The organism is Martelella sp. AMO21009 (assembly GCF_053484295.1).
In genome coordinates this window covers 1-55544 of the sequence record NZ_JBAKFR010000023.1, presented here as the reverse complement: position 1 = coordinate 55544, position 55544 = coordinate 1, and the positions used below count along the sequence as shown (strand labels likewise).

Annotated in this window: 54 protein-coding genes, 1 tRNA gene and 1 riboswitch (1 of these 56 running past the window's edge); of the genes, 24 read left to right on the top strand and 31 right to left on the bottom strand. The window is 63.4% G+C overall.

Features of this window, described 5'->3' with window-relative positions:
• From V6766_RS19615 to V6766_RS19600, 4 genes are all read right to left on the bottom strand, one after another.
• A protein-coding gene (locus tag V6766_RS19615; RefSeq protein WP_448469322.1) for a ligase-associated DNA damage response DEXH box helicase crosses the window boundary here: on the bottom strand, positions 1-1953 show its 5' portion. Its footprint begins 576 nt before the window's first position; the window shows 1953 of its 2529 coding nt (coding positions 1-1953); it begins with the start codon at positions 1951-1953; its stop codon lies beyond the left edge, outside the window.
• Between the two features lie 52 nt (positions 1954-2005).
• On the bottom strand, positions 2006-2641 hold the full coding sequence (locus tag V6766_RS19610; protein ID WP_448469320.1) for a YitT family protein: 636 nt from the start codon (positions 2639-2641) through the stop codon (positions 2006-2008).
• 87 nt (positions 2642-2728) lie between these two features.
• Complete coding sequence (locus V6766_RS19605) at positions 2729-3034, bottom strand: XRE family transcriptional regulator (protein WP_448469318.1); 306 nt, start codon at positions 3032-3034, stop codon at positions 2729-2731.
• An 88-nt stretch (positions 3035-3122) separates the two neighbouring features.
• Positions 3123-4070: a methyltransferase gene (locus V6766_RS19600; RefSeq protein ID WP_448469316.1), complete on the bottom strand. Its 948-nt coding sequence runs from the start codon at positions 4068-4070 to the stop codon at positions 3123-3125.
• A 132-nt stretch (positions 4071-4202) separates the two neighbouring features.
• Here V6766_RS19600 and V6766_RS19595 point away from each other — a divergent pair, with 132 nt between their 5' ends.
• Both V6766_RS19595 and V6766_RS19590 read left to right on the top strand, forming a co-directional pair.
• Positions 4203-4469 carry a DUF6460 domain-containing protein gene (locus tag V6766_RS19595; protein WP_448469314.1) on the top strand — a complete coding sequence of 89 codons (267 nt, stop codon included), beginning with the start codon at positions 4203-4205 and terminating at the stop codon, positions 4467-4469.
• The gene (locus V6766_RS19590) at positions 4466-4957 is read left to right on the top strand and encodes a CAP domain-containing protein (RefSeq protein WP_448469312.1); all 492 of its coding nucleotides are present in this window, start codon (positions 4466-4468) and stop codon (positions 4955-4957) included. Before V6766_RS19595 ends, V6766_RS19590 begins: the two co-directional genes overlap by 4 nt.
• On the opposite strand, the gene V6766_RS19585 is transcribed toward V6766_RS19590, so the two are convergent.
• Both V6766_RS19585 and V6766_RS19580 read right to left on the bottom strand, forming a co-directional pair.
• Complete coding sequence (locus V6766_RS19585) at positions 4947-6029, bottom strand: quinone-dependent dihydroorotate dehydrogenase (RefSeq protein WP_448469310.1); 1083 nt, start codon at positions 6027-6029, stop codon at positions 4947-4949. The genes V6766_RS19590 and V6766_RS19585 overlap by 11 nt on opposite strands.
• Positions 6029-6376 carry a DUF952 domain-containing protein gene (locus V6766_RS19580; RefSeq protein ID WP_448469338.1) on the bottom strand — a complete coding sequence of 116 codons (348 nt, stop codon included), beginning with the start codon at positions 6374-6376 and terminating at the stop codon, positions 6029-6031. The genes V6766_RS19585 and V6766_RS19580 overlap by 1 nt, the downstream gene beginning before the upstream one ends.
• Positions 6377-6631: 255 nt before the next feature.
• Between V6766_RS19580 and V6766_RS19575 the strand changes: the two genes are divergently transcribed.
• The 4 genes from V6766_RS19575 (at position 6632) to V6766_RS19560 (ending at position 10580) form a co-directional block, all read left to right on the top strand.
• Entirely contained in the window at positions 6632-7279 is a 648-nt protein-coding gene (locus V6766_RS19575) for a response regulator (protein ID WP_230720397.1), read from the top strand.
• 95 nt (positions 7280-7374) lie between these two features.
• Positions 7375-8049 carry a S24 family peptidase gene (locus V6766_RS19570; RefSeq protein WP_230720398.1) on the top strand — a complete coding sequence of 225 codons (675 nt, stop codon included), beginning with the start codon at positions 7375-7377 and terminating at the stop codon, positions 8047-8049.
• A 23-nt stretch (positions 8050-8072) separates the two neighbouring features.
• Entirely contained in the window at positions 8073-8489 is a 417-nt protein-coding gene (locus V6766_RS19565) for a tellurite resistance TerB family protein (protein WP_448469308.1), read from the top strand.
• A gap of 213 nt (positions 8490-8702) precedes the next feature.
• On the top strand, positions 8703-10580 hold the full coding sequence (locus tag V6766_RS19560) for a glycosyltransferase family 2 protein (protein ID WP_448469306.1): 1878 nt from the start codon (positions 8703-8705) through the stop codon (positions 10578-10580).
• Between the two features lie 8 nt (positions 10581-10588).
• Here V6766_RS19560 and V6766_RS19555 read toward each other — a convergent pair.
• From V6766_RS19555 to V6766_RS19545, 3 genes are all read right to left on the bottom strand, one after another.
• Positions 10589-10662: transfer RNA gene (locus V6766_RS19555), tRNA-Gly, on the bottom strand.
• 71 nt (positions 10663-10733) lie between these two features.
• A complete protein-coding gene (locus V6766_RS19550) occupies positions 10734-12110 on the bottom strand; it encodes an FAD-containing oxidoreductase (protein ID WP_448469304.1) in 1377 nt (458 codons plus the stop codon).
• Positions 12107-12565 carry a DUF4126 family protein gene (locus V6766_RS19545; RefSeq protein ID WP_448469302.1) on the bottom strand — a complete coding sequence of 153 codons (459 nt, stop codon included), beginning with the start codon at positions 12563-12565 and terminating at the stop codon, positions 12107-12109. Before V6766_RS19545 ends, V6766_RS19550 begins: the two co-directional genes overlap by 4 nt.
• Before the next feature lie 337 nt (positions 12566-12902).
• Here V6766_RS19545 and V6766_RS19540 point away from each other — a divergent pair, with 337 nt between their 5' ends.
• Complete coding sequence (locus V6766_RS19540; RefSeq protein WP_448469300.1) at positions 12903-13955, top strand: DUF475 domain-containing protein; 1053 nt, start codon at positions 12903-12905, stop codon at positions 13953-13955.
• Between the two features lie 16 nt (positions 13956-13971).
• Here V6766_RS19540 and V6766_RS19535 read toward each other — a convergent pair whose 3' ends face one another.
• A complete protein-coding gene (locus V6766_RS19535; protein WP_448469298.1) occupies positions 13972-17475 on the bottom strand; it encodes a PAS-domain containing protein in 3504 nt (1167 codons plus the stop codon).
• Between the two features lie 183 nt (positions 17476-17658).
• Between V6766_RS19535 and V6766_RS19530 the strand changes: the two genes are divergently transcribed.
• Complete coding sequence (locus tag V6766_RS19530; RefSeq protein ID WP_448469296.1) at positions 17659-18825, top strand: pyridoxal phosphate-dependent aminotransferase; 1167 nt, start codon at positions 17659-17661, stop codon at positions 18823-18825.
• A gap of 252 nt (positions 18826-19077) precedes the next feature.
• On the opposite strand, the gene galE is transcribed toward V6766_RS19530, so the two are convergent.
• The 3 genes from galE to V6766_RS19515 are packed head-to-tail and all read right to left on the bottom strand — an operon-like array spanning position 19078 to position 22324.
• A complete protein-coding gene (galE, locus tag V6766_RS19525) occupies positions 19078-20070 on the bottom strand; it encodes a UDP-glucose 4-epimerase GalE (protein ID WP_448469294.1) in 993 nt (330 codons plus the stop codon).
• Between the two features lie 50 nt (positions 20071-20120).
• Positions 20121-21158, bottom strand: coding sequence for a UDP-glucose--hexose-1-phosphate uridylyltransferase (locus tag V6766_RS19520; RefSeq protein WP_448469292.1), 1038 nt, complete (start codon positions 21156-21158; stop codon positions 20121-20123).
• Positions 21159-21166: 8 nt separating this feature from the next.
• Positions 21167-22324, bottom strand: coding sequence for a galactokinase (locus V6766_RS19515; protein WP_448469290.1), 1158 nt, complete (start codon positions 22322-22324; stop codon positions 21167-21169).
• Positions 22325-22797: 473 nt separating this feature from the next.
• Between V6766_RS19515 and V6766_RS19510 the strand changes: the two genes are divergently transcribed.
• From V6766_RS19510 to V6766_RS19495, 4 genes are read left to right on the top strand one after another with little or no spacing between them, the layout of a single operon-like run.
• Positions 22798-23682, top strand: a complete 885-nt coding sequence (locus V6766_RS19510; protein WP_448469288.1) for a metal ABC transporter substrate-binding protein — start codon at positions 22798-22800, stop codon at positions 23680-23682.
• A complete protein-coding gene (locus tag V6766_RS19505) occupies positions 23679-24563 on the top strand; it encodes a manganese/iron ABC transporter ATP-binding protein (protein WP_448469286.1) in 885 nt (294 codons plus the stop codon). Before V6766_RS19510 ends, V6766_RS19505 begins: the two co-directional genes overlap by 4 nt.
• Complete coding sequence (locus tag V6766_RS19500; RefSeq protein ID WP_448469284.1) at positions 24556-25419, top strand: metal ABC transporter permease; 864 nt, start codon at positions 24556-24558, stop codon at positions 25417-25419. The genes V6766_RS19505 and V6766_RS19500 overlap by 8 nt, the downstream gene beginning before the upstream one ends.
• The gene (locus V6766_RS19495) at positions 25416-26273 is read left to right on the top strand and encodes a metal ABC transporter permease (protein WP_448469282.1); all 858 of its coding nucleotides are present in this window, start codon (positions 25416-25418) and stop codon (positions 26271-26273) included. Before V6766_RS19500 ends, V6766_RS19495 begins: the two co-directional genes overlap by 4 nt.
• Here V6766_RS19495 and pyrC read toward each other — a convergent pair.
• Complete coding sequence (gene pyrC, locus V6766_RS19490) at positions 26249-27292, bottom strand: dihydroorotase (protein ID WP_448469280.1); 1044 nt, start codon at positions 27290-27292, stop codon at positions 26249-26251. The genes V6766_RS19495 and pyrC overlap by 25 nt on opposite strands.
• 171 nt (positions 27293-27463) lie before the next feature.
• On the opposite strand from pyrC, the gene V6766_RS19485 reads away from it, so the two are divergent.
• Positions 27464-28231, top strand: coding sequence for a LamB/YcsF family protein (locus tag V6766_RS19485; RefSeq protein WP_448469278.1), 768 nt, complete (start codon positions 27464-27466; stop codon positions 28229-28231).
• 118 nt (positions 28232-28349) lie between these two features.
• Positions 28350-29531, top strand: coding sequence for an MFS transporter (locus V6766_RS19480; protein ID WP_448469276.1), 1182 nt, complete (start codon positions 28350-28352; stop codon positions 29529-29531).
• A 323-nt stretch (positions 29532-29854) separates the two neighbouring features.
• Here the strand turns inward: V6766_RS19480 and lysS are convergent, their stop codons facing one another.
• From lysS to V6766_RS19465, 3 genes are all read right to left on the bottom strand, one after another.
• Positions 29855-31342 (bottom strand): lysine--tRNA ligase, encoded by a 1488-nt coding sequence (lysS, locus tag V6766_RS19475; protein ID WP_448426731.1) that lies wholly within the window; start codon positions 31340-31342, stop codon positions 29855-29857.
• 1 nt (position 31343) lies between these two features.
• Positions 31344-32810 (bottom strand): glutamate--tRNA ligase, encoded by a 1467-nt coding sequence (gltX, locus tag V6766_RS19470; RefSeq protein WP_448469274.1) that lies wholly within the window; start codon positions 32808-32810, stop codon positions 31344-31346.
• Between the two features lie 164 nt (positions 32811-32974).
• On the bottom strand, positions 32975-33754 hold the full coding sequence (locus V6766_RS19465) for a TerC family protein (protein ID WP_448469272.1): 780 nt from the start codon (positions 33752-33754) through the stop codon (positions 32975-32977).
• A gap of 270 nt (positions 33755-34024) precedes the next feature.
• Between V6766_RS19465 and V6766_RS19460 the strand changes: the two genes are divergently transcribed.
• Both V6766_RS19460 and V6766_RS19455 read left to right on the top strand, forming a co-directional pair.
• Positions 34025-35152, top strand: coding sequence for an HlyD family secretion protein (locus V6766_RS19460; RefSeq protein ID WP_448469270.1), 1128 nt, complete (start codon positions 34025-34027; stop codon positions 35150-35152).
• A gap of 106 nt (positions 35153-35258) precedes the next feature.
• Positions 35259-36848, top strand: coding sequence for a DHA2 family efflux MFS transporter permease subunit (locus V6766_RS19455; RefSeq protein ID WP_448469268.1), 1590 nt, complete (start codon positions 35259-35261; stop codon positions 36846-36848).
• A gap of 42 nt (positions 36849-36890) precedes the next feature.
• Here V6766_RS19455 and V6766_RS19450 read toward each other — a convergent pair whose 3' ends face one another.
• The 4 genes from V6766_RS19450 to V6766_RS19435 all read right to left on the bottom strand — a co-directional run bounded on the left by V6766_RS19450 (position 36891) and on the right by V6766_RS19435 (position 40930).
• Positions 36891-37598: a TetR/AcrR family transcriptional regulator gene (locus V6766_RS19450; protein ID WP_448469266.1), complete on the bottom strand. Its 708-nt coding sequence runs from the start codon at positions 37596-37598 to the stop codon at positions 36891-36893.
• A 167-nt stretch (positions 37599-37765) separates the two neighbouring features.
• Positions 37766-38755: an Hsp33 family molecular chaperone gene (locus V6766_RS19445; protein ID WP_448469264.1), complete on the bottom strand. Its 990-nt coding sequence runs from the start codon at positions 38753-38755 to the stop codon at positions 37766-37768.
• Positions 38756-38786: 31 nt separating this feature from the next.
• Positions 38787-39707 (bottom strand): ornithine carbamoyltransferase, encoded by a 921-nt coding sequence (argF, locus tag V6766_RS19440; protein ID WP_448469262.1) that lies wholly within the window; start codon positions 39705-39707, stop codon positions 38787-38789.
• A 41-nt stretch (positions 39708-39748) separates the two neighbouring features.
• A complete protein-coding gene (locus V6766_RS19435; RefSeq protein WP_448469260.1) occupies positions 39749-40930 on the bottom strand; it encodes an acetylornithine transaminase in 1182 nt (393 codons plus the stop codon).
• A gap of 381 nt (positions 40931-41311) precedes the next feature.
• Here V6766_RS19435 and V6766_RS19430 point away from each other — a divergent pair, with 381 nt between their 5' ends.
• Positions 41312-41872 carry a GcrA family cell cycle regulator gene (locus tag V6766_RS19430; protein ID WP_448469258.1) on the top strand — a complete coding sequence of 187 codons (561 nt, stop codon included), beginning with the start codon at positions 41312-41314 and terminating at the stop codon, positions 41870-41872.
• A 55-nt stretch (positions 41873-41927) separates the two neighbouring features.
• On the opposite strand, the gene V6766_RS19425 is transcribed toward V6766_RS19430, so the two are convergent.
• The 3 genes from V6766_RS19425 to ehuR are packed head-to-tail and all read right to left on the bottom strand — an operon-like array spanning position 41928 to position 44698.
• Positions 41928-42503 carry a nucleotidyltransferase family protein gene (locus tag V6766_RS19425; protein WP_448469256.1) on the bottom strand — a complete coding sequence of 192 codons (576 nt, stop codon included), beginning with the start codon at positions 42501-42503 and terminating at the stop codon, positions 41928-41930.
• Positions 42493-43305: a formate dehydrogenase accessory sulfurtransferase FdhD gene (gene fdhD, locus V6766_RS19420; RefSeq protein ID WP_448469254.1), complete on the bottom strand. Its 813-nt coding sequence runs from the start codon at positions 43303-43305 to the stop codon at positions 42493-42495. The genes V6766_RS19425 and fdhD overlap by 11 nt, the downstream gene beginning before the upstream one ends.
• A gap of 4 nt (positions 43306-43309) precedes the next feature.
• Complete coding sequence (gene ehuR / locus V6766_RS19415) at positions 43310-44698, bottom strand: MocR-like ectoine utilization transcription factor EhuR (protein WP_448469253.1); 1389 nt, start codon at positions 44696-44698, stop codon at positions 43310-43312.
• Positions 44699-44902: 204 nt separating this feature from the next.
• On the opposite strand from ehuR, the gene V6766_RS19410 reads away from it, so the two are divergent.
• Positions 44903-45961 carry a lysine-2,3-aminomutase-like protein gene (locus V6766_RS19410; RefSeq protein ID WP_448469251.1) on the top strand — a complete coding sequence of 353 codons (1059 nt, stop codon included), beginning with the start codon at positions 44903-44905 and terminating at the stop codon, positions 45959-45961.
• 102 nt (positions 45962-46063) lie between these two features.
• Here V6766_RS19410 and V6766_RS19405 read toward each other — a convergent pair whose 3' ends face one another.
• Positions 46064-47392: a sugar porter family MFS transporter gene (locus V6766_RS19405; RefSeq protein WP_448469249.1), complete on the bottom strand. Its 1329-nt coding sequence runs from the start codon at positions 47390-47392 to the stop codon at positions 46064-46066.
• A gap of 214 nt (positions 47393-47606) precedes the next feature.
• Positions 47607-47708, top strand: a riboswitch (TPP riboswitch).
• 66 nt (positions 47709-47774) lie between these two features.
• Between V6766_RS19405 and V6766_RS19400 the strand changes: the two genes are divergently transcribed.
• The 3 genes from V6766_RS19400 (at position 47775) to V6766_RS19390 (ending at position 49861) form a co-directional block, all read left to right on the top strand.
• Positions 47775-48530, top strand: coding sequence for an ABC transporter permease (locus V6766_RS19400; RefSeq protein ID WP_448469247.1), 756 nt, complete (start codon positions 47775-47777; stop codon positions 48528-48530).
• Between the two features lie 30 nt (positions 48531-48560).
• Positions 48561-49502: an ABC transporter substrate-binding protein gene (locus V6766_RS19395; RefSeq protein WP_448469245.1), complete on the top strand. Its 942-nt coding sequence runs from the start codon at positions 48561-48563 to the stop codon at positions 49500-49502.
• A gap of 155 nt (positions 49503-49657) precedes the next feature.
• The gene (locus V6766_RS19390; protein WP_448469243.1) at positions 49658-49861 is read left to right on the top strand and encodes a hypothetical protein; all 204 of its coding nucleotides are present in this window, start codon (positions 49658-49660) and stop codon (positions 49859-49861) included.
• 6 nt (positions 49862-49867) lie between these two features.
• Here the strand turns inward: V6766_RS19390 and V6766_RS19385 are convergent, their stop codons facing one another.
• The 4 genes from V6766_RS19385 to purE all read right to left on the bottom strand — a co-directional run bounded on the left by V6766_RS19385 (position 49868) and on the right by purE (position 52362).
• A complete protein-coding gene (locus tag V6766_RS19385; RefSeq protein ID WP_448469241.1) occupies positions 49868-50461 on the bottom strand; it encodes a hypothetical protein in 594 nt (197 codons plus the stop codon).
• 68 nt (positions 50462-50529) lie between these two features.
• Positions 50530-50655, bottom strand: coding sequence for a type B 50S ribosomal protein L36 (gene ykgO / locus V6766_RS19380; RefSeq protein WP_018064355.1), 126 nt, complete (start codon positions 50653-50655; stop codon positions 50530-50532).
• A 127-nt stretch (positions 50656-50782) separates the two neighbouring features.
• Positions 50783-51856: a 5-(carboxyamino)imidazole ribonucleotide synthase gene (locus V6766_RS19375; RefSeq protein WP_448469239.1), complete on the bottom strand. Its 1074-nt coding sequence runs from the start codon at positions 51854-51856 to the stop codon at positions 50783-50785.
• The gene (purE, locus tag V6766_RS19370) at positions 51853-52362 is read right to left on the bottom strand and encodes a 5-(carboxyamino)imidazole ribonucleotide mutase (RefSeq protein WP_018064353.1); all 510 of its coding nucleotides are present in this window, start codon (positions 52360-52362) and stop codon (positions 51853-51855) included. The genes V6766_RS19375 and purE overlap by 4 nt, the downstream gene beginning before the upstream one ends.
• Positions 52363-52616: 254 nt before the next feature.
• On the opposite strand from purE, the gene V6766_RS19365 reads away from it, so the two are divergent.
• Entirely contained in the window at positions 52617-52790 is a 174-nt protein-coding gene (locus V6766_RS19365) for a YdcH family protein (protein ID WP_448427838.1), read from the top strand.
• A gap of 93 nt (positions 52791-52883) precedes the next feature.
• On the opposite strand, the gene V6766_RS19360 is transcribed toward V6766_RS19365, so the two are convergent.
• Positions 52884-53237, bottom strand: coding sequence for a DUF6665 family protein (locus V6766_RS19360; protein WP_448469237.1), 354 nt, complete (start codon positions 53235-53237; stop codon positions 52884-52886).
• 153 nt (positions 53238-53390) lie between these two features.
• Between V6766_RS19360 and V6766_RS19355 the strand changes: the two genes are divergently transcribed.
• Complete coding sequence (locus V6766_RS19355) at positions 53391-53804, top strand: MbcA/ParS/Xre antitoxin family protein (RefSeq protein WP_448469235.1); 414 nt, start codon at positions 53391-53393, stop codon at positions 53802-53804.
• A gap of 8 nt (positions 53805-53812) precedes the next feature.
• Positions 53813-54511 (top strand): RES family NAD+ phosphorylase, encoded by a 699-nt coding sequence (locus V6766_RS19350; RefSeq protein WP_448469233.1) that lies wholly within the window; start codon positions 53813-53815, stop codon positions 54509-54511.
• On the opposite strand, the gene V6766_RS19345 is transcribed toward V6766_RS19350, so the two are convergent.
• Complete coding sequence (locus tag V6766_RS19345; RefSeq protein WP_448469231.1) at positions 54491-55411, bottom strand: LysR family transcriptional regulator; 921 nt, start codon at positions 55409-55411, stop codon at positions 54491-54493. The genes V6766_RS19350 and V6766_RS19345 overlap by 21 nt on opposite strands.
• Positions 55412-55544: the final 133 nt, after the last annotated feature.

Here is a 55544-nt window from a genome sequence, read left to right as displayed (position 1 = left end):
CTCCAGCCGCCGGGTCAAAAGCATACCAAGCGTCTGGTGCGCCAGCCGTCCCTCGAAGGGATAGGCCACCATGTAGAACCGGTTTTCGAGCGGGAAGGTCTCCACCAGCAATTCGCCGCGGCCTGGCAGGTGCGAGTGCTGCTGTTGCAGCGCAAGCCACTCGCGCACCGGGCCGGGCAGCGGCTTGCGGCGTTCCGGATCGGCGAGCATCGCCCGCACACCGTCTGCAAGGTAGGTCGACAGCGGAAACTTGCCGCCGGCATAGGCCGGGATTTTGGGGTCGGTATCGAAGGCGACCGAGGCCAGGCATTCATTCTCGCGGATGCCCTCGAAGCGCAGCACCTTGCCGGAAAACAGGAAGGTGTCGCCGGGTCTGAGCATCTCGATGAAATACTCCTCGACTTCCCCCAGCGTGGGCCCGCCACGCAGCGGCCCGCCGCGCTTGCCCGCGCGCACAAGCCTGATCTTCAGCATTGGCATCTCGACGATGGTGCCGAGGTTGAGGCGATACTGACGGGCGACGTCAGGATGGGAAATCCGCCACGTGCCGTCCGCCGTCTGCCGGATCTTGGCATAGCGCTCATAGCTGCGCAGCGCATAACCGCCGGTCGCGACGAAATCGACAACGCGGGCGAAGGTCTCGCGGTCAAGCCCGGTATAGGGCAGCGCGGTGCGGACCTCGTCAAAAAGCATGTCGATCTCGAAGGGTTCGGCGCAGGCCATGCCGAGCACATGCTGGGCCAGCACATCGAGCGCGCCCTCGCCGATCGGCGGGCTATCCTGCGCGCCGACATAATTGGCATCGAGCGCGGCCTGGCATTCCATCACCTCGAACCGGTTGGCGGGCACCAGAATGGCGCGGCTCGGCTCGTCCATGCGGTGGTTGGCGCGGCCGATCCGCTGTGCCAGCCGGCTCGCCCCCTTCGGCGCGCCGATATGCATCACAAGGTCGATATCGCCCCAGTCGATGCCAAGGTCGAGCGTGGAGGTGGCGACGACCGCGCGCAGTTTTCCCGCCGCCATCGCCGCCTCCACCTTGCGGCGCTGGCCGACATCGAGCGAGCCGTGATGCAGCGCGATCGGCAGGTTGTCGTCATTGATGCCCCAAAGCTCCTGGAACACGATCTCGGCCTGCGAGCGGGTGTTGACGAAGATCAGCGTCATGCGCCGCCGTTTCAGTTCCTCGTAGATATCGGGCGCGGCATAGCGGGCAGAATGGCCCGACCATGGAATGCGCGCGGAGGCCTTCAGGATGGTGATTTCCGGCCGCGCGCCGCCTTTCACCGTGATCAGCCCGGCATGGGGCGGCTCGACCTCGCCCGTCTGCGCCACCAGCCAGCGCTGCAGCTCCATCGGGTCGGAGACGGTGGCGGAGAGGCCGATAGCGGTGAGCTCCGGCCGCAGCCCCCGAAGCCGCGCAAGCCCGAGCGAAAGCAGATGGCCGCGTTTGGAGGTGACCAGCGAGTGCAGCTCGTCGAAGATCACATAGCGCAAATCCTCGAAGAAGCGGTCGGCATCCTTGCCGGCAAGCAGCAGCGCAAGCTGTTCCGGCGTCGTCAGCAGGATATCCGGCGGTTTCAGGCGCTGGCGCTGGCGCTTGGCCTGGGGCGTATCCCCGGTGCGGGTCTCCATCGTGATGGGAAGACCGGTCTCGACCACCGGGCGCTCAAGATTGCGCGCGATATCGACGGCCAGCGCCTTCAAGGGCGAAATGTAGAGCGTGTGGACGCCGCGCGGCCTCAGCCCCGGCTTTTGCGGCCCACGCCGGTCGAGATCGGAAAGCGACGGCAGGAAGCCGGCAAGCGTCTTGCCCGCGCCGGTGGGTGCGATCAGCAGCATGTCCTCGCCAGCGCCCGCGCGCGCCAGCAGTTCAAGCTGATGCGGGCGCGGCTGCCAGCCGTTCTCGGCGAACCAGCGGCGAAAGCGCTCCGGCAATGTTTCCGTTTCGTTCATGAGCGCAAAATGGCAATTATTGGCGAGGATGGCCAGCGGTTATTTCACCGGCTCACATCGCGATATAGCGATCACGCCGGTGGTTGATTGCAAGCACCAGATTGATGACCACGGCGCCGGCGACCGAGCAGGCGATGATGAAGGGCGTCGCGACGAAGAAGGACAAGAGCAGCACACAGCCATCCAGCATCAGTTGCACATAGCCTGCCTTCCAGCCGAACCGGTCCTGCAGGTAAAGCGCCAGAATGCCAAAACCGCCAAGACTTGCCGAATGGCGAAACAGGATCAGGAGCGCCGCGCCCACCAGAACGCCGCCGAACAGCGCGCCGACCAGCGGATCGGTCTCGCCGATCGTGATGAAATCAGGCACCACTGCTGTGAGAACCGAGGTGAGCGCCACCGCGAGAAAGGTCTTGAGGGTGAATTTCAGCCCCAGTCGCTTCCAGGCGAAATAATAGAACGGCAGGTTGACGATGAAGAAGGAAATACCGAAGTCGAGCCTCGTGGCATAGGTCAGCAGAAAGGCGAGACCCGCCGTGCCGCCCGTCAGGAGCCCGCCGGCCTTCAGCACCATCACGCCGAGGCAGGCGAGCATGGAGCCGGCAATAATGCCCTGCGCATCCTCCAGCGCCGAATGGCTTTCGGAGGTCGAACTGACGATCCCGGCGAGAAAGCGGTTTTCAGACAAGGCTCCAGGCTCCGGACATGAAAAATCGGGACCGGACCGGCCCCGATAGTTCCATCGCTCAAATCAATGCGCGGGTCAAATCGGCAGTCAAACCACGTCATCCTGATTGACGCGGCCGCCCTCGCCTTCCCAATTGAGAATGCGACGGGTTTCGCTGCCGGTGAATTTCAGCCGTATACCGACGCCGCCCTCCTTCTCCTCGGGCAGGAAGATCACGCCGAGCGCTTCCAGCGTCATCTTCAGCTTCTCGACCGAGTTGTCGCCCAGATCGGCGGCGCCGTTCTCGAATGCCTCGATCCGATCCTCCGCGATCCCGCTTTCGGCGGAAAGCGTCGGGCGGTCGATCCGGGCGAGAATGCGCGCGGCATGGCAAAGTTCAGGCGTGAAGGTCATGATCAGCCTCCTTTCGGTCTGTTGGACACATTTTGAGGTAAACGCGTATGACCGTCCCGGGGTTCCGCCCGCCGAAATATCGGTGGCGTCAGGGAAGCCGTTTGACCGCCAGAAACAGGATGCCGGGAACGGGTTCGCCCGCATCCTTGCGCAAGGCCGCTCGTTCATGGCGCTTCAGCGCGAAACCGGCTTCCGACAACAGGCCCTCGACATAGGCGAAGGCGTGGGCGTAGCGCAGCGACGGCAGCAGGGTATAGGCCTCGGCATCCCCGCCATCCTCAACCGAAAACAGGAACAGGCCGCCGGGCGCAACCAGGGCCGCGACATTCGCCATCAGGCTTTCAAGCGCGCCGAGATACATCAGCACATCGGCGGCCACGACCAGATCGGCGCGGTGGCGCGCAAGCTCCGGCGAAAACAGACCGCTTTCCTCCGGCGCAAGCAAAAGATCGGCCTGGGCAAGGTGCTGGTAGACCGCCTTCTCCTCCGCCTTCGCCAGCATATTGGCCGAAAGGTCGAAGCCTTCCAGACGGTCGACCCGCGCGCAAAAGGCAGCGCCCGAAAGCCCGGTTCCGCAGCCAAGGTCGGCGCAGAGCTGAAACCGCCGTTCCGCGCCCTCGCTCTTTTCCAGAAGCGCTGCAAGCCTTTCCGGCGCATTGTAATCGAGCCGCTCCGTCAGCGCCGCGTCGAAATGATCGGCATAGGAATCAAACAGCGCCTCAACATAGCGGCCGGGCGGATGGGCGGGCGGCTCGGCGGCGCCGAGAACGGCAAGCTTCAGGCTTGCGGCGAACAGGTCGTCGTCATCCTCGCCCTCGAGCTTTTCCAGCGTTTCGATCGCCGCCGCGACATCGCCGGCATGCTCGCGATAGGCGGCAAGCAGGGCGAGGCCCGCCGGCCAGTCCGGCACAAGCGCCATAGCCTGCTCCATCACTTCCGCCGCTGCGGCATGATCGCCGGCCTCGTCCAGCATGCGGGCATAGTCTGCGCGGCGATCTGCAATCAGGTCGCCCGAGGAAAGGGAAAGAACGCTCATGTTTCGAAAACCGGTAGGGAACTGAGCGCCAATGTCGCTTTTCGAAACGAAAAGCAAGCGGAATCGCATCACCGCTTTTTATCTTGAATGCGCCGCAAAGCCTCTTTATCTAGCCCGACAAAGGAGAGCGGCATGAGCAACGACATAAACAGGTTTCTCGGCGGCAGCGTGGTCGGCACAATCGTCAAGCTGCTGGTGGTCTCGCTGATCGTCGGCTTCATCCTATCGGCGCTCGGCATCCATCCGCTCGACATCTATTACGGTATCATCGATTTCCTGCGAAACATCTGGAATCGCGGCTTTGCAGCACTGGGCGAGGTTGGCCATTATTTCGTGCTGGGCGCGATCATCGTCGTGCCGGTCTTCCTGATCATCCGCATTCTGAGCTATCGCCGTTGACACAGATCGCCACCACCCGCCGCGTCCTGCTTTTGGGCGCGCTCGCCGCCGGCGTTTCCGCCTGCAGTCCGTTTTTCGGCAGCGGCCTTCCGCGCGGCGATGTCGACAGCGAGGCGATGACGTCCACCTTCCTGCCCTGGGTCAACGATCTGCGCAAAAGCCGTGGGCTTTCGGCGCTATCCTATTCGCGCGCCTGCGAGCAGGCGGCGATAGATCAGGCGAGCCGGATGGCGCTTGCCGACAAGATGAACCACATCACCGGCGGCGAAAGCGTGCTTGTCCGGTTCAAGCGCATGGGCCTGCCGCTACCTGCGGCTGAAAACATCGCCATGCAGCAGCGCACGCCGGAGCGCGCCTTCCAGGCCTGGGTCAATTCGCCGGGGCATCTGAAGAACATGTTGGGAAATTATTCCCATGTCGGCGTCGCCCGCGCCGTCAGCCCCAATTCCGGCAACCAGCCCTTCTGGGCGATGTGCCTTAGCCAGTAAACGGTTTCGCCGCCCATTCCGCAACGCCGCTGTCGCGCAGCGCGCGCGGCGAATTGACTCCGGCCTCGTGCATGGCGGCGATGATGGCCGTCAGGCTGTCCTCGATCAGTTGCGGCCCCTCATAGGTCATGCCGGAATAGATCTGCACCAGATCGGCGCCGGCGCGGATCTTCTCCACCGCCCGCGCGCCGGAATTGACGCCGCCGACGCCGATGAGCGCAAGATCGGGCCCAAGGCGCTGGCGCATGCGGGCGAGAAGTGCTGTCGAGCGATCAAACAGCGGCGCGCCGGATAGCCCGCCGGCCTCGCCGGCCAGCTTTGCTTCGCGTAGACCCGCGCGCGACAGCGTGGTGTTGGACACGATGACGCCGTCGAGCGTGCTGTCCAGCACTTCAGCGACGATATCATCGAGGCCTTCCTCCGTCAGGTCCGGCGCGATCTTCAGGAACACCGGCACCTTGCGGGCAGCTTTTTCCCGCGCCTCGGCGACCCTGCCGAGAAGCCGCGCAAGCTCCGCGCGCGCCTGCAGATCACGCAGGCCCGGCGTATTGGGCGAGGAAATATTGACGGTAAGATAGTCGGCAAGCCCTGAAAACCGGGCAATGCCGGCCACATAATCGGCAATCCTGTCTTCCGAGGTCTTGTTGGCCCCGATATTGACCCCGATGACGCCCGGACCGCGCCGGCGCTCGAGGCGAGCTGCCAGCGCGTCGTGGCCGTCATTGTTGAAGCCCATACGGTTGATCACCGCCTCATCCTTCACCAGTCGGAACAGTCGCGGCTTCGGGTTGCCGGACTGCGGGCGCGGTGTGACCGTGCCGGCCTCGGCATGGCCGAAGCCGAGCTTCAGCAGGCCGTCGAGCGCCTCGCCATTCTTGTCGAGCCCGGCGGCGACACCCAGCGGATTCTTGAAGGCGAGACCGGCCACCGTGGTCGCGAGGCTCCTGTCCCCGGCATGGCGGGCGCCGGGCAGGAGACCGGTGCGGATCGCCTTCAGCGTCAGGCCGTGGGCAAGCTCGGGATCAAGCGCGAAGGCGGCGCGGCGACCGCCGCAACGGTAGAGGTCGATCATCAAAGCAATCCCGAAAAATCGTGACGGCCGTCGCGTTGGATGGGCAGCGGCTTCTCCCACAGAACGGCATCGAAAGACAGATCGCTATAGAGATGGGGAAATAGCGCCCCGCCGCGCGACGGCTCATATTCCAGAGCGTCACCCAGCGCCGCGGGATCGACAGCGACCAGCAGCAGACCCGCCTGACCGGCGAAATGCCGCGCGGCAGTCTCTTCCACCTGATCGGCGGTCGAGAAGTGGATGAAACCATCCGCGAGATCGACCGCCGCGCCCCTGAAGACGCCGGCGGACCGGGCCGCCTGCCATTCGTCCTCGGAAACGATCTTGTAAATCGGTTGCTGGTTCATATCCGTCCCGTCGCTTTGCTGTCCGGCACCGGGTTTGGCAAAGAGTGGCGCAAATGTCCATCGCCACGCGGTCTCGGCGGCCGAAAGCAAGGGGAAATCGCGTATTTGACGGCATTATGCGCTTTTTTGGGTTGCTAATGGGGCATGGCGGCGATCATAAATAGCAGGACCACCATTGTTGTGCCGTCAAACAGTTGCAGCAGCGCGAGGTCGAATGTTAAGGGTTGTGAAACTGCCTTTGGGAGGAGGCCAGGAATGACCGGACAAACCATTCTGATCGCGGACGACCACCCGCTGTTCCGCAGCGCGCTGAAACAGGCGATCGGCGGCATGGCGACGCCCTATGCCGTGGTCGAGGCGGGCGATTTCGAAAGCGCCCAACAGGCCGCGCGCGACAACCCGGAAGCCGAACTGCTTCTGCTCGATCTCGCCATGCCGGGGGTGAGCGGATTGTCAGGCCTGATCACGCTGCGCTCCGAATTCTCCAGCCTTCCGATCGTGGTGATCTCCGGCAGCGACGACGACGACACCATTCGCCGCTCGCTCGCGCTCGGCGCCTCCGGCTTCATCTCGAAATCGGTCGGGATCGACGAATTGCGCAACGGCATCCGCAAGGTGCTCGCGGGCGAGGTCTACACCCCGGAAAACTATGGCGGCGGCGAGGAAAGCGATCCCGATATCGCCGACATGCTGCAGCGGCTGCAGACGCTGACGCCCCAGCAGTCGCGTGTGCTCAGAATGCTGTGCGAGGGGCTGTTGAACAAGCAGATCGCCTATGAGCTCGGCGTCTCGGAGGCAACCGTCAAGGCGCATGTCTCCGCGATCCTGCTGAAGCTCAATGTCGACAGCCGGACCCAGGCCGTCATCCAGCTCGGCAAGGTCAATATGGCGATGGTTGCGTGATGACATGTAAAAGACAGGATTTTATTCCTGTCCGTCTTTACGCTGCGATATCCGTTAAGCTATAGGTTAAGTGGATATCAACCGACCCGACGGCGATGTTTGAAAAGCTCACCCATAGCGAGATCTGGAGCGCGATCGACCGGCTTGCCGCGCGCCACAAGCTCACCCCGTCGGGCCTCGCGCGCAAGGCCGGGCTCGATCCGACCACCTTCAACAAGTCGAAGCGGCGCGCGCCGGACGGCCGGGAACGCTGGCCGTCGATGGAATCCTTCGCCAAGATACTGGCGGCCACCAACACATCGATGACGGAGTTCGTCAACGACAGCCCGGCGGCTGTCGGCGGCGTTCCGGGTCCGATCGGCAGCTTCCCGCCGCAGCCTTCGACAATCCCGCTTCTCGGCCTGGCGCGCGCCGGCGCCGGCGGCTTCTTCGATGATGGCGGCTATCCGGTCGGCCAGGGATGGGACGAGGTCGACTTTCCCGTTCCCTCCCGCAGCGCCCAGGGGATCTACGCCCTCGAAGTGCAGGGCGACAGCATGATGCCGCTTTACCGCGACGGCGACGTGCTGATCGTGGAGGCCAATGCCGAGACCCGCAAGGGCGACCGCGTGGTGGTGCGCACCCGCGAGGGCGAGGTTCTGGCCAAGGTTCTGGTGCGCCGCACCACCCGCCAGATCGAACTGATGTCGATCAACCCGGCCCATGCCAATATCGTCTTCGACCTTTCAGACATAGAATGGATTGCCCGCATTCTCTGGGCCAGCCAGTAATTTCCAAGACCGAGAGAGACCCCATGTCCCGATCCGAGCTTACCCATTACGACGCGCTGATTTATGTGATGGTGATGGCCTCCGCCGTCGACAGCGCGATGAGCGACACGGAAATGGCGCGGATCGGCCATATCACCCGCTCGCTGCCGGTATTCGACGGGTTCGACGAAAACGACCTCACCCGCATCGCCCATGACTGCGCCGGGATCGTGTCCGGGCCGGAGGGCATGGATATCGCGCTGGAAATCATCCGCGACACGCTGCCCAAGCAGCTCTACGACACGGCCTATGCGCTGGCCGTCGAGATCATGTCCGTCGATCAGGTTATCCGCGCCGAGGAAATCCGCCTGCTGCAGCTCCTCCGCGACCGACTCCACCTGGACAAGCTGACCTGCGCGGCGATCGAACGCGGCGCGATTGCTCGGTACCGCACCGTTTGAGGCGGCTTTCGCCGGTTCTAATTATCAACTTCGCTTGATTAGATATACCTAAAGTATTTCGCGGACCTATACTCCCGACCTAGTGCCGGACACATGGTTGAACGGCGCATTCCGACATCACCACAAAGCAACATTTCCAGCTTGTCTTTTCCGTTACCTTGAGTCTTTACTAGTAAGAAAAAATAAAATGGGCGCGCGGTAAAGAGGGGTATCATGTCCGTGTTCAAGCAGGCCGTTATCCGCACGCCGGATCGCGCCTCTGCTGCCCTGCGTTCGCTCCCGAAAGCGATCTGGAAGGAGCGCCAGATGTTACGTCGCCTCGGCTTTGACGAAACCGTCATCGAGGATGGGATCAAGGCCGCGCTCGCCAACAATACCACGATCGAAAAGGAGCTTCTTTTCAGCGGCGCGGTCGCTTCGGACGACTATTACAGGAGGCTCGCCCGCTATCTCGTGCTGCCATTCGTAAGCCACATCGATCCGGATTGCGTCACGGACCGCCCCGGGATCGACCGCCTCCTGGCCGACCCGCGCGGCCTCAGGCTCGACAGCGGAGAGGCCGAGCGCCGTTTCGCCGTGGTCCCCACCGTCGGCGATCTTGCTGATCTTCATCTCCGTCTGGCGTCGCGGCCCGAAATCAGGCGCTGCGTCATCATCACGACACCGGAAGCCGTGCGCGCGGCGGTCTGGAAGACCGGCGAAGGCCGGCGGCTCACCAACGCCGTCAACGACCTCATGGTCTGGGAGCCGCGCTTTTCCGCGCGGATCGTGTTCTGGGGCAAACAGGGCTTCCTGCTCGGTGGCGGCGCGGCGACGCTGATTGCCGGTCTCTTGTTCTTTCCCGCCGAGACCCTGCTGCTTGCCCATATCGCATTCACGACGCTCTACATGTTCGCCCTGCTCCTCCGTATCGCCGCGGTGCGGGCGAGACCCCGGGCGCACGCTCCAAAACCTAACACCGAGCCGCCGGACCTGCCGGTCTACACCGTCCTGATCCCGCTCTATCGCGAGGCCGGGATGATCGCGCAATTGACGGAGAGTATGCAACGCATCAACTGGCCGGCCTCCAAGCTCGATATCAAGCTGGTCTGCGAGGCGGATGACGCGGAAACCATCAACGCCATAGCGCGGGCCCGGCTGCCGTCGCAATTCGAGCTTGTGGTCGTGCCCGCCGGCGGCCCCCGGACCAAGCCGAATGCGCTCAACTACGCGCTCTGCGGCGCCAGGGGCCGGTTCGTGGTGATCTATGATGCCGAGGACCGGCCGCATCCCGACCAGTTGCGCGAAGCCTGGAACACGTTCCGGCAATCGCCGCGTGAGCTTGCGTGCCTTCAGGCGCCGCTGACGATCTCCAATGTCGGAAGAAACTGGATCACGGGGCTTTACGCCTGCGAATATGCCGGTCTTTTCCGCGGCATTCTGCCGTTTCTCGCTCTTCACCGGTTTCCGATACCGCTCGGCGGCACCTCCAACCATTTTCGCATTCAGGCGCTACGCGCCTGCCGCGGCTGGGATCCCTACAATGTCGCCGAGGATGCCGATCTGGGCCTTCGAATGCACCGGCTCGGCTATTATTGCGGGGTCATCACCGCGGAGACGCTGGAGGACGCGCCGACGGCGATCCGGCCCTGGATTGCCCAGCGATCGCGCTGGCTCAAGGGCTGGCTGCAGACGGCGCTGGTGGCGCTCAGGGAGCCGGGGCGGCTGCGCGACGAGCTGGGTCTGCTCGGCTTTGCCGTTTTCCTGTCCAATACCGGCGGGATGATCCTGTCATCGCTGTTGCACCCGCTCCTGTTCGTGTCGGTGCTGACGACCGGATGGCTGTTGCTCCACCCGGTTTCCGACCCGGGGCCGCTTCAGCAGATCCTGACCGGCATAGACCTGATCAACATTATCGCCAGCTACTGGATATTCCTGCGGCTGGGCGTGTCGAAAATGCGCAAGGGAGAAATGGTCAGCATGCGCGCAAGCGCCCTTTGGCTGCCGCTCTACTGGCTGATGCTGTCGTTTTCGGCCTGGAAGGCATTCGTGGAACTCTACCACGCGCCCTATCTGTGGCGCAAAACCGAGCACAAGCCAGCGGAAAAGTGAAGAGACCCTGGAGCGGGTAGCGGGAATCGAACCCGCGCGTTCAGCTTGGGAAGCTGACAGGCTACCATTACATCATACCCGCCCGTCCGATCGCGTCGGAAGCCGTTCCATACCACTGCCTGCGCACCGGCGGCAAGCTGAAAAAGCGAGGGTTCAGCGAACCGGCTGCAGCCCGCCGGCAAGCGTCGGCAACAGCTCCGAGACCGTGGGATGGATGGGCACCGCCCATTGCAGGTCTTTGGCCACAGCGCCCATGTTGATCAGGTTCAGGACGGCGTGGATCGCCTCATCTCCGCCGGGGCCGAGAATGGCGCCGCCGAGAAGCTTGCCGCTATCGGCATCGGCGATGAGCTTCATCAGCCCCGCCGTCTCGCCCTTTTCCTTCGCGCGGGAGACGTTGGTCATCGGCCGGCTGCTGACGGCGACATTGTAGCCGGCCCTTTTCGCTTCCGTCTCGCTCATCCCGGCGTGGCCGAGCGGCGGATCGGTGTAAAGCGCATAACCGGCGACGCGATCGTCGACCGAGCGCCTTTCGCCATCGAAAAGATTGGCGGCGACGATCTCGTAGTCATTATAGGACGTGTGGGTGAAGGCCCCGCGGCCATTGCAATCGCCGAGCGCGAAAATGCCGGGCTGGCTGGTCTCAAGACCGGGACCGACAGTCACGAAGCCCCGGTCATCGGTGGCGACGCCCGCCTTGTCGAGACCGAGATCGTCGGTGTTGGGCTTGCGGCCGAGCGCCACCAGCAGGTCCGATCCTGCGGCCGTCCGGGTCTCGCCGTCGCAATCGGCATGCATGACGATGCCGTCGCCGCGCCGCTCGACGCGGATGCACTCCGCGCCGGTCATCACCGTGATACGTTCATCCTCCAGGAAGCCGCGCACCGCCTCGCTGACCTCCGGGTCCTCGCGGCCGATCAGATGCGCGCCGCGCTCCACCACCGTTACCTTTGCGCCGAACCGGGCAAACATCTGGGCGAATTCCAGCCCGATATAGCTGCCGCCCAGCACCAGCAGGTGCTCAGGCAGACGGTCAAGGTTCACCATGTCGGTGTTGGTGAGATACGGAATTTCGGAGAGACCCTCGATATCCGGGACCGTCGGCCGGCCGCCGACATTGATGAAGATCTTCGGCGCGGTCAGCGTCTCATCGCCGATCGCGACCCGGTCGGGACCTTCGAATCGGGCATGGCCGCGCAGCAGCGTGACATTGTCGAGGCCCGTAAGCCAGCTTTCAAGGCCAGAGCGCGAGGCCCCGGCGATCTCGGCCGTGCGCGCCTGGACCCGCTTCATATCAACGCTGACGGAGCCACCGATATCCACGCCGAAATCAGCCGCAACCCTTGCCACATGGGCGGCGCGGGCGCTGGCAACCATGGTTTTGGTCGGCGTGCAGCCGGTGTTGACGCAGGTGCCGCCGACCTGATGACGCTCGATCAGCGCGACTTTCCGGCCTTCGGCGGCAAAACGCGCCGCAAGCGGCGGCCCCGCCTGCCCTGCTCCGATGATGATGGCGTCGTATATCCTCATAGGCTCCACACGATAGAGGCTGCGGCGAGAATGGCAACCGCATCCTCGATCAGGGCGGCAGGCCGGTCGCGGCCGAAACGCTCCGCGAGCCGCTGCCGGACGGCTGCACCGCCGAGCGTGCCGACCACCGCGCCGGCAACGCCAAGCACGAGGCCCGCGATCCAGAAGCCCGAGGCCAATCCGATCGCCGCGCCGCAGACCGCGCCCATGACGATGCGCGCGCCGAATTGCGGCGGCACCTTGCGGCTTGGCGTGGAGGGAAGCTGGTCGGTGACGAGTTCGACGAGCGCCAGCACGCTCAATATGCCGACGGCCCAGGGCGAGGCCAGAAAGGAGAGCCATGAGCCGGAAAGATCAAGGATGCCCAGCCAGGCGGCCCAGCTGATAGCAGCCGGCGCCGTCATCGCCCTTAGTCCCGCAACAATACCGATGAACAACGCCAGAAGATAAAGCATGCCGCCAACTCCCAACCCGGTTGTGATTTGTCAATTTACCACGGCGCGGTCGGGCCGCAATGTGAAAAGCGAGGGCAACGCGGCACTTGACGTCAGCGATTTTGCGGCTAAGTCTGGTGCAGTCCGGCGCATCCTGGAGGAGCCGCGACGAACCCGGTGCCGGGCCCCTCTGGCGAGAGTTTGACGGCGCTCTCGTGATGTCGGTACCGCCCGCAAATTAGCCGGCGGACATGGTTACCATGCTTCAGTATCCGATCTTTTGTGCGCGCGCGCAGCGTATGCGCATGCGCGCTTTCGCCAATTTTCTCAACGCAGCCTCCTTGCCGGAGGCGCGTCCATGAGAGCCTCCACCCTTTCCTATTTCAAATGGGCCTTTATCGTCACCCTGGCCGGGCTCGCGGCCAGCACGCTTTACGGCTATTTCAGCTTCGGCATAAGCGGCGCGCTTGCCTTCCTGTTCATCACCGCCGTGCTTGCGGTGCTGGAGATCTCGCTGTCCTTCGACAATGCCGTCGTCAACGCCAACAAGCTCAAGACCATGAGCCACGCATGGCAGCGGCGCTTTCTCACCTGGGGCATCCTGATCGCCGTTTTCGGCATGCGACTGGTATTCCCGCTGGTGATCGTGGTGCTTGCCGCCAAGATCGGGCCGCTTGCCGCCATTCACCTCGCCTTCGCCGAGCCGAAAGCCTATGCCGCGATCATGCATGACGCCCATCTGTCGATCGCGGCCTTCGGCGGCACCTTTCTGCTGATGGTCGGGCTTTCCTACTTCTTCGACCATGAAAAGGACGTGCACTGGTTCGCGCCGCTCGAAAAACCGATGGCGAGGCTCGCCGCGGTCAAGGGCATCGAAACCGGGATTGCGCTGGTGCTGGTCCTCATCTTCTCCACGCTGGTGGAGGATGCACGGGCGGAGGAGTTCTTCTATGCCGCGATCTACGGCCTTTTGACCTATCTGGCGATCGAGGTCTTCAGCGGCCTGATCGATGCGACCCAGACGCAGACTGCAAAGGCTGCGGCCCAGGGCGGCCTCGGCGCCTTCATCTATCTCGAGGTGCTCGATGCCAGCTTCTCCTTCGACGGCGTCATCGGCGCCTTCGCGCTGACCAAGAACCTGCTGGTGATCGCGATCGGTCTCGGCATCGGCGCGATGTATGTGCGCTCGCTGACCATCATGCTGGTCGATCGCCAGACGCTGTCGCATTTCCGCTTCCTGGAGCATGGCGCGTTCTACGCCATTCTGGTGCTGGCGGTGATCATGTATGCCCAGACGCTGCTGCACATTCCCGAGGCGATCACCGGGCTTGTGGGCGCGGGCCTGATTGCGCTTTCGCTGTGGTCCTCGATCCGGTGGCGCAAGCTGCAGGAACTCGCCGAGACGCTTTGACGGCCGGACCGGCGCTCTATTCGGCGGCCGCCTTGTGGAAGATCGCGATCTGGTTGAGGAAGGCGCGCACCAGCGCGGGCTTGAGCGGCTTGTGCTGGACGGCGATGTCCTCTTCCTCGGCCAGATCGCGCACCTCCTGGGTCCGGTCGGCGGTGATCAACAGCGCCGGGATATGGCGCTGGTAGTGTTCGCGCAGGATCGTTACCGCATCGACACCGCTTGCCCCATTGTCGAGATGATAGTCGGCGATGATCACGTCGGGGACGATATCGAGCGCGCGGGCTTCCTGTTGGCCACGCGCGACGTGCACATCGGCGCCCCAGCCGCCGAGCAGCACCCGCATGCCCTCCAGGATCGCCTCCTCATTGTCGATGCACAGCACCTTGAGCCCGGCGATCGCGTGGCCGGGCAGCTTGCCGGCCGGTTTCGCCGCAGGCTGGCCGCTTTCAACGCCGGCCTCGGCCAACGGAACGGAGAGGCGAAACACCGTCCCCTCCCCCGGCGCCGACGCCATCGTCACCGGGTGTTCGAGCATGCGCGCCAGCCGGTCGACGATCGACAGGCCAAGCCCCAGCCCCTGCGCCGCGCGCGCGCCCTCATCCAGCCGCGTGAACTCCTTGAACACGCTTTCGGCCTTTTCGGCGGGAATGCCGATGCCGGTGTCGTGCACCTCGATCACTGCGTGATCGCCCCTCCGCCTGGCGCCGACCAGCACCTTGCCGCTGACCGTATATTTGATCGCGTTGGACACGAGGTTCTGCACCAGACGTCTCAGCGCCTGCGCATCCGAGCGCACCTTGAGCGAGGACGGCACCACCACCAGTTCGAGGCCCTTTTCATCGGCAAGGGGCCTGAAATCGGTTTCGACCCGCTTCAGCGTGTCGCCGAGATTGACGGTGGTAAAATGCGGCTTCATCGCGCCGGCATCGAGCCGCGAGATGTCGAGCACGGCGCCGAGAATATCCTCGACCGATTGCAGGGCGGAATCGATCTTGTCGGAAAAACCGCGGACCTCACTTTCGGCCGGCAGCCGTTCGCCGAGCGCTGTGGCATAGAGCCGGGCGGCGTTGAGCGGCTGGAGAATATCGTGGCCGGCGGCGGAGAAGAACCGGGTCTTGCCGATATTGGCCTCGTCGGCCGCCGCCCGCGCCAGCCGCAGCGCCTTGTTGACCTCGGTGAGTTCGGCGGTGCGGGCTGCAACGCGTTGCTCCAGCGTTTCATTGGCCTGCTTGAGCGCGAGATCGGCCTCGACGCGCCGGGTGATGTCGGTGAAGGTCACGACCATGCCGGCATCGGGCATGGCGCGCGACTGCACCTCGATGATCCGCTTGCCGCTTTCCAGCACCATCGGGAAGGCGGTTTCGTGGGCGCGCAGCTTGCGCAAGGCCTCCTTCGCCTCATCGCCGGTCAGATCGCCGCGCGAGGACAGCCGGCCGATGATGTTGATCAGCGGATAGCCGACCTGGCCGACCTCTTCCGGAAGGTCGAGCAGCGCGCGGAACCGCTTGTTCCAGACGGTGAGCCGGTTGGCGGCGTCGAAGACGGCGATCCCCTCATCCATCTGCGAAAGCGCGGTCTGCAGCAGGCCCTGATTATACTGCAGCGCCTCGCTTGCCTGATCGAGCAGGAAGGCGGCATCGCCGGAGGCCGCCTCGGCGCGTTGCAACACCAGCGACAGCACCAGCCGCGCCGAGGACGAGCCGATGGCCGTGCCCAGCAACTGCTCGGAGAAATGGATGAGCGCCATATCGGCCTGCTCGTCATCGGCCATCCTGCGACCGGCCGTCCGCTCGAACGTGGCGAACGACCGCGCCGTTCTTTCCGCCCCGAGATAGCCTTTCAGCGTCTCGCGCAGCACGCCGACGGACACGCCGGTGCCGATGCCGCGCGCGGTCGACTGCCAGCGCGCCTGGCGCTTGACGAAAATGCCGGACTGGATGCGCTCCAGCGGCCGGGCCGGGCGGCTGAGCGAGCCGATCACGAGGCCCGCGATATTGACCAGCAGCGACAGGCAGGTGACGTTGAGCAGGATATCGGCGTCCGGGCCGGTGAACAGACCGGTGCCGGGGATCAGGAAATTCATCACCACGCCGGCGACGGCGGATTGATCCGGCCCGCCGAGGCTCGGCACGAACAGCAGATAGACCCAGGTAACGAAGCCGAGCGACAGGCCGACGATCGCGCCGCGCGCATTGGCGTTGCGCCAGACGAGCCCGATGAACAGCGCCGGCGCGACCTGCGCGATCGCCGCGAATGCCAGCAGCCCGATCGAAAACAGGCCGCGATCGCTGTCGATATGGCGATAATAGGCATAGCCGAGCAGCATGACGCCGAGGATCGAGGCGCGGCGGACATTGAGCAGCAGCGCGTAGAAATCATGCCGCCGGCCCTCGCCCGACATCATCCGACGTCTGAGGAAGATGGGGTTGACGATATCGTTCGACAGCATGATCGCCAGCGCCACGGAGGCAACGATGACCATGGCGGTGGCGGCCGAAAAGCCGCCGAGAAACGCGATCAGCGAAATCAACCGCTGGCCGGCGGCGATCGGCAGCTGCAGCACGTAGAGATCGGGGTCGGCGCCGGGGCCGAGCGTCATCGCCCCGCCGATGGCGACCGGCAGCACCAGAAGGTTGATCGCGATCAGATAGAGCGGAAACAGGAAGCGGGCGAGGTTCAACTCGCCTTCAGAGCGGTTTTCGACAACGGTGACGTGGAACTGGCGCGGCAGAAGCAGGATGGCACAGGCCGAAAGTCCGGTCAGCAAGATCCAGCGGCTGATCGGCGTCTCATAGCTGAGGGCTGCGGCCGTCACCGCGTTTTCACGCGCCTGGGTCAGAAGGTCGGCGGGTCCATCGAACAGAATGAACAGCGCGAACAGACCGACCGAGGCGAAGGCCACCAGCTTGATCACGGATTCCATCGCGATCGCCAGGATCAGGCCGTCCTGATGCTCCGTGGCATCGGTGTGGCGGGTGCCGAACACGATGGCGAAGCTTGCAAGCGCCAGCGTGACGGCGAGCGGCAGGCCGACGCCATAGGCAGCGCCCGCTGACAGGAATCCGGTTTCGCCGCCGACCATGACCGAGACCGAATCCGAGACCGCCTTCAATTGCAGCGCGATGTAGGGGATCGCCGCGGCGAGCGAAATGATCGCCACAAGGGCGGCGACGATCGGGTTCTTGCCGTAGCGGGCGGCGAGGAAATCTGCGACCGAGGTCAGCTTTTCCGCCTTTGCCAGCGCCACGATCCGCCGCACCACCGGCATGCCGACGGTGAACACCAGAATGGGACCGATATAGATACCGAGAAATTCCAGCCCGCGCGTTGACGCCAGCCCGACTCCGCCGAAGTAGGTCCAGGAGGTGCAGTAGACCGCGAGCGAGAGCGCATAGACCATATTGCGCCCGTCGCGCGGCCGCATCTGCCGCTTGGCCTGCCGGTCGCCGAAACTGGCGACGGCAAACAGCAGCAGGATGTAAAGCAGCGCCGACAACAATATCAGCCAGCCGGGCAACATCCGCGCATTCTCCCGTTTCCCATTGCGGCGCTCCCGGCCGCAGCCCTCACGATATGCCAAGGCCCGAGATTTTCAAATGCGACTGTCGCAGCACACCCATCAAAAGAATCAATTGATCAAAGCTTAAAATTCATGGCATTCACCACCTGCGCCATTTTAAGACTGGTGCGACAGGAGACCCGCATGCGCCTTACCGAAAACCTCAGCCGCCGTGCCCTCGAAGCCCCGGAAAGCGGCATCGTCGAGATCATCAATCACGCCCGCGGCCGCGACAATCTGCTGCCGCTCTGGGCCGGCGAAGGCGACCTGCCGACGCCCGCCTTCATCAGCGACGCCGCCAAGGCCGCGCTCGACAATGGCGAGACCTTCTACACCTATCAGCGCGGCATTCCCGAGCTCAGAAGCGCGATCGCCGATTATTACGCCCGCCATTTCAAGGCCCGGCTCTCGCCGGAGCACATCTATGTCACCGGCTCGGGCATGCACGCGATCAAGCTGATGGTCGAGGCGCTGACCGATGTCGGCGACGAGGCGATCTATTTCACGCCGTGCTGGCCCAATATCGCGGCAGCACTCGGCGTTTCCGGCGCCAGCAAGGTCGGCGTGCCGCTGACCTTCGCCGATGGCCGGTGGTCGCTCGATATCGAAGAGGTGGAGCGCGCGATCACGCCGAAGACCACGATGATCTTCGTTAACACGCCTGCCAATCCCACCGGGTGGACGGCAAGCCTCGACGACCTCAAGGCTCTGCTCGACCTGTCGCGCCGCCACGGCATCTGGATTCTGGCCGACGAGATCTACGCGCTCTATCACTATGCCGGCGGCCGCGCCGCCTCCTTCCTCGACATCATCGAAGAGGGCGACCGGGTGGTGTTCGCCAATTCCTTCTCCAAGAACTGGTCGATGACCGGCTGGCGCGTCGGCTGGATCGTCGCTCCGCCGGAGCTTGGCGACGCGATCGAGAACCTTGTGCAGTACACCACCTCGGGCGTCGCCCAGTTCATGCAGCGCGGGGCCGTTGCGGCGGTGACGGATGGCGACGATTTCGTCGCCGAGAACATTGCCCGGGCAACGGCCGGCCGCGACATCTTCTGCGATCGGCTGCTTCAGACCAACCGGGTCGAGACGCTGAAACCCGCCGGCGCGATCTATGCCTATCTGAAGATCGACGGCATCACCGACAGCCGAAAGGCCGCGCTCGATATCGTCGACAAGACCGGCGTCGGCCTCGCCCCGGGCTCCGCCTTCGGCAATGCAAGCGACCCGTTTTTGCGCGCCTGCTTCCTGCGCAACGGGGGCCAGTTGGCCGAGGCAGCCGACCGGCTTGCGGATTATATTGCGAAGCTTTGAGGGGGCGGCGGCACAGAATTGGCCGCATAGCCCCCCAATCTTCTCGCCCCGGAGGGGAGAGATGTCGCGAAAGCGACAGTGAGGGGGGAGTCTATCACCGCGAACGCCCTCGCGACTTGAAATGCTGCGCCACCCTCACTGCCCCTGTCGGGGCATCTCTCCCGCCAGCGGGAGAGAAGATTGGGGGGCTATGCGGCGGAGGCCGAGGCTGTCGCTTTACTCGCGAGAACGAAAAACAGAGGGACTTCGCCCCTACAGCTTCACCCGCCCCTTCACCAGTTGATCCTCCCACGCCAGAGCGTGTTTCACGATCGTGTCGAGGTCGTCATATTGCGGTTCCCAGCCGAGGATTTCGCGCACGCGGACGCTGTCGGCGACCAGCGCCGGCGGGTCGCCGGGGCGGCGGTCGGACATGTCGACGCGGAAGTCGACGCCGGAGACGCGCTTGATCGCGTCGACCACCTGCAGCACCGAAAAGCCATGGCCGTAGCCGCAATTGGCGACGAAATTCTCGCCGCCGTTCAGCAGGTGCATCAGCGCCTTCACATGAGCATCGATCAGATCGGTGACGTGGATATAATCGCGCAGGCAGGTGCCGTCCGGCGTCGGGTAGTCCGTGCCGAACACCTCCATGCGGTTGCGCCGGCCGGTTGCCGCCTGGGCGGCGATCTCGATCAGGTGAGTGGCATGCTCGCGGGTCTCGCCGGTGCGGCCTTCAGGGTCGGCGCCGGCGACGTTGAAATAGCGCAGCGCCGCATATTTGAGGCCGTAGGCGGCCGCGCTATCGCGCAGCATCACCTCGGTCATCAGCTTCGACCAGCCATAGGGCGAAACCGGCTGCAGGTTCTGCTCCTCGTCCAGAAGGTCCGCGCCGGGCTCGCCATAGACGGCGGCGGTCGAGGAAAACAGAAACGCCTCGACCTTGGCGGCGACCGCCGTTTCGATCAGCGCGCGGGATTTGACGGTGTTGTTTTCGTAATAGGTCAGCGGGTCGGCGACCGAATCCGAAACCACGATCGAACCGGCGAAATGCGCGATCGCATTGATGCCCTCATCGGCGATCAGCCGGCTGACCAGTTTGGAGTCGGCGATATCGCCCTTGACGAGCTTCGCCGCCTCCGGCACCAGTTCGCCGTGACCGGTGGACAGATCGTCCAGCACCACCACCTTCTCGCCGCGATCGACCAGCGCGTAGGCCATGTGGGATCCGACATAACCGGCGCCGCCGGTAACGAGAATGGTCATTTTGTTCTCCCTTGCCCGCCAATGCTCCGGCAGGTTCCTTCATGCGTGGCTCAGCCAGCGAGATAATGGATATCGGACAGGCCGCGCAACCGGTCGGCCGCCTGTTCCGGGGTCAGGTCGCGCTGCGGCGTGCCGAGCAGTTCGAAGCCGACCATGAATTTCTTCACCGTGGCCGACCGCAGCAGCGGCGGATAGAAATGGGCATGCATCACCCATTCCTCATGGGCCGCGCCATCGGTCGGACGCTGGTGAAAGCCCATCGAATAGGGAAACGAGGTGGCGAACAGATTGTCGTAGCGGATCGTGACCTTGGACAGCGCCTCGGCAAGCTGCACCCGCTCGCCCGCCTCCATTTCCTCCATCGAGCGGATATGGCGTTTCGGCAGCACCATGGTTTCGAATGGCCAGACCGCCCAATAGGGCACCAGCACGACGAAGCCGTCATTTTCAAACAGGATGCGCTCGCCGAGCCCGCGTTCCTGCGCGAGATAGGCCATCAGCAGCGGCGTGCCGTGCTGATCGTAATAGGCGCGCTGGGTTTCGGTCTCTTTCGCGGCGGCATTCGGCAGGTTGCGGCTTGCCCAGATCTGGCCGTGGGGATGGGGGTTGGAACAGCCCATCATCGCGCCCCGGTTTTCGAATATCTGAACGTGGCCGATATCCGGTCGTGCGCCGAGTTCAAGATACTGCTCCACCCAGGCATCGACAACCCGTGCGATATCATCAACGGCCATGCGGGCAAGCGTCAGGTCGTGGCGGGGCGAAAAGCAGATCACCCGGCAGATGCCGCTCTCGCCCTCCGCCATCAACAACCCGTCGCGAAAGCTCTCGGCGGGCGCATCTTCGGTCAGGGCGGCGAAATCGTTGTCGAACACGAAGGTGTGCGTGTAATCGGGGTTTTTCGCCCCGTTGATGCGGGTATTGCCGGCGCAGAGATAGCAGTCCGGATCATGCGCCGGCATGTCCGGCACCTCGGCATCCTCCACCTGTCCCTGCCAGGGGCGCTTGGAACGATGCGGCGATACCAGCACCCACTCGCCGGCAAGCGGATTGTAGCGACGGTGCGGATGATCGGTGAATGTGCTCATGTCTACGCTCAATCCGTAAGGGGCCCCACGCCATTTTTCGGCGCACAGGCAAAGATTTCCGATTTGTGCCCGGTGGCATCCTGATAGGCGGAGCGGACATTGGCGATGAAGCTTTCCACCGCGCCGCTTTCCACCAGCGCCACCACCGAGCCGCCGAAGCCGCCGCCAGTCATGCGCGCGCCATAAACGCCGGTCTGCGCCTGGGCGATATCGACGAGGCTATCGACCTCCTCGCAGGAAATTTCGTAATCGTCGCGCATGGAAACATGCGAGGCGTTCATCAGCCGCCCGAAAGTGTCGAGATCGGAATTCTGCAAGGCATCGGCCGCCTGCAGAACGCGCTCGTTCTCGGTGACGATATGGCGGCAGCGGCGATAGGTGAGGTCCGGCAGGAAATCGCGGTTCTCCTCGAGGTCCTCGAAACTGACGTCTCTCAGCGCCCGGATTTCGCCGAGCGCCGGACGGAGCAGCCTTACCCCCTCCTCGCAGGACTGGCGGCGCTTGTTGTACTCGCCATCGGCCAGCGCGTGATGCACCATGGAATTGGCGACCACGATCCGCGCCCTCGGATCGATCGGAACGGGCCGGCTTGCAAGCGAGCGGCAATCGATCATCAGCGCGTGATCGACCACGCCGTTGCAGGAGATGAACTGATCCATGATGCCGCAGCGCATGCCGACGAACTCGTTTTCCGCCTTCTGGCAAATCTTCGCAAGCTCGACCGTATCGACCTCGCGACCCGCCAGCGAAAGCAGGGCATAGCCGACCACCACCTCGAGCGCCGCCGAGGACGAGAGCCCCGCGCCGACCGGCACCGAGGAGGAAACCACGATATCGGCGCCGGAGAGCCTCACCCCCGATGCCTCCAGCATGACCGCGACGCCAAAGGCATAATCGGTCCAGTCGCCGCGCGGTTCGGGTTTCCCGCCGTCGAGATCGATTTCGGCGGACTTGCCATTGTTGAGGGAGTGAATGCGGATCACCCGGTCGGGGCGGGCAGCCGCCGCGGCCTGCGCCTCGTATTCAAGCGCCGCCGGCATCACGAAGCCGTCATTGTAATCGGTATGCTCGCCGATCAGATTGACTCGCCCCGGCGCGCGAAAGAACTGCGGCTCGCCATCAAAATGTTCAAGAAACCGCGCGCGCAGCAAGTCAATCGCAGGCATTCGAAATCCTCCCAATTCATGCCGGGTGCATTTGGGGTAGAAAACCCGGCCGCGTCAAGATGCGGTGCGTTCGCGGAGATCAGAGCCGTTTGCGGCGATGTGCAGGCAGCCCGCCGTCGGCCGCGTTCTGGCGGCCGCGACGCTTGGCACGACCGAGTGAACCAGTCTGCTCACAAACGTCTCCCACATTTGGGGTCATCCTCGGGCTGGACCCGAGGATCCAGGACGCCCGGCAAGGGGTCGCCATAAATATTATAAAATTCAGATGCTTAAGCCATCTGCATGCTCGGATAAAGTCCGAGCATGCCCCAGGCACGAGGTGCGGATGACCCTTGATGAACATGCGTCGTGCTTTGTCAGCAGTCTGGAAAATGCATCTTCTTGCGAATCATTCGCAATAGCGTTTGACACGCCCGTGAAACCTCGCCATATTAGTTGCAAATAATTCTTAACTGCATTCAAGGGATACATAGATGCGCTTTGCCAGCACGGTCGCCATGGTGACGATCGCCATGATCGGGACCTCCGCGTTTGCCGCCGACAAGCCGAAAGTGGTGACCACCTTCACGGTAATCGCCGACATGGCGGAGAATGTCGCGGGCGAGCATGCGGAGGTGGTTTCGATCACCAAGCCGGGCGCGGAAATCCACGGCTATGCCCCGACGCCGCGCGACATATTGAATGCCCGCGATGGCGACATCATTCTTTCCAACGGCCTCAATCTCGAGCGCTGGTTCGAAAAATTCCTGCAGAATCTGGGCGATGTGCCGAATGTCGTTGTCTCCGAAGGCATCGATCCCATCGATATCGCCGGCGGCGAATATGACGGCAAGCCCAACCCCCATGCATGGATGTCGCCCGACAGCGCCGAAATCTATGTTATGAATATCCGCGATGCGCTGATCGAGATCGACCCTGACAATGCCGAGGCCTATACGGAAAACGCCCGCGCCTATGCCGATGAGATCGCCGCCCGGCTCCAGCCGATGCGCGCCATGCTGGCCGACGTGCCGGAGGAAAAACGCTGGCTGGTGACGAGCGAAGGCGCATTTTCCTATCTTGCCCGCGACCTTGACCTGAAGGAACTCTATCTCTGGCCGGTCAATGCCGACCAGCAGGGCACGCCCCAGCAGATCCGCGAAGTAATCGACACCATGCGGGCGAACGATATCGGCGTGATCTTTTCCGAAAGCACGGTCTCCGACAAGCCGGCCCGCCAGATCGCGCGCGAAACCGGGGCGGATTATGGCGGCGTGCTCTATGTCGACAGCCTGAGCGAGCCGGACGGCCCGGTGCCCACCTATCTCGACCTGTTGTCGGTGACGACCGAAACCGTGGCGAAAGGCCTCACCGAATGACAAAAGCCGAGCCCGGCCTTGCGGTTCGCGAAGCGACCGTGACCTATCGCAACGGCCACACCGCGCTCGCCAATGCCAGTTTCGAGATCCCGCGCGGCACGATCACGGCGCTGGTCGGCGTCAACGGCGCCGGAAAATCCACGCTGTTCAAGGCGATCATGGGCTTCGTGCCGCTGGCCCGCGGCACTGTCGAAATCCTCGGCCAGCCGGCGCGCGCGGCGCTGAAACAGAACCTCGTCGCCTATGTTCCGCAATCCGAGGAGGTCGACTGGAACTTTCCGGTGCTGGTCGAAGACGTGGTGATGATGGGGCGCTACGGCCATATGGGCTTCATGCGCCGCCCTTCCCGCATCGATCGCGACATGGTCGCTGCCGCCCTCGAACGGGTCAACATGACCGCTTTTTCCAAGCGCCAGATCGGCGAGCTTTCGGGCGGGCAGCGCAAGCGCGTGTTTCTGGCCCGCGCGCTGGCGCAGGAAGGCCAGGTGATCCTGCTCGACGAACCCTTCACCGGCGTCGACGTGAAGACCGAGGAGCAGATCATCAAGCTTCTCGGCGAATTGCGCGACGAGGGCCGGATCATGCTGGTCTCGACCCACAATCTCGGCTCGGTGCCCGAATTCTGCGACCGGGCGGTGTTCGTCAAGGGCACGGTGCTGGCCTATGGCCCGACGGAGACCACCTTCACCCAGGCCAATCTGGAAAAGGCATTCGGCGGCGTGCTGCGCCATTTCGTGCTGGAGGGCCCAGCTCTTCATGACGACGAGGACCCACGCCGGCTGAAGGTGATCACCGATGACGAACGGCCCTTCGTGATCTATGGCGAGCGCGGCACGGATACCGCGCCGGCGGCAAGCCGGGGGAGAGGCGGCGATGCTTGACCGGCTGATTGAACCGCTTGCCTACGGCTATATGCTGAACGCGATCTGGGTCAGCGCGCTGGTCGGCTGCGTCTGCGGCTTCCTCTCCGCCTATCTGATGCTGAAGGGCTGGTCGCTGATCGGCGATGCGCTGTCCCATTCGATCGTGCCCGGCGTCGCCGGCGCCTATATGCTCGGCCTTCCGTTCTCACTCGGCGCCTTTGCCGCCGGCGGCCTTGCCGCGGGCGCGATGCTGTTCTTCAACAACAAGACAAGGCTGAAGGAAGACGCGATCATCGGCCTGATCTTCACAGGCTTTTTCGGCCTCGGCCTGTTCATGGTCTCGATCTCGCCGGTTCCGATCGACATCCAGACCATCATCATGGGCAATGTGCTGGCGATCACGCGTTCCGACACCATACAGCTTGCAATCATCGGCGGCGTGACCCTGGCCCTGCTGGCGTTGAAGTGGAAGGACCTGATGGTGGTGTTCTTCGACGAGAACCATGCCCGCTCGATCGGCATCAACCCCGACGCCATGAAGCTGCTGTTCTTCACCCTGCTCGCGGCATCCACCGTAGCCGCGCTGCAGACGGTCGGCGCGTTTCTTGTGATCGCGCTTGTCGTCACCCCTGGCGCGACCGCCTATCTTCTGACCGACCGCTTCCCGCGGCTGATCGCGCTCGCCGCCCTGATCGGCGCGGCCACCTCGGCGCTCGGAGCCTATATCTCCTATTTCCTCGACGGAGCGACCGGCGGCGTGATCATCGTCATGCAGACGGCGCTGTTCCTGATCGCCTTCGCGTTCGCGCCCAAGCACGGGCTGCTGGCGGCGAAGCGACGGGCCCGTCTTGCCCTTGCGGAGGCTAAGCCATGAGCGATTTCTGGATGATGGCCACCTTTCCCTTCCAGCTCGATTTCATGCTCAAGGCCTTCGCGATCACGCTGATGGTCGCCGCGCCGATGGCGCTCTTATCCTGCCTTCTGGTGCTCAAGGGCTGGTCGCTGATGGGCGATGCGGTTTCCCATGCGGTGCTGCCGGGCGTGGTGCTCGCCTATATGATCGGCCTGCCGCTCGGGCTTGGCGCCTTCGTCGCCGGCATGGTCTGCGCGCTCTCGACCGGGTTTCTCGCCGAAAACAGCCGGGTGAAGGAGGATACGGTGCTTGGCATCGTGTTCTCCGGCATGTTCGGGCTGGGCCTCGTGCTCTACGTGAAGGTCCACTCCGCCGTCCACCTCGATCACATCCTGTTCGGCGACATGCTCGGCATTACCGCACGGGACCTCATCGAGGCCGGATTGATCGCGCTGGCGGCGACCGCGTTTCTGGTGCTGAAGCGCAAGGATCTGCTGGTCCATGCCTTCGACGAGCAGCACGCCCGCGCCATCGGCCTGCCGACGAAGCTCCTGCATTACGGGCTGCTGATCGTACTGTCGCTGACGGTGGTCGCGGCGCTGAAGGCGGTCGGCATCATCCTGTCGGTCGCGCTGCTGGTGGCGCCGGGCGCGATCGCGTTTTTGTGGACGCGGCGGTTTTCCGCGATGCTGCTTGTGGCGCTCGCCGTGGCGCTCGGCTCGACGCTCACCGGCATCTATGCGAGCTTCTATATCGACAGCGCCCCTGCCCCCACCATCGTGCTGGTGATGACGCTCGTCTTCATCGCCAGCTTCCTGCGGACCATGCTGGTCGCCGGACGTCGCGCGCGTCAGGCGGTTTCCACATCCCAGTAGAGCGGGAATTTCGGATCGAAGACGGTGACCGGACCAGCCCCGGTCTCCCGCTTTTCCGGATATTGCACCGGCTCGTCGCGTTTGATGAGCGTGATCGTCTCCTCGTTCGGCTTCAGCCCGTACCATGCCGGACCGTTGAGCGAGGCGAAGGCTTCGAGCTTGTCGAGCGCTCCTTCGTTTTCGAACACATGGGCAAGGCAGCTCATCGTGTTGGGCGCGGTGTAGATGCCAGCGCAGCCGCAGCCGCATTCCTTGGCGGGATCGACATGGGGCGCGGAATCCGTGCCCAGGAAAAACCGCTTGTCGCCCGAGGTCGCGGCCGCCACCAGCGCCTTGCGGTGTTCCTCGCGCTTGGCGACCGGCAGGCAGTAGTAATGCGGGCGGATGCCGCCGACGAGGATATCGTTGCGGTTGATGATCAGATGATGGGTGGTCAGCGAGCCGGCCAGATTCTTGCGCGCGTCCCTGATGTAATCGACGCCATCCCTGGTCGTGACGTGCTCCATGGTGATCTTCAGCTCCGGCAGCCGCCACCTGATCTTGTCCAGCACGGTTTCGATGAACACGGCCTCGCGGTCGAAAATGTCCACATCCTTGTCGGTGACCTCGCCATGGACGCAGAGATTGAGCCCGATCTCAGCCATCTTCTCCAGCACCGGCATGGCATTGTCGATATTGCGCACGCCGCTGGCGGAATTGGTAGTCGCGCCGGCGGGATAGAGCTTGACCGCCTTGATCAGGCCCTCGCTGAAGGCCGATGCGACATCGGCGGGCTCGGTGGTCTCGGTCAGATACAGCGTCATCAGCGGCGTGAAGCGCGCACCCGCCGGAAGGGCCGCAACGATGCGACCGCGATAGGCCGCGGCGTCCACGGCGGTCACTACCGGCGGCACCAGATTGGGCATGATGATCGCGCGGCCGAAGTGGCGCGCGGTGTCGCCGATCACGCCTTCCATCATCGCGCCGTCGCGCAAATGCAGGTGCCAGTCATCGGGGCGGCGGATCGTCAGGCTCTTCATCGCATATCTCCAGGGCGCTCTCGTTGAGGGCATAATGCCTCCACGCGAAAATTGGAAGCCTCGGCAGGCCACCAGCCCTTGCCGCGAAATTCTGACGGTTTGAGGGAAAGGCATTGTCTCACTGCACCGCGGGATTTAAATAAACCCATCAACCGGCCGGGAGATAACCACATGACAGCACCGCGCATCGACATCAATTGCGACATGGGCGAGAGCTTCGGCGCATGGGACAAGGGTGACGATGCCGAGATGCTGAAGATCGTCTCCTCGGCCAATGTCGCCTGCGGCTTCCATGCCGGCGATCCCGACACGATGGCGAAAACCTTCGTGCTGGCGCGCGACCGCAATGTCGCCGTCGGCGCCCATCCGGGCTTTGCCGATCTCATGGGCTTCGGGCGCAGGCGCATTCCCTATTCCGCGACCGAGATCGAGCGACTGGTCGCCTATCAGATCGGCGCGGCGCAGGCGATGGCGCAATATGTCGGCCACCCCATCACCCATGTGAAGCCCCATGGCGCGCTCGGAAATCTCGCGCAGGAAAACAAGGAGGTCGCCCGCGCGATCTGCAATGCCATCAAGGCGGTCGACCCCGCCCTGATCTGCCTCACGATCGCCCACGGCGAGCAGCAGCGCGCGGCCACGGAAATGGGTCTGACGGTGGTGTCGGAAGTCTTCGCCGACCGCGCTTACGGCGACGATGGTCTGCTGGTGTCGCGCGGCCTGCAGGGCGCGGTGGTCCACGACCCAGAAGAGGCCGCGCGCCGCGTCGGCGAAATGGTGCGCGAAGGCGCGATCATCACCCTTTCCGGCAAACGAATCCCCACAGCCATCGATTCGATCTGCGTCCATGGCGATACGCCCGGAGCCATTCCGATTGCGGCTGCCGTGCGGGCGGGCCTGGAAAAACAGGGCTACGCCATCACCAATTTCATCCACTGATTGCCGCGCATATATCCTGCAGCGCGAAAACCGTTTCCGATTTTCGCGCCAATGCGCTAGGCACGAACCGGCCCTTCCGCTTGCCAAAGGCGGAGCATGACAAGGCCGGAGACGCCCGATGACCGACAGCAATGCCTTCCGCAACATCAATATCCTGACAATGGGACAGGCCATCGGCGGCGCCGCGCCGCCGATCGTGATCTCGCTTGGCGGGATTGTCGGCACGGCGCTGGCGCCGGACCCGGCCTTCGCGACCTTTCCGGTCAGCCTCTACAATGTGGGGGTCGCCGTCGGCACCCTGCCGGCGGCATGGATCATGCGCCGCTTCGGCCGGCGCGAGGGCTATATTTTCGGCGCGATGATCGGCATCCTCGGCGGGCTTCTGGCCGCAACGGCAATCACCGCCGGCCTGTTCCTGCTGTTTTGCCTCGCGATCATGACCGTCGGGCTTTACGGCTCCTATATCCAGAGCTTCCGTTTCGCCGCCGCCGACACCGCCGATGGCGACATGAAGGCGAAGGCGATTTCGCGGGTCATGATCGGCGGGCTAGCAGCCGCGATCATCGGCCCGCAGGTGGCGATCTGGACGGTCGATGCCGTGCCCGGCCACCCCTATGTCGCAAGCTTCATCGGGTTGTCCGCGCTGGCGTTGATCACGCTGCTGCTGGTCTCGCGGCTGAGAATCCCGCGCCCCGTTGCCGTTACCATCTCCGGCGGACGGCCGCTGTCCGAGATCGCCCGCTCGCCCCGTTTCATCATGGCGGCCGCCACCGGCGTCGTTTCCTACGCGCTGATGGCCTTCATCATGACGGCGACGCCGCTCGCCATGGTCGCCTGCGGCCATTCCGTCGGCCAGGCGACGCTCGGCATTCAGTGGCATGTGCTGGCGATGTTCGGGCCGAGCTTCGTCACCGGAAGGCTGATTGCCCGCTTCGGCAAGGAAACGATCGCCGCGACCGGTCTGGCGCTGATTGCCGCCTGCTCGGCGATCGCGCTTTCCGGCCTCGGGCTCACGCATTTCTGGCTGGCGCTGATCCTGCTCGGCGTCGGCTGGAATTTCGGCTTCATCGGCGCAACCGCGATGATCACCGACTGCCACACCCCGGAAGAGCGCGGCAAGGTGCAAGGCCTCAACGATTTCCTCGTCTTCGGCTCCACCGCCACCGCCTCCTTCCTCGCCGGCGCGCTGGTGCATATCGACAATGGCTGGAGCATGATGAACTGGCTGGTGTTCCCAGCCGTGGGGCTGGTGCTGGTGCCGCTCGTCTTCAGCCGCAGGCTTTTTGCGCGGGCCGGCTGAGAAGGCTACCGGCCGAAGCCGCAGCTTCAGAGCCTTTGATGCCCGCCAGCCTCTCCCACAGGGGGATGCTCGGGCTTGACCCGAGCATCCATACTGAGCCGGCAATGGATTCTGACTTTTTGACGCCGTGCGCACCCGCCTGGATCCTCGGGTCAAGCCCGAGGATGACACCAGTGCGTGTGGCAAGGTCCCTCAACCATCAGAGCTGCCAGATGGAACGGGCAGCGTAGAGCGCCGTGCATGCATTCGGACGCACAAAGGACGCTCCAACCTATTGAAGCTACGCTTCGTGCTTTGCAAAAAGCACGAAGCGCTTACAAGGGTCAATCCCTGTGGCGCCGCGCCGGGAACAGGATGACGTCGCGGATTGAGGGGCCGTTGGTGAGGAGCATGATCAGGCGGTCGATGCCGATGCCCAGCCCGCCGGCGGGCGGCATGCCGTGGTCCATGGCGTTGAGAAAATCTTCGTCCAGCCGCTTCTCGGTCTCGCCGCGTGCGTGAGACTGTTCAAGCTGTTCCACCATGCGGCGGCGCTGCTCGACCGGGTCGTTGAGCTCCGAAAACGCATTGCCGAGTTCCCAGCCGTTGACATAGGTCTCGAAGCGCTCGACCAGGCGCGGCTCGCCCGGCACTTCCTTGGCGAAGGGGGAGATGTCCTTCGGGAAATGGGTCACGTGGGCGGGCTGGATCAGCGTGTCCTCGACCTTTTCCTCGAAGATGAAGGCGAGGCATTCGCCCCAGGTCCAGTCGTCCTCGATCTCGAAGCCGGCGGCCTTGGCGGCGGCGCGGGCCTCCTCGTCGGTGGCGATCGCGCGGAAATCAATACCGGTCGCTTCCTTGACGGCATCGGGCATCGGAACGCGCTTGAACGGGCCCTTGAAGTCGAGCTCGATATCGCCGAAGGGCAGTTTCGTCTGGCCGTGCAGCTTGAGCGCCAGCGCCTCGAACATCCGTTCCACGAGGCCCATCATGTCCTCGTAGTCGGCATAGGCCCAGTAGCACTCCATCATCGTGAATTCGGGATTGTGCCGGGTCGACACGCCTTCATTGCGGAAGTTGCGGTTGACCTCGAACACCTTGTCGGTCAGGCCCGACACCAGAATGCGCTTCAGATAGAGCTCCGGCGCGATCCGGAGATACATGTCCATGTCGAGCGCGTTGTGATGGGTCTTGAACGGATCGGCCGTCGCGCCGCCATAGATTGACTGCAGCATCGGCGTCTCGACTTCCATGAAGCCCTCGTCCTCGAGGAAGCGGCGAACGCCCGACAGCACCTTGGAGCGCTGGATGAAGCGGAGCTTGGAATCCTCGTTGCTCATGATGTCGAGATAGCGCTGGCGGTAGCGCGTCTCGATATCGGCAAGCCCGTGATATTTCTCGGGCATCGGCTTCAGCGCCTTGGTAAGAATTGTGAGCTCCTGGGCGTTGATCGTCAGCTCGCCGCGCTTGGTGCGGCGCACGACGCCGGTGACGCCGACGATATCGGCAAGGTCCACCAGCGACCACAGTTCGCGCACGTCTTCGGGCGTCGTGTCCTTGTGCGAGAATATCTGGATCTTGCCGGAGGCATCGCGCAGATCGACGAACATGCCGGAGTTGCGCATCGAATAGACGCGGCCGGCGACGGTGACGACATCCTCGGTCGTCACATCATCGGGCAGATCGGCGTATTTTTCGGCAAGCTCCGCATTGGTCATCGTGCGGTGGAAATGCGCCGGATAGACGTCGCCGATCTTCTCCCGCAGGATCTCAAGCTTCTGGGCGCGGACTTCCGTTGCGTCGGAGGAGAGTTCTTCTGTCTTCTTGTTCATCTTACTTCTTTGCCTCTTCTGCGACCATGTCGGCGACGACGGCCTCGGCGGTCTTCAGCCGCTGGCGAACGACCGCGCGGCCGAGAATGGCCATACTGTCAAACAGCGGCAGCGAGCGCGACGAACCGGACATGGCGACGAACAGCGGCGCGACCACGGTGCGCAGCTTCTTGTCCATGTCCTCGGCAAGCTGGCGCAGCGCCTCTTCCACCGTCGTGGCGTTCCACTCGACCAGCTTTTCCAGCACCGGCTGGACGGCCTTGAGGATTTCGAGGATCTCTTCTGGATTGGTCTTCTTGATCTTCGCGAAGGCTTCGGCTTCCGGAACCATGTCGGACTGCAGCAGGAAACCCATCAGCGCTGGCAATTCGCCGAGCTTGGTGATGCGGCTCTGGGAGAGCTTCAGCCCTTCCTTGAGCCGCGCGTTCTCCGACGCCCAGGCGGCGACGCGGAGGATGAAATCTTCTTCCGACAGCGTCTCGCGCAGGAAACGGCCGTTCAGCCATTCAAGCTTCTGGGTGTCGAAGACGGCGCCCGACTTGTTGAGGTTGTCGGCGTCGAACTTCTCGATCAGCGTCGGCATGTCCATCAGTTCCTCGCCCTCGGCGATCTGGATGAAGAACAGGCCAAGGAAGTTCATCAGCGCTTCCGGCAGGTAGCCGAGTGCCGAGTAGTACGAAATCGAAGTCGGGTTCTTGCGCTTCGACAGTTTCGACTTGTCGGGATTGCGCATCAGCGGCAGGTGGAAGAACTGCGGCGGCTCGAGCCCGAGATAGGTATAGAGCAGGATGTGCTTGGGCACCGAGGCGAGCCACTCCTCGCCGCGCGCCACATGGGTGATCTTCATCATGTGGTCGTCGACGACATTGGCCATATGATAGGTCGGCATGCCGTCGGCCTTGAGCAGAACCTGCATGTCGACTGCATCCCAAGGGATTTCGACATCGCCGTAAACGCCGTCGGTGAATTTGCACGCCCCTTCGGTCGGGATCTTCATGCGCACGACATTGGGCTCGCCGGCCTTGATCCGGGCCTTCACCTCTTCCGCCTTCAGATGCACGCAGAGCCCGTCATATTTCGGGGCCTTGCCCTCGGCGCGCTGGCCGGCGCGCATCCGCTCCAGCCGCTCGGGCGTGCAGAAGCAATGGAAGGCATGACCTTCTGCCACCAGACGGTCGACATAGGGCTTATAGAGGTCCTTGCGGTCGGACTGGCGATAGGGGCCGTAGGGGCCGCCGACATCCGGGCCTTCGGCCCATTCCAGCCCGCACCATTTCAGCGCATCGAGCACGTTCTTCTCGAATTCCGGCGTCGAGCGCGTGGCGTCGGTATCCTCGATGCGCAGAATGAAGGTGCCGCCCATCTTCTTGGCGTAGAGATAATTGAACAGCGCGGTATAGGCGGTGCCGACATGCGGCTCGCCGGTCGGAGAGGGCGCGATGCGGAGGCGCGGGCCGGTTGTGCTCATGGTTTTGTCCGTGGCGCCGGCCGGGCCGGCGGCTTCCCTGAAAATGCTGAATGTGCTGGCCGCGAAAGGTCTTGAAGGACGGCGGCCCGTTCAGGCCAGCCTTAGGCCATATTCAACCCTTTCCGTCAAGCCATCGACCCGGCCATCAGCCCTCTCCGGCAGGTTCAGTGAACCGTCGATGCGCTCGCTGTACTTTCGCCCCGCATGGCGCGATCCTTCTTCCGTTTGCGCCGCGCCAGCATGTTGAGCGCCTCAACAAGTCCCGAGAACGCCATCGCCGCATAGATATAGCCCTTCGGTACGTGGAAGCCGAGGCCATCGGCAATCAGCGTCATGCCGATCATCAGCAGGAAGGCGAGCGCGAGCATCACGATGGTCGGATTGGCCTCGATGAAGCGGGCGAGCGGACCGGCGGCGATCAGCATCAGCGTGACAGCGACCACGACGGCGATGATCATGATCGGCAGATGGTCGGTCATGCCGACGGCGGTGATGATGCTGTCGACGGAAAACACCAGGTCGAGCAGCAGGATCTGGAAAATCGCGGCGGCAAAGCCGGTCTTCACAGCGCCGCCGAGGATCTCGCCGGCCTCTTCCTCCGGATCGACATTGTGATGAATTTCCTTGGTGGCCTTCCAGACAAGGAACAGACCACCCGCGATCAGGATGATGTCCTTCCACGAAAACCCGTGACCGAAGGCTGTAAACACCGGCTCCGTAAGCTGCACGATCCAGGCAACCGCGCCGAGCAGGACGAGGCGAAGCACAAGGGCCAGACCGAGACCGATGCGCCGCGCGCTCTGCCGGCTGGCGTCCGGCAGTTTGTTGGTGAGAATCGAAATGAACACGAGATTGTCGATCCCGAGCACCACCTCCATCACGATCAAGGTCACGAGCGCGGCCCATGCCTCGGGCTGGGCGGCCAAAACAAGAATATCGTTCAAGTCAGTCTCCTTCAAAACTCCGCCAAAACCCTGCATGCGGCTGTTGCGGTCGGCATCCCGGAACCGGAACGGAACCGTCGGCGTTCTATAACGCGAAATCCATCGTTTCACTATCAACGTAATTGACATCGAGCAGTTCCAGCGGTCCGCCGCTTGACAGTCAGCGTCGCGAGGCGCATTACCACGTCAGCAAATCGAACCGACGAGTTCGAATTCGCTCTCTCCGTGCTGAACCCTCCTCCCTTCAGCGCCAGAAAGGCATTTTTCAACATGACGAACGAGACAGATGTGCACCCCGAACCGCGCCCGGCCGAGAAGAAACGCGGCGGCGGGGTCCGCAAGATCATTTTCTCGCTGATCGGCATCGCGCTGATCGCCGGCGGCGGATGGTTCGGCTATCATTGGTGGACCGAGGGCCGCTTCATCGTATCCACGGACGACGCCTATATCGAAGGCGATATCGCCATGATCGCGCCCAAGGTGTCCGGCTACGTCGAAAGCGTCGCGGTTTCAAACAACCAGCAGGTCAAGAAGGGCGACCTTCTCGTCAAGATCGACGATGGCGACTACCAGAACGCGGTTGCCCAGGCCGAAGCGCAACTCCACGCCCAGAACGTGGCGCTGGAGGCGACCAAGGCGCAGATCGCCGGCGCCAAGGCTTCGCTCGCCCAAGCCAAGGCCAATCGCGAGGCGCTCGATCCGCAGATCGACAACGCCAAGACCGTGCTCCAGCGCGCCGATACGCTGCGCGAGAAAGGCGCGGCCACCGTCGCCGCCTATGATGACGCGCGCGCGGCGCTCGACCAGTTGAAGGCCAAGGTGCAGGCCGCAGATGCGGCGGTCGAAGTAGCGAAATCCAACATCACCACCGCCGAGGCCCAGCTTGCCCAGCAGCAGGCCGCCCTGCAGGAGCGCAAGCTCGCGATCGACATGGCCAAGCGCAATCTCGGCTTTACCGAGATCCGCGCACCCTTCGATGGCGTCTTCGGCAACAAGAATGTTCAGGTCGGCGATCTCGTTTCCTCCGGCACGCGGCTCGGCGCGCTGGTGCCGACGGACGATCTCTACATCGTCGCCAATTTCAAGGAGACCGATCTCGATCGCCTGGGCGTCGGCGCCAAGGTCAAGGTCTCCGTCGACGCCTTCGAGAAGGACGATTTCACCGGCACGGTGGAATCCTTCTCGCCGGCTTCCGGCGCCGTGTTCGCGCTGCTGCCGCCGCAGAACGCGACGGGCAATTTCACCAAGATCGTCCAGCGTCTGCCGGTGAGGATTTCGATCCCCAAGGATGTGCTTGACGGGCAGTTTCTGAAGGCCGGGCTTTCCGTCACCGCCGAAGTCGACAGCCGCACCGCCCCCGACGGCACGATCGGCGAAACGGTCGCTGCCAACCGCTGATACCTTTGTTTTTACGCAATTCCGGACGGTGAACCGGTGTCCACTTCACCTGGAATTGCTATGAGCGGGCGTCTGACGCCCGCGCTCTCATCCCACGGATGCTTCGATGACAGACACAGCCGAAAACGCGCCGGTAGCGACTGAGGCGGGGGCACCGCCCTCCGACCATGTTCCCGCGCGCACATGGATCGCCTTCATCGTCATGGCGTTCGGCATGTTCATGGCGATCCTCGATATCCAGATCGTCGCCTCGGCGCTCACCGACATTCAGGCCGGCATCTCGGCAAGCGCCGACGAGATCGCCTGGGTTCAGACCTCCTACCTGATCGCCGAAGTGATCATGATCCCGCTTTCCGGCATTCTGGCGCGGATCTTCTCGACCCGGGTCGTGTTCAGCGTTTCGGCCGCGGCGTTCACCGCCTGCAGCGCGCTTTGCGCCACGGCGACCAGCATCGACCAGATGATCATCTACCGTGCGTTGCAGGGCTTCATGTCGGGCGGCATGGTGCCGGCGGTTTTCGCGGTGTCGTTCACCGCCTTTCCGCCCTCCAAGCGCTCGACGGTCATCCCCGTGGTCGGACTTGTGGCAACGCTTGCGCCGACGATCGGCCCGACGGTTGGCGGCTACCTCGTCGACGCGCTCTCGTGGCACTGGCTGTTCCTCATCAACGTCATCCCGGGCATTCTGGTCGCCATCAGCGCCTGGCTGCTGATCGACTTCGATAAGCCCGATCTTTCGCTGTTGAAGCGCTTCGATTGGCTGGGCCTCGCCGCCATGGCGACCTTCCTTGGTTCGCTCGAATATTTTCTGGAAGAGGGCAATATCAAGGGCTGGTTCACCGACGATGTCATCCGCTACGTGTTCGTAACCATGATCATCGGCGGGGTCGTGTTTTTCTACCGCGCGTTCACGAGCGCCTCACCGGTTGTGGACCTCAGGGCCTTCGGCAATTTCAACTTCGCCGTCGGCTCGATCTTCTCGTTCTCGCTCGGCATCGGGCTTTACGGCCTCGTCTACCTGTTCCCGCTCTATATGGCCCGCATTCGCGGCTATGACGCGCTGATGATCGGGGAGACGATGTTCGTCACCGGCGCCTTCATGATGGCAACCGCCCCGGTTGCAGGCTTCCTGCAGAACAAGCTCGACCCGCGCGTGATGATGGGCGCGGGGCTGGCACTGTTTGCGCTCTGCACCTGGCAGATGACCCATATCACCGCCGAATGGGATTATTGGGAGCTGTTCTGGCCGCAGGCCGGCCGCGGCGTGGCGCTGATGATCTCGATGATCCCGGTCTCCAACATCGCGCTCGGCACGCTGCCGCCGCAGGACATCAAGAACGCCTCCGGCCTGTTCAACCTGACCCGCAATCTCGGTGGCGCGGTCGGGCTTGCCGTGATCAACACGCTGCTCAGCCGCCGCACCGATTTTCACTTCGACCGACTGGCGGAAACCGTGAACGCGGCCAGCGCGACGACACAGGAATGGGTGAACGGGCTTGCCGGGCTCTACAACAGCCACGGCGTCGACGGCGAAAAGGCCGCAGTGCTGCAGCTCGACCGGATCGTCAACCAGCAGGCCTGGCTGATGGCGTTCATCGATATCTTCACGATCCTGACGGTGCTGTTTGCCTTCCTCAGCCTTTGCATCGTGGTCGTGCGCAAGCCCAAGGCCGGCGCCGGCGGCGGCGGGCATTAGCGCCGCTCAGGCGGCATCCTTCTGCGACACGATCCGGCAGTCTTACGACCGCCGCGCCGCCTTGGCGCCATAGCTGTTCATGAAGGTTCTGACGCCGCGTTCGGCCATAAGCTGGATATCGGCCGGCGGCGGCGGCCCTTCCATCAGCCCGAACAGCCGCATTTTCCACATATGGCCGGTACACAGATCCAGAAGCTGCTGGGCGGCGACGCGCGGTTCGTCTGTGACCAGTTCTCCCGTGTCGCAGCGCGATGCCACAAAGGCGGTCAGCGTTTTGATCATGTTGTCGGGGTGATCGCCGAAGAAGGTGCGCACCAGTTCAGGAAAGCGCTCGGCAACGCCGATGGCGATCCGCATCGCCCTGATCGTTTCCTCGCAGGTCAGGCCGGTGGCAAGCTGCGCGCCAAACCGCATCAAGACGTTTTCGACTGCATCATCCTCGGCGAGAGTCTGGCGCAGATCCTCGAATATGCGCTGCTTGGCCTCCAGGATGATGGTCTGGAACAGCTCGCCCTTGTTTTCAAAATAGACGTAGATCGTGCCCTTGGAGACGCCGGCGGCGCGGGTGATGTCGTTCATGCTGGCGGCATCGAAGCCGACATTCATGAACACCTGGCGCGCGCCTTCCAGTATCTGCGCGCGCTTGGCCGGATCCTCGCCGGCGGCATGCCGACCGAGGCTGCGGAATACGCAGCGATCCGTATCATCCTTCGGCCGACAGAAGCCGCCCTTGGCTTTTCCAAATCCCAATTTCGCCTCACTCGCCAGCGCGATCGCAACCGCGCCGTCAGCCCTGAATGCTCCGGCAGTCCGGCGACACGCCGGATTTTTATATTGACCTGTGCGGAACACATTTACGCATACGATGCGGGGCCGCTCAATTCAATGGTTAATTGAACTGAGCGGTTCGATGGGTGTCAATCCTGGCCGAACTCCTCCGGCGCATATTCATACGCCGTCGAGCAGAATTCGCAGGTCACCGTGATCTTGCCGTCCTCGGTGCTTTCCGCGATTTCCTCGGCCGTGAAGGCGCCGAGCACATCGCGGATTTTCTCGCGCGAACACGAACAGCGGTCATAGACGCCGTGGGCGGGATAGACCGTGACGCCGCGTTCATGAAACAGCCGGTAGAGCAGCCGTTCCGCGCCGACTTCCGGATCGGTCATCTCGTCGAGATCGATGGTTTCCACCATGGCCCGGGCTTCCGACCAGGCATCGTCCGGATCGTGCGACAGCACGCCGTCATCGCCGTCGCCGCCGTGAAGATCCGGCTGGCGCATGCGCTCCGGCTCCTGCGGCAGGAACTGGGCCACCAGCCCCCCGGCCCGCCAGCTTTCGCGCGGCTGGCCGTCCTCGTCGCGCGAAAACAGCTTCGCGACGCCGAGACGCACCGCCGTCGGGATCTGCTCCGACTGGCGGAAATAGGCCATGGCGATCTCTTCCAGCGAGCGGCCGTCGAGCTCGACGATCCCCTGATAGGGCTGCATGAAACCGCCCTGATCGATGGTGAAGGCGAGCACGCCGCGGCCAAGCAGCGCTTCCGGCTCGGTCTTTCCCGCCTCGATCGCGGCGTCGAGCGCTTCCTGATCAAAGCGGGCATAGCCGCGCAGCGCATCCGGCGTCGAGAAATCGGCGACCAGCAGATCGACCGGCCCATCGCCCTTGGTCTGCACGGTGAATTTGCCCTCGAATTTCAGCGAGGTGCCGATCAGCGCCGTCAGCACCACCGCTTCGGCCAGCAGCCGGGCGACGGGTTCGGGATAGGCGTGGCGCGCCAGCATGGTGTCCAGCAGCGGGCCGAGCTGGACCGTGCGGCCGCGCACATCGAGCGCATCCACCTGGAAGGGCACAACCATGTCATCACCGGCGAAACCGAGTTCGCCGAGTTGCGTTTCAAGATTTTGCATTGTTCATCTCCTTGCCTGGCAAGGCGGCGCTTCAGTCGAAGACGCCGAGGCACCAGGCCAGAACGGATTTCTGGGCATGAAGCCGGTTCTCGGCCTCGTCAAAGACGACCGATTGCGGGCCGTCCATCACCTCGTCAGTCACCTCCTCGCCGCGATGGGCGGGCAGGCAGTGCATGAATATGGCGTTGCCATTCGCCTTTTTCATCAGGTCCGCATCGACCTGATAGGGCTGAAACACATTGTGGCCGCGCGCCTTGTGCTCCTGGTTCATCGAGACCCAGGTATCGGTGACCACGCAATCGGCGCCCGCGACAGCTTCAGCGGCGGTATCGAAGAAGTTGACCTCCGCCCCTTCCGCGCGCGCCCAGTCCACGAACCGCATCTCCGGCTCCGAGCCTTTCGGCACGGCGATGTTCATCCGGTAGGAGAACCGCCCTGCGCCCTCAAGAAACGAGTGCAGCACATTGTTGCCGTCGCCGGTCCAGGCGATGGTCTTGCCGGCCACCGGGCCGTTATGCTCCTCGAAGGTCTGCAGATCGGCCATGATCTGGCAGGGATGGGTCGCATCCGTCAGCCCGTTGATCACCGGCACGGTGGCGGTTTCGGCAAGCTCCAGCAGCCGATCGTGATAGGTGGTGCGGATCATGATCGCGTCGACATAGCGCGACAGCACCTTGGCCGTGTCGCCGATCGTCTCGGCGCGGCCGAGCTGCATGTCCTTGCCGGACAGCACCAGCGTCTCGCCGCCGAGCTGGCGCATGCCGACATCAAAGGAAACGCGGGTGCGCGTCGACGGCTTTTCGAAGATCATCGCCAGCACCTTGCCGGCAAGAGGCTTGTCCGCGGTGCCTGCCTTCTGGGCGGTCTTTCGGCTCGCCGCGTCGTCGAGAATGCCGCGCAGAGCGGATTTCGAAACGGCGGAGAGATCGAGAAAATGCCTCGGATTGGACATGGAACTACTCTTTCACAGATAGAACTTCGTTTTGCGCGCGCTCAAGCGGCGGAAAGCTTTTCGGCGGCGCGGCCAAGCCGGGCAAGGCCCTCGCGCGCTTCCTCGACCGTGACGGTCAAGGGCGGCAGAAGACGGATCACGTTATCGCCGGCCGGCACGGACAGCAGCTTTTCCTCGCGCATGGCTGCTGCCAGCTCGCCGGCGGGCACGACCGCCTTGATGCCCAGCATCAGGCCTTCGCCGCGGATTTCGCCGATCACGCCCGGATAGCGGTCCTTCAGTTCGGCAAGCCCCTGCTTGAACACCAGGCCCACGTCCCTGACATGCTCCAGGAAGCCGTCTTCCAGCACCACATCCAGCACCGCATTGCCGACGGCCATCGCCAGCGGATTGCCGCCAAACGTGGTGCCGTGAACGCCGGGCACCATGCCGGATGCGGCCTCTTCCGTCGCAAGGCATGCGGCAACGGGAAACCCGCCGCCAATGCCCTTGGCGATCGCCATGATATCCGGCGCAACGCCGGTCTGCTCATAGGCGAACAGCGTGCCGGTGCGCCCGACGCCGGTCTGCACCTCGTCGAAGATCAGCAGCAGGCCGTGCTCATCGCAGAGCGCACGCATGGCCTGAAGGAAGGCCTTGTCGACGGTGCGCACGCCGCCCTCGCCCTGGATCGGTTCGATCATCAGCGCGGCGGTCGTATCGGAAATCGTTTCCTTCAGCAGATCGAGATCGCCGGCCGGAATCTGGACGAAGCCCGGCGCCTTCGGGCCGAAGCCTTCCATGTATTTCGCCTGACCGCCGGCCGCGATCGTTGCCAGCGTCCGCCCATGGAACGCGCCCTCGAAGGTGATGATGTCGATCTTCTCCGGATGGCCCTTGGCATAATGATAGCGCCGCGCGGTCTTGATCGCCGTCTCCAGCGCCTCCGCGCCGGAATTGGAGAAGAACGCCTTGTCGGCGAATGTCGCCGCCGTCAGCCGCTCCGCCAGTTTTTCCTGGCCGGCAACCTGATAGAGGTTCGAGACATGCCACAGTTTCTCGGCCTGATCCTTCAGCGCCGCGACCAGATGCGGGTGGGCATGGCCAAGCGAATTGACGGCAACGCCGGCGGCAAAGTCGAGATATCGCTCGCCCTTGTCCGTGATCAGCCAAACGCCTTCGCCGCGCTCGAAAGTGAGCGGTATTCTGGCGAACGTATTATAAAGAGGCGATACACCGGACATGGCGGTAAAACTCCGACAAGATGACAAGGGCGACTTTCAACGCCCGCAGAAATTAAAAATGCCGCCTTGAGGCGGCGGCAGGCCTTATATTGTCATGTCCGCCTCCAATGTCAACAAACGCGGTGGCGGCAAGGCGTTTGGGCGAATCCAACGCCGTTTTCGCCCCCGCCAGCACAAAAATCACCAAGTTGGGGAAAACCGCGAAAAACGATTCGCGCGATTCCCCGTAACCTTGCCACGCCCCGACCATGGGCCTACCTTACGAGCCAACAGAGTACTGCAAGCGGCGGATCTGATTACCCGGATTGGCGAGTTCTTCCTGTTTCGGACACGTTTCGGAGCACGACGCCGGATTCCGCCCGCAATAGCCGGAGACGACATATGAGCTGGACAGACGAACGCGTCGAAAAACTCAAACAACTCTGGTCGGAGGGCCTGAGCGCCAGCCAGATCGCGACCCAACTCGGCGGCGTCAGCCGCAATGCCGTGATCGGCAAGGTGCATCGCCTTTCGCTGCCCGGCCGCGCCAAGAGCGGCGGCGCGCCTGCGCAGGCAGCGCCCCGCGCGACCGCGCGCAACACCGCCCCGCCGCGCGCGCCGAACTTCGCCTCGCGCGTTGCCGGCCGCCGCCCGGCCGCCCCGCCGCAGAGCACGCCATCCGCGCCGCGCACCGCCGGCGCCACCGCGCTCAAGCAGGAGGTCGAAGCCGATAGCGTTCCGGCCGCGCGCCCCCGCTCGAACCCTGACAATGTCGTCGTGCCGATCATGAAGAAGGTCGCGCTCACCGAACTCACCGAAATGACCTGCAAATGGCCGGTCGGCGACCCGACCCAGGACGATTTCTATTTCTGCGGCTGCGATGCGAAGGAGAATTCCCCCTATTGCAGCTACCACGCCAAGCTCGCCTATCAACCCGTCAGCGACCGCCGCCGGGCGGGGTGAAACCGCAGCAGACCTCATCTGTAAAAGCGCCTTCGGGCGCTTTTTTGTTACGCCCTCACCCGTCCCAGCCGATCACCGTCAGGTCCGGCCACAGCGCCTTCCAGCGCTCAACCTTGTTCTCATACGCCTCGCGGGAGACCTGCGTCTTGTTGGGGCGCACGACGGCGTTGAGGAGATCGGCGAGACCGAAGGGCGCATCGCATGCGAAGCCGCCGGCCTTCGGTCTTATGCCGATGGCGGTGGCGGTGGTCGGAAAGGTTGTGATCGCCTCCGAGACGCTGTCATATGCTTCGATGTCGAAGCCGAAGCGGTCGCCGTACCAGAGGTGCACCCGCGCCTGGTTCTTTACGTCGATCCACGCCGGTAGAGCGGAAAACGCCGCGCGGATACGGGCGGCATGGCGGGCTTCCGCCCGCTCCGACAGGTCGTTGGGGTCGAAATAGACGATATCGATATCGGCGATGCCGTGCGTCGGGTCCATGGCGAAGCGGCGGTTCCAGACCGTCTGCGCCAGCGCGCCGGCCACCAGCCAGCAATCCGGAAGATCGATCAGGCGCCAGTTCTCAAGAAGCGGCCTGATAAGCGGGCTGTCCGATACCGCCGCAATGATCTCTGATAATTCAACCTTCATCGGACCCCGCCGTCACGATCCGTTCGGCGCGGGTGTAGACGCTGAAGCCGTCGCCGCGCGCCGTGGCGATCAGCGTCAGACCGGCGGCTTCCGCCGTCTCGACGGCGAGCGCCGTCGGCGCGGAGATCGCGATCAGAACCGGGCTGCCGGCAATCGCCGCCTTCTGCACCATTTCCACCGAGAGCCGGCTGCTGACGACAATCGCACCCGCCCTTGCTTCAATGCCCTCACGCGCCAGGGCGCCGATCAGCTTGTCGAGCGCGTTGTGGCGGCCGACATCTTCCCGCACCGTCAGCATGCCCTCACCCGGACGATAGAAGCCCGCGCCATGCACCGCGCGGGTGGCGGCAAACAGCGGCTGTGCGCGCGACAGCGCCTCCACGGCGGCGTTCACCTCGTCAACCCGCTGGCGAAAGTCTTGGGCAGCGATTTTCGGCACATCCCGCACCGCGGCCTCTATGCTCTCCAGCCCGCAAAGCCCGCAGCCGACAGGCCCGGCCATGGAGCGGCGGCGGGCGGCGAGCGCCTCGGAGCGGTCCGCCCGCAGCGTGATCTGCACATCAATGCCCTTGTCGAAGGCAACGATATCAACCGCCTCGATCTCCCGAGGATCGCTGACGATGCCTTCCGTCAGGCTGAAGCCATAGGCGAAATCGACGAGATCATCCGGCGTTGCCATCATCACCGCATGGGTCGAGCCGCCATAGCTCATCGCCACGGCCATCTCTTCGGCAAGGGGCCGGTCGGCCGCATTGTCCCGGCTTCCATGGGTGAACAGCGGCTTCAGGGGGGCTCCGGCCATCGCCTTACACCATCACCGGTTTGGGCAGTTGCCGCTCGCCCTTCAGGATCGCCGCGACCAGCGCCAGGGACGAGGCGAGTTCGAGCTCGCTCGAGGCGGCGAGCGCCACGCGGATCGCCGGCGGCGCGGCGGCGCGGCCGACATGGAAGCTTGATCCGGCCGCAACCGCTACACCCCGGCTTTTCGCCCGCTCGACCATCGCCGCCTCGGTGAGGCCCTCCGGTAGCGGTATCCAGACATGCAGCGCGCCCGGCGTCATGCGGCAGGCGATGCCGGCGAGCGCTTTTTCCGCGATCGCCCGGCGGCGCATCAGCGCCTGGCGCTGCCAATTGACGAGTTCGATCGCGGTGCCATCGAGGATCCAGCGGCTGGCGATTTCCGCCATCACCGGCGTCGCCACCCAGTTCGCCGCGAGATACCGGTTGGAAACGGCGGCGGCAAAGCGATCCGGCGCGGCCACGAAGCCGCAGCGCAAGCCGGGAATCGTGTTCTTCGACAGGTCGGTCATGTAGACCGTGCGCTCCGGCGCGAAGGCGGCGACCGGCGGCGGGCGGTTTTCAACGAGCGGTCCCAGCACATCGTTTTCGATGATGGCGAGATCGAGCCTGCGGGCAATCGCCGCGATCGCGCGGCGGCGCGGCGCGCTCATCACAAGCGCCTGCGGGCCTGCGGCGGACGGCTGCAGGAAGATCGCCCTCAGCCGCTTGCGGCCGGCAACGGCTTCCAGCGCGGCCGGCACGATGCCCTCGCCATCCACCTCCACGCCTTCGAGATCAATGCCGAGATAACCGGCGAGCGGGCGCACCATCGGATGCGTCAGCGCCTCCACCGCGAGCGAACCGCCGGCGGGAACGACGCTCATGAATGCCGCCGTCATCGCATCGCTGGAGCCGTTGGTGACCGTGACGCCATGGGCCGGCGCCTTCAGCCCGCATGCGGCCAGCCAGTTGACGCCGGCCATGCGGTAGCGCTGGAACAGCGCGTTGGGCATCATCGAAAACGCCAGTTCCGGCGGCATGGTCGCGCCGAGATCGGCAAAGGCTGCACGGAACTTGGCGAGGCTCCGGCTCTCGCACACCGGCTTCAGGATCGAAAGGTCGATGACGCCGCTGCCGCCCTCGGTGAGGTAGGGCCGCTCGGGGGCCACAGGTTCCGCCTTGATATAGGACCCGCGTCCGACCTCGCCGACCACCATGCCGCGCCGCGTCAACTCCTCATAGGCGCGGCTCACGGTCTGCACCGACACCTTGAGATCGGCCGCCATCTCGCGCTGCGGCGGCAGGCGCATGCCGTCGATCAGCAGGCCGCTGCGCACGGCGGCCGCGATCTGTTCGGCAATGGAGAGATAAGCCGGCCGCTTGATCAGCCGGGGATTCGGGCGCCATTTTGTCATCTCCGGATGGTGGGGCAAATCCGGGAGAATGACAAGCGCGCGGCGGAAAGCGGATTGCGGAAACGCAATGCCAAAGCCGTGAAATGCCTAACGCTTTCGAAACACCTGGCAGGTTTTGGAAAAGAGCGCGGCGGACCGGACCGGCTTTGCTTGGCGCTGCAAACCGTTTAGAACGCCCCGAACGAAACCGGCGACGGGGCGGCTATGTCCGACAGCAAAGCGAAAACCGCGATAACCGACACCGATGCGCTGGTGGCGCGCGGGCTCGTGCCGGCGGATGCGGCGGGCGATATCGCGCGCGTTGCCGAAGATTTCCGCATCCGTATCCCGGCCCATATCCTGTCGGCGATCGACACGGTGGCCGCCGATGATCCGCTGGCGCGCCAGTTCGTGCCGGATCGCCGCGAGCTTGAAGCCTATGACGGCGAGATGGAGGACCCGATCGGCGACGGCGCGTTCGAGCGGGCAAAGGGCGTTACCCACCGCTATCCCGACCGGGTACTTCTGAAGCCGACACACGCCTGCCAGGTCTATTGCCGCTTCTGCTTCCGCCGTGAAACCGTGGGCGAGCCGGAAGCGGCGCTTGACCGGGACGAGCTTGCCGCAGCGCTCGACTATATCCGCGCGCATGACGACATCTGGGAGGTGATCCTGTCGGGCGGCGATCCGCTGGTTCTGTCCGACCGCCGGCTTTCCGCGTTGATGAAGGCGCTCGGCGAGATTGACCATGTCGCCGTCATCCGCATCCACACCCGCGCGCCGCTGGTCACGCCGGAGCGCATCAGCGACGGCCTTGTCGATGCACTGAAGCAAGCGGGCAAGACGGTCAATATCGTCGCTCACGTCAACCATCCGCGCGAGCTGACCGAGGCGGTGCGCGGCGGACTCGCACGCCTTGCCGATGGCGGCATTCCACTGTTTGCCCAGACGGTTCTGCTGAAGGGCATCAACGACGATGCCGAAACGCTGGCGACCCTGTTCAGGACGCTCCTCGCCAATAGGGTCAAGCCGTATTACCTCCACCATCTCGACAAGGCCAAGGGCGTCGCCCATTTCGCCGTGCCGATCGCGCGCGGCCAGGCGCTGATGCGGGCGCTGCAGGGCGCGATCTCCGGGCTCTGCCTGCCGACCTATGTGCTCGATATTCCGGGCGGAGCCGGCAAGGCGCCAATCGGCCCTTCCTATCTGGAGCAAACCGGAGAGGCCGAATACGACGTCACGGATTACCGGGGCGGAAAACATTCCTATTCCGACTGGCGGTGAGCGCCAGTCTGGCCCTGCCGGCTGCGTCATCTCCGTTTCGCCTCGCCCTCAGCGAAGGCCAGGGCGAGGATCGCTTCGTTTGGAGGGGTGGCGCTGCCGCCCTCACGCGCCGACGGTGCGCGCCTCGATTTCCTCCAGCGTAATGCCCTTGGTCTCTGGCGCCGCGGCGATCGCGTAGACGATGCCGACCACGCAGAAGAAGGTGAAGATCGCGAAGGTTCCGACAATGCCGATGCCCGCCAAAAGATCCGGAAACACCAGCGCCACCAGGAAGTTGAAGAACCAGTTGGCGACGGAGGCGAGCGCCATGCCGCGCGACCTGAGCCGCAGCGGAAACAGCTCCGCCATATAGAGCCAGGGCAACGGGCCGAGACTGACGGCGAAGAAGGCGATGAAGGCGAAGATGCCGATCATGGCAAGATAGGGCGTTGCCGCGACATCCATCATCGTCGCGCCGGTTACCAGCGCCATCGACGCTGCGGTGCCGATAAAGCCGAGGATCAAGAGCTTGCGCCGGCCCATGCTTTCCACCAGATACATCGCGACGACGGTCAGCGCGACATTGACGACGCCGATGCCGACGGTGGCCAGAAGATCGGTCGTGGTGCCGGAAAAGCCGGCATTTTTGAAGATTTCCGGGGCGTAGTAGATGATCGCGTTGATGCCGGAAAGCTGCTGCAGCACGAACACGATCATCGCGAAGCTCGTCACCGGCAGGATGCCGCGCTTCAGGAAGGTGCTCCAGGCCGGGGTCGCCTCCTCGTCCTTGGCACTCTCCTTGATCTCGGCGATGATCTCGTCGACCTCGGCGGGCGAGGATTCCGGCTGCAGCTTCGCGATGATATCGCGCGCCTTGTCGGCATTGGAATTCAGCGTCAGCCAGCGCGGTGTTTCCGGCGACAGCAGGATGCCGATCAGCGCCACGATCGACGGGAACACGCCGACGCCGATCATCCAGCGCCAGTCGCCCGAACCGCCAAAGGCCGCATCCGACATGTAGGACACCATGATGCCGATGGTGATCATCAACTGGAAGGCGGAGACGATGGTGCCGCGAATGCGCGCCGGCGCGACTTCCGCCAGAAACATCGGCGCGGTCATTGCCGAGGCGCCGATGCCGACGCCGATCAGAAGGCGGGCAAGTGTCAGAACATACTGGTTGAAGGCAAGCGCGGAAATCAGCGAACCGACCAGGAAGATCAGCGCGCCGAGGATCAGCATCGGCTTACGCCCGTAGCGATCGGTGGTGACCATGGCCAGCACGGTGCCCGCCACCGCGCCGAGCGGCACGGCCGAGGTGATGACGCCCTCCATGAAGGGCGAAACCGTGAAATCCTGCTTGATGAACGGCAGAGCGCCGGAAATCACGCCCTGGTCGAAACCGAAGAGCATGCCGAACAGCGCTGCCACAATGACGATGGCGATGAGCATGGGTTTTCCTCCGCTTGGGCGGCGGCTGCCGCCTTCCCCTCTTGTGACCCCGTTTTTGAACCGTCGCTGAAAACCGCAAACGGCCTTATACCAAAAGTTGAAAGTCGAAACGGCATCCGTTGTCAAATCCTTTTGGACCTTAGCGTTTATATTAGCGGCGTTCCCGACTTCGCCGCCGAGCCCCTTGACCGGCGCGCCGGCGCGCGGCATAGAAGACGCATCCGAGGGGTGTGTCCGTGACACTGAGATGGCCGATGGCCGAACCCTTGAACCTGATCCGGGTTATGCCGGCGTAGGAACGGAGTTTGGTCTTGAGCGACACGCCCAGAAAATCAGCCTCTATTGACGCCTCCGCTGCCCGGTTTAGCCGGGGAGAGCGGGATTGAAGCGTACTCTCTCAGCGGCACTCACCTTTTTCGCAATCGTGTCCGGGCTTCTTGTGCTCTGGCAGGCGATCATCGTTTTCGGCGAGCTGCCGCGCTATATCCTGCCGCCGCCGCTTGCCGTGCTGGCAAAATTCCAGACCGCCCATGCGATGCTGCTCAGGGAAGCTCTGGTGACGCTCAGGGAAATCCTGGCGGGCTTTGCCATGGGCGCGATCTTCGGCGCGTCGGCGGCGATTTTCATTGCCGCCTTTCCCCGCATCGGACGGTTCATCTGGCCTGTTCTGGTAGTTCTGCAATCCTTTCCCGTGTTCGTGATCGCGCCGATGCTGGTTCTGTGGTTCGGCTTCGGCATCGCCTCCAAGGTGGTGATGACGACGATCATCGTTTTCTTCCCCGTCGCCTCCAGCTTCGCCGACGGGTTGAGGCGCACCGATCCGGAAATCGTGGCTGCGGCCCTGCTCGATGGCGCGGACCATTTCGAGATGCTACGCGATATCCGTCTGCCGCTGGCGATGCCGCATCTGTTCTCCGGCCTCCGCATTGCCGCCCCCCTCGCCCCGCTCGGCGCGGTGGTCGGCGAATGGGTTGGGTCTGCCGGCGGGCTCGGCTTTCTCATGGTCCAGGCCAACGCCCGCATGCAGAGCGACACCGTGTTCGCCGCCATGCTGATCCTTGCGCTCGAGGCCGTGCTGTTTCGAAAGGCGGTGGATCTCGCCGCTCCCTTCTTCACCCGCTGGTCGCATGAGGATTGAGCGGCCGGCTCAGATAAACAGGAGAATGACATGCTGAAGAAACTCGCATTCGTCGCCGCTCTTGCCCTGGCTCCCGGGCTGGCGAGCGCCGCCGACAAACTCGACGTGATCCTCGAATGGTATGTGAACCCCGACCACGGGCCGCTGGTGGTAGCCCAGGAGAACGGCTATTTCGCCGACGAAGGCCTCGATGTGGAACTGCTGCCGCCATCAGACCCGTCCATGGTGCCGCGCATGGTGGCGACCGGCAAGGTCGATATCGGCATCCACTACCAGCCCAATCTTTATCTCGACCACGAGGCCGGCATCGATATCGTCCGCTTCGGCACGCTGGTCTCGACGCCCCTCAACACGCTGACGGTACTGAAAGACGGACCGATCAAATCCGTCGCCGACCTGAAGGGCAAGAAGATCGGCTTTTCGGTGGCAGGCATCGAGGATGCGGTGGTGGCCACGATGCTGGAGAACGCGGGCCTCTCCAGGGACGACATCACGCTCATCAATGTCAACTTCGCGCTCACCCAGTCGCTGCTGTCAGGCCAGGTTGACGCGACCATCGGCTCGTTCCGCAACATCGAACTGCCGCAGATGCGCATCGCCGGCCACGAGGGCAAGGCCTTCTTCCCGGAAGAGCATGGCGTGCCGGTCTATGATGAGCTGATTTACGTGACCCGCAGCGACATGCTTGACGATGATCGCTTGCCGCGCTTCCTCGAAGCTGTGGAAAAGGCGACGGTCTTCATCGTCAACCATCCGGAGGAAGCATGGGTGAGCTTTGCCAAGGCCTATCCCGATCTCGACGACGAACTGAACCGTCAGGCCTTCGCCGAATCCGTCGTCCGCTTCGCCAAGCGCCCCGGCGCCTCCGATGCCGCACGCTACGAGCGTTTCGGCGCATTCATGGCGGAAAACGGGCTGATCTCCGAAGCGCCGCCGGTCGATACAATCTCGGTCTCACTGTCGCAGGAATAACAGACCGGCCTTAAATCGCCACAAAAGCACATTATAAAGAATTGAAAGAGGCGGCGCGCATGCCGCCTCGCTGTTTCGGTCTTTTGTGACGACAATTGCGGCGATACCGCCATCCAAAGACCGATCTCTATCCCTTCACGACAGGAGATCGGATCATGAAACTTGCCGGCCTTGTGCTGGTGGTGGTCGGGCTTGCGGGCCTCACCATCCGCATCTTGCTCTATCAATATCCCGACGTCGCGGGCACCATCGAGGGCAGTCTCCTGACCCCGCTCTCCCACCTCGTCCTGGCCGCCGGCGCCGCGCTGCTCGCGCTCCACCTGCTCTACCGGGTGCTGCGCCACGTCATGCATTTTTGAAATCGGCTAAATCCGCTTGCCCGCCCGCTCATTGAGCGTGGTTTCAACAAAAGCGGCGACATCGCGGTCGGCGGGATAGAATTCGAGATAGCGCCGCCAGACCGCAACCGCGGCCTCCTGCCGCCCGGTCCTGTCGAGGATGGTCGCCATCAGGCCGAGCGCGCCGAAGTCGCGCGGCTCCAAGGACAGCGATGTGCGGATATCGTCCATGGCGCGTTCGAGATCGCCATGGGTGTAATGGAGCACGGCGCGCTTGCGGTAGGGGGCTGCCTCGTCCGGCCTCAGCGCGATCGCCTCCGACAGGAAATCGAGCGCGGCGGCAGTGCGGCCGTTATTCTCCGAATCATCCGACCATTCGATCAGCAGGGAAACCGTGGCGCTTGGCGAGCGATCGAGATATTCGTCGATCTGACGGGCGAGATCCGCCGCCTGCCGGGCGTCGCTTGTGCGTTTCAGGCGATCATAAAGCCTGTCCAGCGGATCGGCCTCGACAACCGAGTCGGGCATTTCGGAAATCTGTTCATCCGCGGCATTGCCCTGCGCAAACGCGGGCAGCGGGCCGGCAATGGCCAGGGCGGCGAGGATCAGAATGGCAGACACGGAAAAGCGCATGACGGGAATGGTATCCCGTCATGGCGAAAATTCAAACAGATAATGCGCTGACTTTCTCAGCCCTGACGGGCCTTGAAGCGCGGGTTCTGCTTGTTGATGATGTATACCCGGCCCTTGCGGCGCACCAGACGGTTTTCCCGGTGACGGGACTTGAGCGCCTTGAGCGAATTCTTGATCTTCATGTTTTCGATCCGCTGTTTGTGCCGCTCTCGACTGATCAGTAAAGGCGGTCAGTATTGATATTCAAAGGCGCGCCTTGAAAAAGCGCGCCCGTCAGTGGCCGCTACCTAGCGAATGATCGCCGCCAAGTCAACCGTCGCGGCGCTTTTCCAGCACGGTGACATGGCCCATTTTCCGCCCTGCCCGGGTTTCGGCCTTGCCATAGAGATGCACGAGCGCGCCTTCGGTCGTCATCCACTCCGGAATCCGGTCCATATCGTCGCCGATGATATTGTGCATCACGCAATCGCTGTGGCGGACGGGGTCGATCAACGGCAGGCCGCAAACGGCGCGGATATGCTGCTCGAACTGCGAGATGACGCAGGCCGCCTCGGTCCAGTGGCCGGAATTATGAACGCGCGGGGCGAATTCATTGGCAATCACCCTGCCGTCGCGGGCGACGAACAGTTCCAGCCCCAGCACGCCGACATAATCGAGCCCGATCAGCAGCCGCTCCGCCGCCTTCACGGCGGCCGCCGCAATGTCCGGCGAAACGCTGGCTGGAACGGTGGACGTCCGCAGAATGCCGTCGCGGTGGACATTTTCAGCCGGATCGAAACAGACGATCGTGCTGTCCATGCCGCGCGCGGCGATCACCGAGATTTCGCGATCGAAATCGATCCACTCTTCGAAGATCGCGGGCGCGCCATTGAGCGCTGCAAAGGCGGCCTCCGGATCATTGTCGCTGCCGTCAAACACCCACTGCCCCTTGCCGTCATAGCCGAAGCGGCGGGTCTTCAACACGCCGCGTCCACCGAACGCCTCAAGCGCGTCCGCAAGGTCCTCAGCGGTATCAACCGCCCGGAAACCGGCGGTGGCGATGCCGCTGTCGTTGAGGAAGGTCTTTTCGGTGAGGCGGTCCTGCGAGACGGACAGCGCACGGGCCGGCGGATAGACAGGCCGTTCGGCCGACAGAAGCGCGGCGCTTTTCTCCGGCACATTCTCGAATTCATAGGTGATGACTTCACAAGCGCCAGCGAGCTCAACCAACGCCGCCTCGTCATCATAGGCCGCCACGATATGGCGGTTTGCGACCTGGGCGGCCGGGCAATCTTCCTGCGGCTCCAGGATGACGGTGCGGATCGAAAGCCGGGCGGCCGCCATGGCCAGCATGCGGCCAAGCTGACCGCCGCCGATGATACCGATGGTCTTCATGAAACTCATTCGTCCTTGTCGATGGGGTATTCGGCAACGCTTGCCGCCTGGCGCACGCGATATTCATCGAGCCGACCTGCAAGCTCCGGATCGGCCAGCGCCAGAACGGCTGCCGCCAGAAGCGCCGCATTGACAGCGCCGGCCTTGCCGATGGCGAGCGTTCCAACCGGAATGCCCGCCGGCATCTGCACGATCGACAACAGGCTGTCCTGGCCGGAGAGCGCGCGCGACTGCACCGGCACGCCGAAAACCGGCAGCGGCGTCAGCGCCGCCATCATGCCCGGCAGATGCGCTGCCCCGCCGGCGCCGGCAATGATAATCTGAAAACCTTCGGCGCGGGCGCTGCGGGCGAACTCATACATGCGGTCCGGCGTGCGGTGGGCGGAGACGATCCGCGCGTCGTAATCGATGTCGAGAATGTCGAGAATGTCAGCAGCGTTCTTCATCGTTTCCCAGTCGGACTGGGACCCCATGACGATGGCGACAGGCGGATTCTTGATCGGGCTCATCGGCATTCCATTGTTTCAACAAATTCGACGAATGTGGCACGCGCCGACCATGCGTCGTTTCGAGCGAAACACGCTCTAGCATCAATCGTTTTCGGTGAAAAGCAAAGCGCCGGGAAGATCAGGCGTGCCTTGGGCAAAATGCCGCGACAAAATCACATTTCCGCCTTCGACAAACGTCTTCGATCATGGCATTCTTACATTGCACTTTGATGACGAGGCGCCGCATCCGGCGGCGCGAAACCAAAGGAAGGACGTGTGCAATGACAGTTCAGACGCATCTTGCCGCTCTCGAGGAAAAGCATTCGGAACTTGAGAGGAAGCTTCACGACGTAATGGCTTCGCCGTCCAGCCCCGACCAGGAAATCGCATCGATCAAACGCAGGAAACTTCACCTGAAAGACGAGATTGAACGCCTCCATCACTCCGCTACTTAAGACACCCTCTGTCCTCAAACGCCCCGGCAAAAACCGGGGCGTTTTTGTTTGCGCGACGCGTGCCTGATCACCGGCTCGAAACCTGCGCAATCCTCACGTCTCGCCGCCCTTCTCCTGCTTCTTCATCACCCCGATCCTGAGCATCACCTCGCGCGGTATGTCATAGGTCGATTTCAGATGGTGATCGGTGCGCAGCCCCAGATAATCGCGTTGGATGAACAGCGCGAAAGCACGGTCGGCCGCTGCCTGCACCAGTTCATCGCGGTCCTGATTGGAGCCCGGCGTCTCGTCGTGGCGTCTGAGCGCCGCCAGCGCCTCCTCCAACCGTCCGCCGATCCGCCCCAGCGCCTGCGCCGTCTCCTGCATGATCTCGTATTGAAGGGCGTCCAGATCGGGATCAAGCGGCCTGCTGCTCGTGCCCGGCAATATCGGTTTCTTGGGGGCCATGATCTTTTCCTTGCGTCTCTTCCGAAGATTGGAAGGCGAGTGCGCGAGGTCAAGGGTACCAAACCAAAGCGATCCGACCGAAAATATTCGATTGTCTTGTCATATGGCATCATAATTCCTATATTATGCCAAAAGGCAAAAACGAGATTAGCAATGCCCCAGCTTCAAGTGATCGAAAAGACCGCGCATCAGAACTCCGCCCCGGAGATCACCGAGGCGGAAGGGCAGGCGATGGCACGGGCGGCGGTCAATCTGTTTTCGCGCTGGGAATTGAGCGACAGCCAGGCCTGCATTCTGCTGGGCGGATTGTCGCCGCGCACATGGGCGCGCTGGAAGGGCGGCGATATCGGGCGCATTCCGCGCGATCTCAAAGCCCGGCTTTCCAACCTGATGGGCATTCACAAGGCGCTCCGGATCATCTTCACGGATGCAGAGCGGGTCTATGGCTGGGTGCGGCGGGAAAACGCGGCTTTCGGCGGCGCATCGGCGCTCGACATCATGCTTGGCGGTGAACTGACCGATATCATGCGGGTCCGGCGCTATCTCGACAGCGTCCGGGGCGGCTGAGCTTGACCATGCCCGACATTTTGCGCGTCACGTGGGCAAAGACCCACCGGATCATCCGTTCCCGCTTTCCCCCGATCGATCTGTTCGAGGATATCGCCGACCCCGCCGACTGGGACGCGATTCTCTCGGCTGAGGCCAAGACCAATCCGCGCGTCAGCACAAGCGTCGGCATGCTTGATCTGGTGCCGCCCGAACGGCGGGTTTCCGGCGAAGGCGCGTCCTGGGCGATGGCGCCCTTCGTCCATACCTCGACGGATCGGCCGAGCCGGTTCAGCGATGGTTCGTTCGGCGTCTATTATGCCGGCGACCGGATCGAGGTCGCGCTGTTCGAGACCATACATCACCATGCCGTCTTCATGGCGGCCACAGATCAGGCGGCGGGCTGGACCTCCGATTTTCGCGAACTCGTCGGCACGCTTGACGCCGATCTTCACGATGTCCGGGACCGCACGCGTTTTTCCGAACTCTATGACCCCGACGATTATCGCAAGTCTCAGGCGATCGGCGCCAGACTTCATGCGGAAAACGCGAACGGCATACTCTATGGCAGCGTCCGGTATCCTGACGGCTCGGCGGTGGCGCTGTTCTGGCCGGACGTCGCTGGCATTCCGAGCCAAGGACAGCATTTTTCCTATTACTGGGACGGCGCGAACGTCACCACGGTCAAGAATCTGAGCACCGGCGAGCTATTCGCCGTCGTCGATTAGCGCAGGCTGGCGCAACGCTTTTATTTCCGCCCAGAGAAGCTCCTGAATATCTGTGTGTCCGCCGGCAAGGCGCACAGCGGCCACGGTCAGCATCGTATGGGGCAGCACGTCGCGGAGGTCGAAGAGCAGGCCGGCGCGGATCGCGTCCCTGGCTATACTTTCCGGCACCCAGGCGACGCCGACGCCGCTGATCGCAAACTGCAGCGCGGCCAGCGTCAGCGCGGTCTCGACCTTGCGGCGGACGAATTCGCCGCTCGGAATCTGCGGCATGACCTCCTCGTTGAAAATCCGGCCCAGAAACGCATCACTCGGATAGGCGATCACCGGCAGTTCGCCGCGCGCATAGCTGTCGTTCAACACGCCGAGACCATGCGTGGCGAACACCGGGATAAAGGCTTCCGTGCCAAGATTGACCCGTTCGAGATAATCCTCGGTCTCCGCCGCCGCCTCGGCTGTGGACTGATAGTTCAGCAGAAGATCGGCCTGCTTGGTCATCAACAGCGCCAGACATTCATCGCGATTAGCCGAGCGCAGGCGCACGCTGACATCGATCGTGTTCGAGAAGGTTTCGATGATGCCGGGCGCGCGCGACGTGGTGATCGCGTGCTGGCTGGCGATCACGATGCGGTTGTTGGCCTCTCGCCCCTGCCGGCGCAGTTCGTAAAGCAGGTCCTTCATCTCGGAGACCAGCCGCTTGATCTCCTCTTGCTCCGCCGAGATCGATGGCTTGAGGCCGACGGGCTTGCGCTCGCGGTCGAACAGTTCGGCCCCGACATACTCCTCGATCGCCCGGATACGGCGGGAGAAGGCAGGCTGGGTGACGTTGCGGCGGGCGGCGGCCGCATTGAATGAGCCGGTCTCGACCACCGCCATGATATCCTCGAGCCATTCAAGCCGCACGTCGACGCCTCCTAATATGCACTTCCTGCATTTTATCGCGCGAAAACGGCATTTGATCAACAAAAGGAAATGCGCAACATTTGAAATCACGCAATTTGTTCAAGGTTGGTTTTCCATGCATCTCGCCCGTTTT

What these genes read in the sequence shown, in the direction of transcription:
- V6766_RS19605 (WP_448469318.1), bottom strand. Translation starts at nt 3,034, where the DNA reads ATGACCTTCACGCCTGAACTTTGCCATGCCGCGCGCATTCTCGCCCGG.
- V6766_RS19600 (WP_448469316.1), bottom strand. Translation starts at nt 4,070, where the DNA reads ATGAGCGTTCTTTCCCTTTCCTCGGGCGACCTGATTGCAGATCGCCGC.
- V6766_RS19595 (WP_448469314.1), top strand. Translation starts at nt 4,203, where the DNA reads ATGAGCAACGACATAAACAGGTTTCTCGGCGGCAGCGTGGTCGGCACA.
- V6766_RS19585 (WP_448469310.1), bottom strand. Translation starts at nt 6,029, where the DNA reads ATGATCGACCTCTACCGTTGCGGCGGTCGCCGCGCCGCCTTCGCGCTT.
- V6766_RS19580 (WP_448469338.1), bottom strand. Translation starts at nt 6,376, where the DNA reads ATGAACCAGCAACCGATTTACAAGATCGTTTCCGAGGACGAATGGCAG.
- V6766_RS19575 (WP_230720397.1), top strand. Translation starts at nt 6,632, where the DNA reads ATGACCGGACAAACCATTCTGATCGCGGACGACCACCCGCTGTTCCGC.
- V6766_RS19570 (WP_230720398.1), top strand. Translation starts at nt 7,375, where the DNA reads ATGTTTGAAAAGCTCACCCATAGCGAGATCTGGAGCGCGATCGACCGG.
- V6766_RS19565 (WP_448469308.1), top strand. Translation starts at nt 8,073, where the DNA reads ATGTCCCGATCCGAGCTTACCCATTACGACGCGCTGATTTATGTGATG.
- V6766_RS19560 (WP_448469306.1), top strand. Translation starts at nt 8,703, where the DNA reads ATGTCCGTGTTCAAGCAGGCCGTTATCCGCACGCCGGATCGCGCCTCT.
- V6766_RS19550 (WP_448469304.1), bottom strand. Translation starts at nt 12,110, where the DNA reads ATGAGGATATACGACGCCATCATCATCGGAGCAGGGCAGGCGGGGCCG.
- V6766_RS19545 (WP_448469302.1), bottom strand. Translation starts at nt 12,565, where the DNA reads ATGCTTTATCTTCTGGCGTTGTTCATCGGTATTGTTGCGGGACTAAGG.
- V6766_RS19540 (WP_448469300.1), top strand. Translation starts at nt 12,903, where the DNA reads ATGAGAGCCTCCACCCTTTCCTATTTCAAATGGGCCTTTATCGTCACC.
- V6766_RS19535 (WP_448469298.1), bottom strand. Translation starts at nt 17,475, where the DNA reads ATGTTGCCCGGCTGGCTGATATTGTTGTCGGCGCTGCTTTACATCCTG.
- V6766_RS19530 (WP_448469296.1), top strand. Translation starts at nt 17,659, where the DNA reads ATGCGCCTTACCGAAAACCTCAGCCGCCGTGCCCTCGAAGCCCCGGAA.
- galE (WP_448469294.1), bottom strand. Translation starts at nt 20,070, where the DNA reads ATGACCATTCTCGTTACCGGCGGCGCCGGTTATGTCGGATCCCACATG.
- V6766_RS19520 (WP_448469292.1), bottom strand. Translation starts at nt 21,158, where the DNA reads ATGAGCACATTCACCGATCATCCGCACCGTCGCTACAATCCGCTTGCC.
- V6766_RS19515 (WP_448469290.1), bottom strand. Translation starts at nt 22,324, where the DNA reads ATGCCTGCGATTGACTTGCTGCGCGCGCGGTTTCTTGAACATTTTGAT.
- V6766_RS19510 (WP_448469288.1), top strand. Translation starts at nt 22,798, where the DNA reads ATGCGCTTTGCCAGCACGGTCGCCATGGTGACGATCGCCATGATCGGG.
- V6766_RS19505 (WP_448469286.1), top strand. Translation starts at nt 23,679, where the DNA reads ATGACAAAAGCCGAGCCCGGCCTTGCGGTTCGCGAAGCGACCGTGACC.
- V6766_RS19500 (WP_448469284.1), top strand. Translation starts at nt 24,556, where the DNA reads ATGCTTGACCGGCTGATTGAACCGCTTGCCTACGGCTATATGCTGAAC.
- V6766_RS19495 (WP_448469282.1), top strand. Translation starts at nt 25,416, where the DNA reads ATGAGCGATTTCTGGATGATGGCCACCTTTCCCTTCCAGCTCGATTTC.
- pyrC (WP_448469280.1), bottom strand. Translation starts at nt 27,292, where the DNA reads ATGAAGAGCCTGACGATCCGCCGCCCCGATGACTGGCACCTGCATTTG.
- V6766_RS19485 (WP_448469278.1), top strand. Translation starts at nt 27,464, where the DNA reads ATGACAGCACCGCGCATCGACATCAATTGCGACATGGGCGAGAGCTTC.
- V6766_RS19480 (WP_448469276.1), top strand. Translation starts at nt 28,350, where the DNA reads ATGACCGACAGCAATGCCTTCCGCAACATCAATATCCTGACAATGGGA.
- lysS (WP_448426731.1), bottom strand. Translation starts at nt 31,342, where the DNA reads ATGAACAAGAAGACAGAAGAACTCTCCTCCGACGCAACGGAAGTCCGC.
- gltX (WP_448469274.1), bottom strand. Translation starts at nt 32,810, where the DNA reads ATGAGCACAACCGGCCCGCGCCTCCGCATCGCGCCCTCTCCGACCGGC.
- V6766_RS19460 (WP_448469270.1), top strand. Translation starts at nt 34,025, where the DNA reads ATGACGAACGAGACAGATGTGCACCCCGAACCGCGCCCGGCCGAGAAG.
- V6766_RS19455 (WP_448469268.1), top strand. Translation starts at nt 35,259, where the DNA reads ATGACAGACACAGCCGAAAACGCGCCGGTAGCGACTGAGGCGGGGGCA.
- V6766_RS19445 (WP_448469264.1), bottom strand. Translation starts at nt 38,755, where the DNA reads ATGCAAAATCTTGAAACGCAACTCGGCGAACTCGGTTTCGCCGGTGAT.
- argF (WP_448469262.1), bottom strand. Translation starts at nt 39,707, where the DNA reads ATGTCCAATCCGAGGCATTTTCTCGATCTCTCCGCCGTTTCGAAATCC.
- V6766_RS19435 (WP_448469260.1), bottom strand. Translation starts at nt 40,930, where the DNA reads ATGTCCGGTGTATCGCCTCTTTATAATACGTTCGCCAGAATACCGCTC.
- V6766_RS19430 (WP_448469258.1), top strand. Translation starts at nt 41,312, where the DNA reads ATGAGCTGGACAGACGAACGCGTCGAAAAACTCAAACAACTCTGGTCG.
- V6766_RS19425 (WP_448469256.1), bottom strand. Translation starts at nt 42,503, where the DNA reads ATGAAGGTTGAATTATCAGAGATCATTGCGGCGGTATCGGACAGCCCG.
- fdhD (WP_448469254.1), bottom strand. Translation starts at nt 43,305, where the DNA reads ATGGCCGGAGCCCCCCTGAAGCCGCTGTTCACCCATGGAAGCCGGGAC.
- ehuR (WP_448469253.1), bottom strand. Translation starts at nt 44,698, where the DNA reads ATGACAAAATGGCGCCCGAATCCCCGGCTGATCAAGCGGCCGGCTTAT.
- V6766_RS19410 (WP_448469251.1), top strand. Translation starts at nt 44,903, where the DNA reads ATGTCCGACAGCAAAGCGAAAACCGCGATAACCGACACCGATGCGCTG.
- V6766_RS19405 (WP_448469249.1), bottom strand. Translation starts at nt 47,392, where the DNA reads ATGCTCATCGCCATCGTCATTGTGGCAGCGCTGTTCGGCATGCTCTTC.
- V6766_RS19395 (WP_448469245.1), top strand. Translation starts at nt 48,561, where the DNA reads ATGCTGAAGAAACTCGCATTCGTCGCCGCTCTTGCCCTGGCTCCCGGG.
- V6766_RS19390 (WP_448469243.1), top strand. Translation starts at nt 49,658, where the DNA reads ATGAAACTTGCCGGCCTTGTGCTGGTGGTGGTCGGGCTTGCGGGCCTC.
- ykgO (WP_018064355.1), bottom strand. Translation starts at nt 50,655, where the DNA reads ATGAAGATCAAGAATTCGCTCAAGGCGCTCAAGTCCCGTCACCGGGAA.
- V6766_RS19375 (WP_448469239.1), bottom strand. Translation starts at nt 51,856, where the DNA reads ATGAGTTTCATGAAGACCATCGGTATCATCGGCGGCGGTCAGCTTGGC.
- purE (WP_018064353.1), bottom strand. Translation starts at nt 52,362, where the DNA reads ATGCCGATGAGCCCGATCAAGAATCCGCCTGTCGCCATCGTCATGGGG.
- V6766_RS19365 (WP_448427838.1), top strand. Translation starts at nt 52,617, where the DNA reads ATGACAGTTCAGACGCATCTTGCCGCTCTCGAGGAAAAGCATTCGGAA.
- V6766_RS19360 (WP_448469237.1), bottom strand. Translation starts at nt 53,237, where the DNA reads ATGGCCCCCAAGAAACCGATATTGCCGGGCACGAGCAGCAGGCCGCTT.
- V6766_RS19355 (WP_448469235.1), top strand. Translation starts at nt 53,391, where the DNA reads ATGCCCCAGCTTCAAGTGATCGAAAAGACCGCGCATCAGAACTCCGCC.
- V6766_RS19350 (WP_448469233.1), top strand. Translation starts at nt 53,813, where the DNA reads ATGCCCGACATTTTGCGCGTCACGTGGGCAAAGACCCACCGGATCATC.